General features: G+C 34.2%; 68 protein-coding genes (2 of these 68 running past the window's edge). 17 read left to right on the plus strand and 51 right to left on the minus strand.

Annotation, left to right across the window (positions count from 1 at the left end; all coding sequences use genetic code 11):
• The 3 genes from FNE73_RS12360 to FNE73_RS12370 form a co-directional block, all read left to right on the plus strand.
• Positions 1-87, plus strand: partial view of a hypothetical protein gene (locus tag FNE73_RS12360; RefSeq protein WP_143884903.1) — the end only. 444 nt of this gene lie to the left of the window's left edge; the window shows 87 of its 531 coding nt (coding positions 445-531); its start codon lies off the left edge, out of view; the stop codon is at positions 85-87.
• Positions 88-404: 317 nt separating this feature from the next.
• Positions 405-956: an RHS repeat domain-containing protein gene (locus tag FNE73_RS12365; RefSeq protein ID WP_394366300.1), complete on the plus strand. Its 552-nt coding sequence runs from the start codon at positions 405-407 to the stop codon at positions 954-956.
• Positions 935-2,689: a discoidin domain-containing protein gene (locus tag FNE73_RS12370; RefSeq protein ID WP_143884905.1), complete on the plus strand. Its 1,755-nt coding sequence runs from the start codon at positions 935-937 to the stop codon at positions 2,687-2,689. Before FNE73_RS12365 ends, FNE73_RS12370 begins: the two co-directional genes overlap by 22 nt.
• A 155-nt stretch (positions 2,690-2,844) precedes the next feature.
• Here the strand turns inward: FNE73_RS12370 and FNE73_RS12375 are convergent, their stop codons facing one another.
• The 5 genes from FNE73_RS12375 to FNE73_RS12395 form a co-directional block, all read right to left on the minus strand.
• Positions 2,845-3,708 (minus strand): alpha/beta hydrolase, encoded by an 864-nt coding sequence (locus FNE73_RS12375; protein WP_143884906.1) that lies wholly within the window; start codon positions 3,706-3,708, stop codon positions 2,845-2,847.
• Positions 3,709-3,786: 78 nt separating this feature from the next.
• Complete coding sequence (locus tag FNE73_RS12380) at positions 3,787-6,030, minus strand: TonB-dependent receptor domain-containing protein (RefSeq protein ID WP_143884907.1); 2,244 nt, start codon at positions 6,028-6,030, stop codon at positions 3,787-3,789.
• Between the two features lie 329 nt (positions 6,031-6,359).
• Positions 6,360-6,551 carry a helix-turn-helix domain-containing protein gene (locus FNE73_RS17040; protein ID WP_143884976.1) on the minus strand — a complete coding sequence of 64 codons (192 nt, stop codon included), beginning with the start codon at positions 6,549-6,551 and terminating at the stop codon, positions 6,360-6,362.
• The gene (locus tag FNE73_RS12390) at positions 6,545-6,865 is read right to left on the minus strand and encodes a hypothetical protein (RefSeq protein ID WP_185147342.1); all 321 of its coding nucleotides are present in this window, start codon (positions 6,863-6,865) and stop codon (positions 6,545-6,547) included. Before FNE73_RS12390 ends, FNE73_RS17040 begins: the two co-directional genes overlap by 7 nt.
• 538 nt (positions 6,866-7,403) lie before the next feature.
• Positions 7,404-8,411 (minus strand): helix-turn-helix domain-containing protein, encoded by a 1,008-nt coding sequence (locus tag FNE73_RS12395; protein WP_143884909.1) that lies wholly within the window; start codon positions 8,409-8,411, stop codon positions 7,404-7,406.
• Positions 8,412-9,254: 843 nt separating this feature from the next.
• Between FNE73_RS12395 and FNE73_RS12400 the strand changes: the two genes are divergently transcribed.
• From FNE73_RS12400 to FNE73_RS12410, 3 genes are all read left to right on the plus strand, one after another.
• Positions 9,255-9,614, plus strand: coding sequence for a hypothetical protein (locus tag FNE73_RS12400; protein ID WP_143884910.1), 360 nt, complete (start codon positions 9,255-9,257; stop codon positions 9,612-9,614).
• A gap of 56 nt (positions 9,615-9,670) precedes the next feature.
• The gene (locus FNE73_RS12405) at positions 9,671-13,324 is read left to right on the plus strand and encodes a discoidin domain-containing protein (protein ID WP_143884911.1); all 3,654 of its coding nucleotides are present in this window, start codon (positions 9,671-9,673) and stop codon (positions 13,322-13,324) included.
• Between the two features lie 81 nt (positions 13,325-13,405).
• A complete protein-coding gene (locus FNE73_RS12410; RefSeq protein WP_143884912.1) occupies positions 13,406-13,948 on the plus strand; it encodes a hypothetical protein in 543 nt (180 codons plus the stop codon).
• A gap of 677 nt (positions 13,949-14,625) precedes the next feature.
• On the opposite strand, the gene FNE73_RS12415 is transcribed toward FNE73_RS12410, so the two are convergent.
• The 7 genes from FNE73_RS12415 to FNE73_RS12445 all read right to left on the minus strand — a co-directional run bounded on the left by FNE73_RS12415 (position 14,626) and on the right by FNE73_RS12445 (position 21,694).
• Complete coding sequence (locus tag FNE73_RS12415) at positions 14,626-15,912, minus strand: citrate synthase (RefSeq protein WP_143884913.1); 1,287 nt, start codon at positions 15,910-15,912, stop codon at positions 14,626-14,628.
• Positions 15,913-16,002: 90 nt separating this feature from the next.
• Positions 16,003-17,295 carry a phosphopyruvate hydratase gene (gene eno, locus FNE73_RS12420; RefSeq protein ID WP_143884914.1) on the minus strand — a complete coding sequence of 431 codons (1,293 nt, stop codon included), beginning with the start codon at positions 17,293-17,295 and terminating at the stop codon, positions 16,003-16,005.
• 92 nt (positions 17,296-17,387) lie between these two features.
• A complete protein-coding gene (locus FNE73_RS12425) occupies positions 17,388-18,980 on the minus strand; it encodes a hypothetical protein (protein WP_143884915.1) in 1,593 nt (530 codons plus the stop codon).
• Between the two features lie 133 nt (positions 18,981-19,113).
• Positions 19,114-19,899 (minus strand): sensor histidine kinase, encoded by a 786-nt coding sequence (locus FNE73_RS12430; RefSeq protein WP_143884916.1) that lies wholly within the window; start codon positions 19,897-19,899, stop codon positions 19,114-19,116.
• Positions 19,896-20,267, minus strand: a complete 372-nt coding sequence (locus tag FNE73_RS12435) for a hypothetical protein (protein WP_143884917.1) — start codon at positions 20,265-20,267, stop codon at positions 19,896-19,898. Before FNE73_RS12435 ends, FNE73_RS12430 begins: the two co-directional genes overlap by 4 nt.
• Before the next feature lie 205 nt (positions 20,268-20,472).
• Complete coding sequence (locus tag FNE73_RS12440; protein ID WP_143884918.1) at positions 20,473-21,057, minus strand: hypothetical protein; 585 nt, start codon at positions 21,055-21,057, stop codon at positions 20,473-20,475.
• A gap of 4 nt (positions 21,058-21,061) precedes the next feature.
• Positions 21,062-21,694: a response regulator transcription factor gene (locus FNE73_RS12445; protein WP_143884919.1), complete on the minus strand. Its 633-nt coding sequence runs from the start codon at positions 21,692-21,694 to the stop codon at positions 21,062-21,064.
• Between the two features lie 219 nt (positions 21,695-21,913).
• On the opposite strand from FNE73_RS12445, the gene FNE73_RS12450 reads away from it, so the two are divergent.
• Complete coding sequence (locus FNE73_RS12450) at positions 21,914-22,330, plus strand: hypothetical protein (RefSeq protein WP_143884920.1); 417 nt, start codon at positions 21,914-21,916, stop codon at positions 22,328-22,330.
• Positions 22,331-22,386: 56 nt separating this feature from the next.
• On the opposite strand, the gene rplQ is transcribed toward FNE73_RS12450, so the two are convergent.
• The 28 genes from rplQ to rplC form a co-directional block, all read right to left on the minus strand.
• On the minus strand, positions 22,387-22,914 hold the full coding sequence (gene rplQ, locus FNE73_RS12455; protein ID WP_143884921.1) for a 50S ribosomal protein L17: 528 nt from the start codon (positions 22,912-22,914) through the stop codon (positions 22,387-22,389).
• A 6-nt stretch (positions 22,915-22,920) separates the two neighbouring features.
• A complete protein-coding gene (locus FNE73_RS12460) occupies positions 22,921-23,916 on the minus strand; it encodes a DNA-directed RNA polymerase subunit alpha (protein ID WP_089745107.1) in 996 nt (331 codons plus the stop codon).
• Between the two features lie 33 nt (positions 23,917-23,949).
• The gene (gene rpsD, locus FNE73_RS12465) at positions 23,950-24,558 is read right to left on the minus strand and encodes a 30S ribosomal protein S4 (protein WP_143884922.1); all 609 of its coding nucleotides are present in this window, start codon (positions 24,556-24,558) and stop codon (positions 23,950-23,952) included.
• Between the two features lie 19 nt (positions 24,559-24,577).
• On the minus strand, positions 24,578-24,967 hold the full coding sequence (rpsK, locus tag FNE73_RS12470; protein WP_048504755.1) for a 30S ribosomal protein S11: 390 nt from the start codon (positions 24,965-24,967) through the stop codon (positions 24,578-24,580).
• Positions 24,968-24,979: 12 nt separating this feature from the next.
• Positions 24,980-25,357, minus strand: coding sequence for a 30S ribosomal protein S13 (gene rpsM, locus FNE73_RS12475; RefSeq protein WP_076444023.1), 378 nt, complete (start codon positions 25,355-25,357; stop codon positions 24,980-24,982).
• 9 nt (positions 25,358-25,366) lie between these two features.
• Positions 25,367-25,483 carry a 50S ribosomal protein L36 gene (rpmJ, locus tag FNE73_RS12480; protein ID WP_007839480.1) on the minus strand — a complete coding sequence of 39 codons (117 nt, stop codon included), beginning with the start codon at positions 25,481-25,483 and terminating at the stop codon, positions 25,367-25,369.
• Between the two features lie 109 nt (positions 25,484-25,592).
• A complete protein-coding gene (gene infA, locus FNE73_RS12485) occupies positions 25,593-25,808 on the minus strand; it encodes a translation initiation factor IF-1 (RefSeq protein ID WP_029297754.1) in 216 nt (71 codons plus the stop codon).
• A 3-nt stretch (positions 25,809-25,811) separates the two neighbouring features.
• Positions 25,812-27,191 carry a preprotein translocase subunit SecY gene (gene secY / locus FNE73_RS12490; protein WP_089745109.1) on the minus strand — a complete coding sequence of 460 codons (1,380 nt, stop codon included), beginning with the start codon at positions 27,189-27,191 and terminating at the stop codon, positions 25,812-25,814.
• Positions 27,192-27,200: 9 nt separating this feature from the next.
• Positions 27,201-27,650, minus strand: coding sequence for a 50S ribosomal protein L15 (gene rplO / locus FNE73_RS12495; protein ID WP_143884923.1), 450 nt, complete (start codon positions 27,648-27,650; stop codon positions 27,201-27,203).
• A 19-nt stretch (positions 27,651-27,669) separates the two neighbouring features.
• On the minus strand, positions 27,670-27,846 hold the full coding sequence (gene rpmD / locus FNE73_RS12500; protein WP_007839493.1) for a 50S ribosomal protein L30: 177 nt from the start codon (positions 27,844-27,846) through the stop codon (positions 27,670-27,672).
• 11 nt (positions 27,847-27,857) lie between these two features.
• Positions 27,858-28,379: a 30S ribosomal protein S5 gene (gene rpsE, locus FNE73_RS12505; RefSeq protein ID WP_034678028.1), complete on the minus strand. Its 522-nt coding sequence runs from the start codon at positions 28,377-28,379 to the stop codon at positions 27,858-27,860.
• Positions 28,380-28,397: 18 nt separating this feature from the next.
• Positions 28,398-28,751 (minus strand): 50S ribosomal protein L18, encoded by a 354-nt coding sequence (gene rplR / locus FNE73_RS12510; protein WP_089745111.1) that lies wholly within the window; start codon positions 28,749-28,751, stop codon positions 28,398-28,400.
• Positions 28,752-28,765: 14 nt separating this feature from the next.
• Positions 28,766-29,311: a 50S ribosomal protein L6 gene (gene rplF / locus FNE73_RS12515; RefSeq protein ID WP_143884924.1), complete on the minus strand. Its 546-nt coding sequence runs from the start codon at positions 29,309-29,311 to the stop codon at positions 28,766-28,768.
• Between the two features lie 17 nt (positions 29,312-29,328).
• Positions 29,329-29,727: a 30S ribosomal protein S8 gene (rpsH, locus tag FNE73_RS12520; RefSeq protein WP_089745113.1), complete on the minus strand. Its 399-nt coding sequence runs from the start codon at positions 29,725-29,727 to the stop codon at positions 29,329-29,331.
• A 145-nt stretch (positions 29,728-29,872) separates the two neighbouring features.
• Positions 29,873-30,142: a 30S ribosomal protein S14 gene (gene rpsN, locus FNE73_RS12525; RefSeq protein ID WP_027383308.1), complete on the minus strand. Its 270-nt coding sequence runs from the start codon at positions 30,140-30,142 to the stop codon at positions 29,873-29,875.
• 3 nt (positions 30,143-30,145) lie between these two features.
• The gene (gene rplE, locus FNE73_RS12530; RefSeq protein ID WP_143884925.1) at positions 30,146-30,697 is read right to left on the minus strand and encodes a 50S ribosomal protein L5; all 552 of its coding nucleotides are present in this window, start codon (positions 30,695-30,697) and stop codon (positions 30,146-30,148) included.
• A 13-nt stretch (positions 30,698-30,710) separates the two neighbouring features.
• Complete coding sequence (rplX, locus tag FNE73_RS12535; RefSeq protein ID WP_089745115.1) at positions 30,711-31,037, minus strand: 50S ribosomal protein L24; 327 nt, start codon at positions 31,035-31,037, stop codon at positions 30,711-30,713.
• A 19-nt stretch (positions 31,038-31,056) separates the two neighbouring features.
• On the minus strand, positions 31,057-31,425 hold the full coding sequence (gene rplN, locus FNE73_RS12540) for a 50S ribosomal protein L14 (protein WP_007839504.1): 369 nt from the start codon (positions 31,423-31,425) through the stop codon (positions 31,057-31,059).
• Positions 31,426-31,427: 2 nt separating this feature from the next.
• Positions 31,428-31,682 (minus strand): 30S ribosomal protein S17, encoded by a 255-nt coding sequence (gene rpsQ, locus FNE73_RS12545; protein WP_029297775.1) that lies wholly within the window; start codon positions 31,680-31,682, stop codon positions 31,428-31,430.
• A 12-nt stretch (positions 31,683-31,694) separates the two neighbouring features.
• Positions 31,695-31,880, minus strand: coding sequence for a 50S ribosomal protein L29 (gene rpmC / locus FNE73_RS12550; RefSeq protein WP_089745117.1), 186 nt, complete (start codon positions 31,878-31,880; stop codon positions 31,695-31,697).
• Positions 31,881-31,892: 12 nt separating this feature from the next.
• Positions 31,893-32,318 (minus strand): 50S ribosomal protein L16, encoded by a 426-nt coding sequence (gene rplP / locus FNE73_RS12555; protein ID WP_143884926.1) that lies wholly within the window; start codon positions 32,316-32,318, stop codon positions 31,893-31,895.
• A 104-nt stretch (positions 32,319-32,422) separates the two neighbouring features.
• Positions 32,423-33,157, minus strand: coding sequence for a 30S ribosomal protein S3 (gene rpsC, locus FNE73_RS12560; protein WP_089745119.1), 735 nt, complete (start codon positions 33,155-33,157; stop codon positions 32,423-32,425).
• 8 nt (positions 33,158-33,165) lie between these two features.
• Positions 33,166-33,564, minus strand: a complete 399-nt coding sequence (rplV, locus tag FNE73_RS12565) for a 50S ribosomal protein L22 (RefSeq protein WP_089745120.1) — start codon at positions 33,562-33,564, stop codon at positions 33,166-33,168.
• A 2-nt stretch (positions 33,565-33,566) separates the two neighbouring features.
• Positions 33,567-33,845, minus strand: coding sequence for a 30S ribosomal protein S19 (gene rpsS / locus FNE73_RS12570; RefSeq protein WP_002983209.1), 279 nt, complete (start codon positions 33,843-33,845; stop codon positions 33,567-33,569).
• 2 nt (positions 33,846-33,847) lie between these two features.
• Entirely contained in the window at positions 33,848-34,669 is an 822-nt protein-coding gene (rplB, locus tag FNE73_RS12575; protein ID WP_072953574.1) for a 50S ribosomal protein L2, read from the minus strand.
• 22 nt (positions 34,670-34,691) lie between these two features.
• Complete coding sequence (gene rplW, locus FNE73_RS12580; RefSeq protein ID WP_089754637.1) at positions 34,692-34,982, minus strand: 50S ribosomal protein L23; 291 nt, start codon at positions 34,980-34,982, stop codon at positions 34,692-34,694.
• Between the two features lie 3 nt (positions 34,983-34,985).
• Complete coding sequence (gene rplD, locus FNE73_RS12585) at positions 34,986-35,615, minus strand: 50S ribosomal protein L4 (RefSeq protein ID WP_143884927.1); 630 nt, start codon at positions 35,613-35,615, stop codon at positions 34,986-34,988.
• Complete coding sequence (gene rplC, locus FNE73_RS12590) at positions 35,606-36,232, minus strand: 50S ribosomal protein L3 (protein ID WP_042720943.1); 627 nt, start codon at positions 36,230-36,232, stop codon at positions 35,606-35,608. The genes rplD and rplC overlap by 10 nt, the downstream gene beginning before the upstream one ends.
• 247 nt (positions 36,233-36,479) lie before the next feature.
• Between rplC and FNE73_RS12595 the strand changes: the two genes are divergently transcribed.
• Positions 36,480-37,451 carry a hypothetical protein gene (locus FNE73_RS12595; protein WP_143884928.1) on the plus strand — a complete coding sequence of 324 codons (972 nt, stop codon included), beginning with the start codon at positions 36,480-36,482 and terminating at the stop codon, positions 37,449-37,451.
• Between the two features lie 131 nt (positions 37,452-37,582).
• Positions 37,583-40,288: a hypothetical protein gene (locus tag FNE73_RS12600; RefSeq protein WP_143884929.1), complete on the plus strand. Its 2,706-nt coding sequence runs from the start codon at positions 37,583-37,585 to the stop codon at positions 40,286-40,288.
• 27 nt (positions 40,289-40,315) lie between these two features.
• Here the strand turns inward: FNE73_RS12600 and FNE73_RS12605 are convergent, their stop codons facing one another.
• From FNE73_RS12605 to FNE73_RS12640, 8 genes are all read right to left on the minus strand, one after another.
• Positions 40,316-40,816: a low affinity iron permease family protein gene (locus tag FNE73_RS12605; RefSeq protein ID WP_143884930.1), complete on the minus strand. Its 501-nt coding sequence runs from the start codon at positions 40,814-40,816 to the stop codon at positions 40,316-40,318.
• Between the two features lie 55 nt (positions 40,817-40,871).
• Positions 40,872-41,705, minus strand: a complete 834-nt coding sequence (locus tag FNE73_RS12610; protein ID WP_143884931.1) for a GLPGLI family protein — start codon at positions 41,703-41,705, stop codon at positions 40,872-40,874.
• A gap of 101 nt (positions 41,706-41,806) precedes the next feature.
• Positions 41,807-42,628 carry a GLPGLI family protein gene (locus FNE73_RS12615; RefSeq protein WP_143884932.1) on the minus strand — a complete coding sequence of 274 codons (822 nt, stop codon included), beginning with the start codon at positions 42,626-42,628 and terminating at the stop codon, positions 41,807-41,809.
• A gap of 110 nt (positions 42,629-42,738) precedes the next feature.
• Complete coding sequence (gene rpsJ / locus FNE73_RS12620; RefSeq protein WP_002661363.1) at positions 42,739-43,044, minus strand: 30S ribosomal protein S10; 306 nt, start codon at positions 43,042-43,044, stop codon at positions 42,739-42,741.
• An 18-nt stretch (positions 43,045-43,062) separates the two neighbouring features.
• Positions 43,063-45,180 (minus strand): elongation factor G, encoded by a 2,118-nt coding sequence (gene fusA / locus FNE73_RS12625; protein WP_143884933.1) that lies wholly within the window; start codon positions 45,178-45,180, stop codon positions 43,063-43,065.
• A gap of 6 nt (positions 45,181-45,186) precedes the next feature.
• The gene (rpsG, locus tag FNE73_RS12630) at positions 45,187-45,663 is read right to left on the minus strand and encodes a 30S ribosomal protein S7 (RefSeq protein WP_042722989.1); all 477 of its coding nucleotides are present in this window, start codon (positions 45,661-45,663) and stop codon (positions 45,187-45,189) included.
• A 23-nt stretch (positions 45,664-45,686) separates the two neighbouring features.
• Complete coding sequence (rpsL, locus tag FNE73_RS12635) at positions 45,687-46,100, minus strand: 30S ribosomal protein S12 (RefSeq protein ID WP_002983146.1); 414 nt, start codon at positions 46,098-46,100, stop codon at positions 45,687-45,689.
• Between the two features lie 109 nt (positions 46,101-46,209).
• Complete coding sequence (locus FNE73_RS12640; RefSeq protein ID WP_143884934.1) at positions 46,210-47,787, minus strand: hypothetical protein; 1,578 nt, start codon at positions 47,785-47,787, stop codon at positions 46,210-46,212.
• A gap of 182 nt (positions 47,788-47,969) precedes the next feature.
• On the opposite strand from FNE73_RS12640, the gene FNE73_RS12645 reads away from it, so the two are divergent.
• The 4 genes from FNE73_RS12645 (at position 47,970) to FNE73_RS12660 (ending at position 51,078) form a co-directional block, all read left to right on the plus strand.
• Positions 47,970-48,446 carry a Dps family protein gene (locus FNE73_RS12645; RefSeq protein WP_143884935.1) on the plus strand — a complete coding sequence of 159 codons (477 nt, stop codon included), beginning with the start codon at positions 47,970-47,972 and terminating at the stop codon, positions 48,444-48,446.
• Between the two features lie 87 nt (positions 48,447-48,533).
• Positions 48,534-49,712 carry a nicotinate phosphoribosyltransferase gene (gene pncB, locus FNE73_RS12650; protein WP_143884936.1) on the plus strand — a complete coding sequence of 393 codons (1,179 nt, stop codon included), beginning with the start codon at positions 48,534-48,536 and terminating at the stop codon, positions 49,710-49,712.
• A gap of 14 nt (positions 49,713-49,726) precedes the next feature.
• A complete protein-coding gene (locus FNE73_RS12655) occupies positions 49,727-50,251 on the plus strand; it encodes a YciI family protein (RefSeq protein WP_143884977.1) in 525 nt (174 codons plus the stop codon).
• Between the two features lie 71 nt (positions 50,252-50,322).
• On the plus strand, positions 50,323-51,078 hold the full coding sequence (locus tag FNE73_RS12660; RefSeq protein WP_143884937.1) for a DUF5995 family protein: 756 nt from the start codon (positions 50,323-50,325) through the stop codon (positions 51,076-51,078).
• 1 nt (position 51,079) lies between these two features.
• Here FNE73_RS12660 and FNE73_RS12665 read toward each other — a convergent pair whose 3' ends face one another.
• Complete coding sequence (locus tag FNE73_RS12665) at positions 51,080-51,739, minus strand: GDSL-type esterase/lipase family protein (RefSeq protein WP_143884938.1); 660 nt, start codon at positions 51,737-51,739, stop codon at positions 51,080-51,082.
• A 162-nt stretch (positions 51,740-51,901) separates the two neighbouring features.
• Between FNE73_RS12665 and FNE73_RS12670 the strand changes: the two genes are divergently transcribed.
• Positions 51,902-53,248 carry a DNA recombination protein RmuC gene (locus tag FNE73_RS12670; RefSeq protein ID WP_143884939.1) on the plus strand — a complete coding sequence of 449 codons (1,347 nt, stop codon included), beginning with the start codon at positions 51,902-51,904 and terminating at the stop codon, positions 53,246-53,248.
• A 33-nt stretch (positions 53,249-53,281) separates the two neighbouring features.
• Positions 53,282-54,055 carry a TrmH family RNA methyltransferase gene (locus tag FNE73_RS12675; protein WP_143884940.1) on the plus strand — a complete coding sequence of 258 codons (774 nt, stop codon included), beginning with the start codon at positions 53,282-53,284 and terminating at the stop codon, positions 54,053-54,055.
• Positions 54,056-54,112: 57 nt separating this feature from the next.
• Here the strand turns inward: FNE73_RS12675 and FNE73_RS12680 are convergent, their stop codons facing one another.
• The gene (locus FNE73_RS12680) at positions 54,113-54,343 is read right to left on the minus strand and encodes a hypothetical protein (RefSeq protein ID WP_143884941.1); all 231 of its coding nucleotides are present in this window, start codon (positions 54,341-54,343) and stop codon (positions 54,113-54,115) included.
• Positions 54,344-54,528: 185 nt separating this feature from the next.
• Here FNE73_RS12680 and FNE73_RS12685 point away from each other — a divergent pair, with 185 nt between their 5' ends.
• The gene (locus FNE73_RS12685) at positions 54,529-55,695 is read left to right on the plus strand and encodes a hypothetical protein (protein WP_143884942.1); all 1,167 of its coding nucleotides are present in this window, start codon (positions 54,529-54,531) and stop codon (positions 55,693-55,695) included.
• Positions 55,679-56,254, plus strand: a complete 576-nt coding sequence (locus FNE73_RS12690; RefSeq protein ID WP_143884943.1) for a hypothetical protein — start codon at positions 55,679-55,681, stop codon at positions 56,252-56,254. The genes FNE73_RS12685 and FNE73_RS12690 overlap by 17 nt, the downstream gene beginning before the upstream one ends.
• Here FNE73_RS12690 and FNE73_RS12695 read toward each other — a convergent pair.
• On the minus strand, positions 56,206-56,674 hold the 3' portion of the coding sequence (locus FNE73_RS12695) for a 5-formyltetrahydrofolate cyclo-ligase (RefSeq protein WP_143884944.1). It continues 104 nt past the right edge of the window; the window shows 469 of its 573 coding nt (coding positions 105-573); its start codon lies off the right edge, out of view; the stop codon is at positions 56,206-56,208. The genes FNE73_RS12690 and FNE73_RS12695 overlap by 49 nt on opposite strands.

The following is a 56,674-nucleotide window of genomic DNA, read 5'->3' on the forward strand; positions in this document are numbered from 1 at the left end:
ACGACAGATAAACAATACATATCTTTACCTAAAAAGGAATATTTGCAATTAGATTTTTCAACTGAAAATTCAATAGATTTTCATTAAATGCTAAAATTTCAGGAACTAAAACTTACAAAGCTAGAATATTGTTTGATATTTTTAATAAAAAAATAGATACCAATAAAAATAATTATTTTACAATTAAACTACCCTATTTTGACCAGTGTTTTTTTGAGTTTGAGCCATACGACAATAGCTATATATATATTAAAGATTCTAATACCCTGCAATGGCAAGGAGTAGAATGGATAAAGGAATAGGAATAGATTTTCAGCTATTTTAATGAAGTAATAAGTAACCTTGTATTTTATGAGGTTACTTATAACTACAAGTACAACGGTAAGGAACTCCAAGAGACCGGCATGTATGATTACGGCGCAAGATTTTATATGCCGGATATCGGTAGATGGGGTGTGATTGACAACAAAGCTAAAAAATACTCGTTGATGTCTCCATATACTTATGCAGGAAATAATCCTATTGCGTTTATAGATCCAGATGGAAATGAATTAATTCTTTCGTTTGCTACTGCTACCGCAGAACAATCATATAAAGATTTAGTTAAAAATACACTCGATGGAAAGTACGAAGCTGTCTACACTCAAATTACAGGAACAACTAACAATTTTTCCGCAGATATCCTTAAAATGTTTTTGAAAAAGAAAGTTTCAATAAGTTTTAGGATAATGTTTTTCTTCGGTGTCAAGTTCGTTGGTAAGCTTAATTTGTTTCCACTACGTGTCTCATCCTCGCACCGCAAATCCTTTTGTATGGCAAATAATAAAAGACTCATCGTAGATACAGTAGGTCTAATTATACAAAATTTCACATTCATAAAAACAACATTCATCAAAAAAGTTAACTACTTTTGTGATGAATGTAAAATAGACAGATGCAGAAATATACTTTTTTAGTTGCCGTTTTTTTAGGATTAATGGTCAATGCACAGCAAAAAACCTATTGTAATCCTATCAATATTGATTATGGCTATACGCCTTTTGAAGTTTTTTCAAAACAGGGAAAACACCGCGCAACAGCAGATCCGGTAATTGTAAATTTCAAAAAAAAGCTTTTTCTTTTTTCAACCAATCAGGAAGGATACTGGCATAGCGATAATATGCTCGACTGGAAGTTTGTGAAAAGAAAATTTTTGAGAGACAACAAATATACACACGACCTCAACGCTCCCGCAGTCTGGGCAATGAAAGATACTTTATACGTTTATGGTTCAACGTGGGAATCAGATTTTCCGATCTGGAAATCTACCAATCCTACTGTGGACGACTGGAAAATTGCAGTAGATACTTTGAAAGTCGGAGCATGGGATCCTGCTTTCCATTATGATGAAGACAAAAATAAACTCTATCTTTATTGGGGATCCAGCAATGAATGGCCGCTTTTGGGAACAGAGGTTAAAGTAAAAACTTTGCAGTCTGAAGGTTATGTAAAGCCAATTTTAAGATTGAAACCGGAAGATCACGGATGGGAAAGATTTGGCGAATACAACGACAATGTTTTCCTGCAGCCTTTTGTGGAAGGAGCATGGGTAACCAAGTACAAAGACAAATATTATATGCAGTATGGTGCTCCTGCAACGGAATTCAGCGGTTATTCGGACGGAGTTTATGTTTCCAAAAATCCTTTGGAAGGCTATGAATATCAACAGCACAATCCTTTTTCTTATAAGCCGGGAGGTTTCGCAAGAGGAGCAGGACACGGAGCGACATTTGAGGATAATTTTAAAAACTGGTGGCACGTTTCAACTATTTTTATTTCCACTAAAAATAATTTTGAAAGACGTTTGGGAATATGGCCTGCAGGTTTTGACAAAGATGATGTAATGTACACCAACACTGCTTATGGCGATTATCCTACTCTTCTTCCGGAATTTGCTCAGGGAAAAGATTTCTCGAAAGGGCTTTTTACAGGGTGGATGCTGCTCAATTACAATAAGCCGGTTCAGGTTTCATCAACTTTAGGCGGTTACCACTCCAATTTTGCGGTGGATGAAGATATTAAAACTTATTGGAGCGCAAAAACAGGAAATTCCGGAGAGTGGTTTCAGACAGATTTAGGTGAAGTTTCTACCATCAATGCCATTCAGATCAATTATGCCGATCAGGACGCAGAATTTATGGGAAAAACGGAAGGAAAAATGCACCAGTACAAAATCTGGGGTTCCAATGACGGAAAAAAATGGAAAATTATTGTTGATAAAAGCAAAAATACCAAAGATGTTCCGCATGATTATGTAGAACTGGAAAAACCTGCCGAAGCAAGATATTTAAAAATGGAAAACCTGAAAATGCCTACCGGAAAATTTGCATTAAGCGGTTTCAGAATATTTGGAAAAGGAAAAGGTACAAAACCTTCCAAAGTTCAGAATTTTGTTCCGCTAAGAGCTGATCCTAAAAAATATGGCGAACGAAGAAGCATCTGGATGAAATGGCAACAGAATTCTGATGCAGACGGATATGTAATTTATTGGGGAAAATCTCCTGATAAATTATACGGAAGCATTATGGTTTACGGTAAAAATGAATATTTTTTCACCGGAGCCGACAGGGTAGATTCATACTATTTTCAGATCGAAGCTTTCAATGCCAACGGAATTTCTGAGAGATCGGAAGTGATGAAATCTGAATAGTTTTTTTGAAAAATTAATATTTAATGCTATTAAGATAAGATTAAAGGCAATTTATAGTTGCTAGTAAATTTTTAATCTTATAAATTTTCGAACTCACATTAATAATTTAAATTAAGAATAGTGTTATTACGCCTTGAAAAGTTTTCAAGGCGTTCTTATTTGATGTTTGCAAGAAAAATATCAATTCTATCAATTAAGAATGAAGTATTTTTTTCATTTTCCCAATCGAGATGACCACCGGAAAATTCGAAAGACTGATTGTAAACTTTATTTTTGTTTAAAACCGAATCCAAAACAGTTTTTTGTGATAATGGAATTATTTGATCACGGTTTCCATAAAATGAAATTGTTGGCGGCGACTTTTCACTAATCCAAAAGATCGGGTTGGGAATATCTTTGTTCGTTAAATCTTTTGGAACAGACGCAGATAAATCAATCATCCTGTTTTTAACAAAATAATAATCGGGATAAGCTTCAAAATTTTTATCATACAAATCAGAAGGCCCAACAATATTAACAATTGCTTTTATTGAATAGTATTTTTTAGGATACATAAAATCGTTATAACCGTACAGCATTGAAAGATGTGCTCCTGCGCTATTGCCAAGTAAAATAAAGTCAGGATTTATCTTTAATATTCTGCATTTTTCAGTTAAAAGACTGATTGAATGTTGAATATCATCAGTTTGATTGGGCAAAATAAAGGTATTATTGTTTGCCAATCTGTAATTGATATTCGCAAAAGCATAATCGGGAAATTTTCGCATCAGTGAATACATGAAAAAATTAAGTTGAGATTTATTTCCTGCTTTCCAGCCTCCACCGTGAACGATGACGAAAATACCTTTTACAGAGTCTTTAGTCAAAGGAAAATACCAGTCTAATTTTTGCAAAGAATTATCTCCGTAGGAAATATTTGTCTCTTTGTTGAAAATAATATTATTTCCGAGATCAAAATCTTTCTTTTTGCATGAAAAAGATATAAGGATTATAAATGCAAGCTTCAACAAGTTATTCATTATAATAAAGATAAAAAAACCTGCCGGTTTCCCGACAGGTTACGATACAAAATAAATATATATGAAAAATGATTGTTTTTATCTTGTTCTGCTTTTGATTGCATCTGAAGCACCTTCAATGTCTCTCACTTTTTTCACTTTCTGATTTCCAAAGTTGTAAGTAATGCTGAATGTTCCGCCTCTGTTGTATCTGTTCTGGTGAATGTAATTGTAATTTCCGTTAGCCTGAATATCTTCTATTTCTACAATATTGGTATTGAGAATATCCGTCAGATTCAGCGCAAAAGTCCAGTCATTCCAGTTTTTCTTGATGCTCACATCCAGACTCATTAAGTTTTTAAGCAAACCCAGCTCAATTTGCTGCTGATCTACAAAGAAATAATTAACTCCCAAAAACCAGGTTTTCTTTTTATCCAGACGAAGTGTATTGTTCGACTGAATCACAAGACTTGAAGAGCTTCTGTTATTGACATACGTATCGAAAACCTCACCCGTCGTAGGATCTGTATTGAGTGTTCCGTTGTTGATGTTATGCTGCATCCCGATATTAAAGTTCATCGTAAGATATTGCTTGAAAAAAGTTTTCTGCATTCCCAGCATGGCAGACATCTCTTGTCTGTCTCCGAAATTGGTTCTGATATAAGCAAGCTGTCTGTAAGTAACACCGTCTCTTACAATATCTCTCTGAAGCGGAACCTGTGTGATTACATCTTTCAGGTAAGAATGATTCAAAATCAGGAAGTAAGAGTTTTTAAACATATAAGTGAGTTCCTGGTTATATGTAGAAGAAGCTTTTACAAAAGGATTATTCTGGGTGTAATTATCCTGCGTCAGAATATTTTTTACCGGATTCAGTTCCCAAAAACTCGGTCTTCTCATTCTGCTGGAAAATGCATAAGAAATATTATTTTTATCGTTGATCGCATAATTAAAGCTTAGATATGGTAAAAGATTATTATAATTCCGTTCAAATTCCTGCATCGGCACATTCGGGACTTCAGAAGTTCCCATACTTCTCGTAATTTCATATCTTGACCCAACTTTACCTGATAGTTTATCAGAAAATTTCTTTTCAAAGGTAAGATAAGCTCCGTAAATCTTTTCGTCATAAATGAAATGGTTGAAATCTGGTCTTTCATTGATTAAGCTTCCGTCTTTATAATAATTAAAAAAGTTTTTAGTATCATTATCTGTTTTTGTCATGTTGAAATTACCCCCTACGGAAACAGTAAAATCATTTTTAAACTTTTTGATGTAATCAGCCATTCCCGAAAAATTATTAATGATCTGCGGAATTTCCTGCAATACCTGTTGGCGAAAAACAGTAAAATTATTGTTCTCATCCAGTCCCAATGTTCTGTTGTCTGCATTCTGAAATCTTTTATAATTAAGATAAGCTGCGTTTAAATTTAATTTACTTCCCAACGAATCTGTTTTGAGTTCGTAATTCAGATTCACAGAATTATTATAAGATCTTGCATTTTCAATATTTCTTGAATTGGTGAGTTCCCGACTATTCAAAACACCGTTTTCGTCGAACATGGTAAGTGTATTGATAAGATTTACACTAGAATTGTAGCTTCTGTTTGCCCAGGTGTTCCATGAAAGTGCAAGATTGCTATTGTCATTCAATTGATAATCAAGATTGAGATATCCTCCAAGATTTTTGTTAGGATCATCAATATCTCCCACAGATTCGTTTTGAATCATACTCGTTCCGTTTTTCAATGTATATCGCTGCGGCTGAATATTGTCGCCGCCATTCAGATTGGCACTGATTCCCAATTTATCTTTTCTGTAATTGGCTGAAAAGCTTGCAGAACTTCCGTTGTATTTATTCTGTGTATTTGCCATTCTCATGTTTCCGTTCAGCCCGTCTCCCATTTTCTTTTTAAGAATGATATTGATGATTCCGTCGGAAGATTCTACCTGAAATTCACTTCCCGGTACTGTAATTACCTCAATTTTCTGGATATTTTCAGCAGGCATATTTTTCAGAAACTGCGTAAGAGATTCTGCATCCATATTAGATTTTCTGCCATTGATGTAGATAAGCGCATTATTTTTTCCTGCGATCTTTAACGTTTTATCATCTGTTGTAGATAAAAGAGGAGTTTGTCTTAAAAGATCAAAAGTAGTATTGCCTTTGGTTACAGGAGAAGCGGCTACATCATATACAAAACGGTCACTCTGTTTTTTGAATACCTGCTTTTTGATAACGACTTCTTCTATCTTTTTTGTTTCTAAACTATCAGTTTTTTTCTCCTGAGCAAAAGTAAATCCGGTAAAGAAAATGGCTGCTATGAGTAATTGAGTTTTCATATATGTAGATTTTTTGTTTTTAAATTTTCCTGAAAAAGACTTGCTTACTAACGTACAATCATCAGAAGCTTGTATTTGTTATTAATTTACATTGCAAAGATATATTATTTTTTTAGTATCATGCAATGCAAAGTAGTAAAAATGTTTTAGCCCGCCTTTTAGTTAGTTGATTAACAGTAATTTATTTTTAAATTAAATTTTTACCTCTTTACATAATTAGACAACTGAACTAGCAATTTTGTTACAGATAAATATAAAAAATATTTTAGACAGATGAATTTCAGGGAAAATCTGAAGGAAGTAAAAACTCAAAATCACAAAAAACCATATCACAATTTAGGATTCTTTAAACTTTCAATAAATTCTGAAGGGGTAACTCCTGAATGCTCTTTGAAAATTCTGTTGAATGTCGATTGTTGAGAAAATCCGGCATTTTTGTAAATATGCTCTATTGTAAATCTTTGATGCGCATCTGCATTAAGATCTTGTAAAACCTGATTGATTCTATATTCGTTTACCAGCTGATTAAACTTTTTTTGCCTATCTTATTAAGTGCTATTGATATATAAGAAGTATTTGAGTTTAAAATCTCTGCTAATTGTTTGTTATTGAATTGTGGGTTTTGATAAGGCTTCTCTTTTTCAAAATAAGAAATAATTTCTGTATATAATTTTTGAAATTTTGTATTTTCAGAAACACTTGAATCAAATTCTGTTATTGCTTGCAAATTTTTATTATCAAAAACTAAAGATTGAGTTTCAATTTGACTCTTTTTACTAAGTTTTAATTCTAATATTTTCTTATAATAATAAAGCATGAAAAATACAAGATACATAACAACAATGATATTCAAATATTCCTGATACCTAAGAATCTGCTGTTTGTTGGTGAAAAAATTTTGAAAACTATTGAACCCGAAATAAAGGGAAAAATGAGGTAGATAAAAACAAAGAGTAATTATAAAAATACTTAAAAAAATAGTTTTACTTATATCATAAATAATAAGAGAAAAAAGAATTAGAGGTAAATAAAACAAAAAAATATTTTCGGAAATAAGACATAATAATAGTCCCATGTAAGTAATAAAAGAAAATATCAGCACAAAAAAAACAGAGAAAACTGCGCTAAAATTAAAGCTGGCTTTAGACAAAATGTAATATGTATACAAGCTTACAAAAAAACCTACATAAAAAAAATTTTGATTTATAACACAAATATTGAGATTAAAATACTGTGTAACATGATAAATAATAATATAAAGCAAAAAATGCCTGCAAATGAGAGTAAAAAAAATTTAGCAAATTCTTTTTTAACAACTTCAATTCTAAAATCTATATCACTCATATTAAATCAAATAAATATTGAATCCGATTTCAAAGATTTTCTATATACTCAGAAGGTGTAGTTCCGGTATGTTGCTTAAATATTCTGTTGAATGTCGATTGTTGAGAAAATCCAGCGCTTTTATAAATATGCTCTATTGTAAATCTGTGGTGCTCGTCTGCGGTTAAGTCTTCTAAAACATGATTAATTCTATATTCATTTACCAGCTGATTAAATTTTTTTTTGCCGATTCTGTTAATTGCCGCAGAAACATACGTTGTGTTGGAATTTAGTAAATCTGCAAGTTGCTTTATTCCGAAAGCTGGATTTTGATAGGCTTTTTTTTCTTCAAGAATATTAATGGCTTTTCTGTATAAATCATCCAGCTTGTCATCCTGTTCCTGAAATTCACGGTCACCCTGCAAAGAAACTAAAGTTACTTCGTCTTTTGTTGTTTCTAATTTGTTTTCCGGAATAAGTCGGCTTAATTGTAATCTGTTTTTTATTTCTATAAATTTCATCATATAGTAGATGATAAAAAAGGTGTAAAAAACGGAAATCACTACTGCCATATATTCCTGCATTTTTAAAGCTGCCTCATGCTTCATATATTCATTCTTATCTAAAGCAATTCCAAAATAATTAGCAATTTTCTGCATGAAAAAACAAAGAACAAGCAGAAAGAAAGCAAAGAAAACAGTTCTTTTGAAAGAATAAAGCATTAAAAAAAGTGCTGTGACGGGAAAGTAATAAATATAAACAGTCTCTGAGATATTGCATAGCAAAAGACCAAGATAAGTAAACAAAATAAACAATAAAATAATAACCGCACTAAACACAACCTTAAAGTTGTATTGCCCCTTGTGAAGCAGAAAACCTGTATAGGCAACCAAAAAAAATAATGCGACAAAAAACCATACAGGAACTACATAAAGTTTATAATCCATATAATCTGCAAATGCACTGGCAATAGCATTAAATGCCATTATAAACAATACCGAGTAGAAGAAATAGCGGCTAAACTCCTTTTTTTTTGCTTTAAACTCATTAATCTCCATAACTATTTGTGTTTTAAAACAAAACGTGAACTAACTCTCGAATGCATCAGGAGGTTCTGGTAAACCATAGGGAAACAACAAGAGCAGTCCACGCAAAAAGGTGACCGTTACTTCCTGTTCTTCTCCCTATATATTTTTAGAATGTACCAGATTCCTGATGGAGAATAGTAAGTTACGTTATTTGTTCAATAAAGCAGATAAAAAATATTGGCTTTATCAGATTTATTACATTTTTTAAAGACCACAAATATATAATACTTTTCAGAGCAAACAAATGACAAATTGAATAAAATAAAACAAAAAAGCAATAAGCTAAATCGTAAAATATAAGTTAAAACAAAAATTTACACTCCTTTAAAATTACCTTGCATAGAGCAAAAATCAACAATAGAACAAGCTAATTCAAAATTTAGCTGTACTTGGAAAAGAAACTTTTTACAAAAAAAACAAACTTTGCTGTCGAAAAATAAGACAAGAAAATAATAATTCGCACCTAGAAATAATAAATATTTTTTTGCGCAAATGATGAAAAAAAATATAAAATACAAACTGACTGCATTTATCTGAAAAGAAAAAGAACAGTTTAGAAAACCATGATGAAAAAAAACAAGAAAAGAAAAACCACTTCTTTATACCTCAACAATTATTGCTGTTGGATGGTGTTTTTTTTACAGTTTTCAGTTTTCATCTTCGGATCTGCACCCGAAACAAATATTTCATTAAAAGAAAATAATTCTGTCACAATTATAAATAGTTCAGCAGATATTTATACAACAGGCAATGTTTTCATCTATCAATCTGATTCTGATTCTCATATAAAAAAAAGGAGTAAATCTGTAGGTATTGAAAAAAAAAAAAAATGTAAAAAAGGGAAAAATATTTAATGTAAAAACAAATTTAGCAGTTACCAAAACATTGAAAGTAAATCCGCAAAAATGGAAAACTGCGCCCTTTCATAAATCATCTATTTTCCTGCATCATTACACTAAAAAAAATTTTATACAAGGAAGTTCTGATAAAACTTTATATGCGAAAACTGACAATGAACAACTCCGCTTATCAAATGTTTGCACAAATAAAAAAAAGCTTTTAAAAAAGTTTTCAGAAAGCCTGTGCAGATATTTGCAAAACAATCACTTCGTACGTCCGCCCCCCCCAATTATCCTATCCTTTGACAATAGACCAATCTTTTTAAATATTTAAAAAAGCATAACAAACTGTAAGCTACCTACAGTAATAGAAACTATTAAAATAAATACATGAAAAAAAAATTATTAATTTTGATGGTGACTGTATCACTTTTTTTTAGTGAACAGATCAATGCACAATGTGCACCATCAAGCAGTGTAACCACAACTATTACCACAAGCCCCAATACCTGCGCAGGAAACGGCAGCATTACTGCTACCTTTAGCAGTGCTGTAAATACCACAATACAACTCTTCAAAGGAGGAAATATACAACAGTCCGTTGCAAATCCTACAAGCCCTTATAAATTCAGTAATTTACAGCCAGGCAACGACTACGAAGTAAGAACCATCTGCTCAGAAAACAATAGCATTGTATATTCATCAAATACCAATATAACAGTAGCAGAAAACTATACTCCGATTGCTGATGCCGGCATTACGCAATCTAATGTTTGTACCAATTTTACAAAAGGAGGAACATTTACTGTGAATAATGTAACGGGAGGAACTGCTCCTTACCAATACTCTGTGATTTTAAATAATAATCCGGGATATTCGGATGCATTAAGTAATTATTCTACGAATAATATCATTTCAGTAACAGAATTTGGTACATATCAAATCAGAATAAAAGACAACTGCGGTAATACAAAAACTTTTACAAGAACTTTATCTTCCTCTTTACCGGCATTTAATTTTTACTTTAAACCAAGAAAAGTTTGTGATGATGGCACTGGCATCCCGAAAATTGAAGCCGATCTTTGGTATGCATCTACTCCATCTCCTTCAACAGTAATTCCTCCAGCATCTTTTTTACCTTTGGGAATAAAATTATTGATAAGAGATACCAATGCTTCCGGAGCTATTTTGTATAATGGCTCTTACACAGGTACCCCTTTCACGATGATAAAAAGCCCTTCAGGAACTTATCATATCACAACAACCAATTCTTGCGGACTAACTTCTTCGTTTGCAATCAATTACTCAAGCACAATCTATCCTGAAGTTTTAGATATTATCCCAATTATTAGATCACAAGGCTGTGGTGCGTCTGAAACTATGAGGATATCTTCAAACTCGGCTCTGGACTATTTTTGGACTTTTCCTATAAATGTAACCGTAAGAAATTCATCGAACGCGGTTGTCTATAATACTAATTATACAACAACAACCGGAAGCTGGATTACACCTTCGTTACCTGTAGGAAACTATACTGTAACCTACACAGATGCTTGTGGAGAGACCAGAACAACTAATGTAAACAACCCTACTACAAATGGAGCACCCGCTTTCTCTATTTTTGAATATCGGTCTTATGAATGTGCTACAATTCCGCCACTTACCCAAAATGGTACCACACAAGTAGCAGTACAAATTAATGGCTATCTTCCAGATGTAAATAATGCTGTAGTAACAATTCTATCAGGACCATCGAATGTGGGTGTAAATGCTAGTTTATTAAACGGACAGTACTATGGCTGGTCTAATATGCTTCCTGGAAATTACACCGCCAGTTATACTGCTTGTGGCAATACTTATACTGGAAATTTTACGGTGGCTCCGAATCCTGCTAATCTATTAAATCAAAGCTTAACTTCCAATGCAACTTCATTTTGTACAGGAGGAGGTTCTATTACTTCAAACAAAATTTACAACGGATCATATAACGCTGTTGTAGAGCTTATAAATAATACAGGTACAATTATTGACAGTAACTTTACTGGAAATTTCAACAATATTCCGGCTGGAACTTACACCACACGAATGAAAATTGATTATTGTAATGGCGCTGGATTTTATTATGTTACCGGAAGTACTGTCACGATTACAAACTCCTCTACCGGTCCTTCAATTTCATCAGCAGTAGGTATTATCTGTGAAGATGCTTCAGGAAATCCACTAACAGCAGGAACTGCATATGTAGACATCAATGGTGTAGCTCCTTTTACTCTGCAATACAGACCGCAGGGAAGCAGCACATGGACTACCATCAACAATGCCCCGGTAAGCAATACACTGAATGGGCTTTCTGCCAATACTTTATATGAGCTTTTATTAACAGATGGATGTGGTGGTTCTGTAAATTCCACAGTTCAGGTAAGAACAATGAACAATACAATCTCTGTAACCAATGTTGCACAGCCTTGTAATAATGCTTCTTATGACCTTTCGGTTCCTAATTTTACTGATGCAGTATACGAATGGAAAAATCCGAGCGGAACAGTAGTCTCCAATACAAGAATATACAGTATTGCCAATTACAATACCAGCTACAACGGAACATACGTTTGCAAGATTACCTGGAGTAACTGTATAACCAGATACATCTATGTAACATTAAACAGTACCAATTGCGGACAGCCTGTAACTCCGGCGTGTACATCTGAGACTTCAATGCTCAACTCTTCTTCGGTAGTTTCTATTGCAAGCAGTGGCTCTGGTGCTCAATTTGTAACAGATAATGATGTAACAGGAGCTAACTATTGGGAAACAAATGGCACCAATAATCAAATTACCATAGATTATGGCAAAAACTATACTTTGAATGGTTTCACGTATTACCCATCTACCAGTGGAAGTAAAGTATTGAATTACACTATACAGGTAAGTACAGACAACGCAAACTTTACAGATGTGGCAACCGGTACATTTCCTAACTATAATACAACCTCTCATTTACAGGCAAAAGGAACACCAAGCACTATCAGATTTGCATCACCCGTGAATGCTAGATACCTAAGAATGATTGTTCCGGATAGTGGAAAAAGAGTTGCAGAAATCATCCCGATTGTTTGTAACCAAACTCCGATTTCTGTTAGCTGCAGTACAGTACCTTTAATCAGCAGCGGTACCAATACAACTGCGACAGGAAAAAAAGAAGTAAGAAATTTAGACAATAACTGGACAGTAACTCAATTTAACGGTGGAACTGCAAACCCAGCTACAAGTACATTTAACTACAATAGTATCACCAATTCTGTGTTTTATCCTGCGGTGGTTGTAGGACGTGCAGTAATCACTCCCGGAAACCCAAACAGCACTTGGGCAACCAGTCCTTACGGAAATGCAGAATGGATTTCTGCCACCCAAAATGGTATGGATATCAACGGAACAGATGTAACCACACCTCCAAGTGGACAGGCAAACACTTATTTTTATAAATTCAAATTTAATATTTCTGATCCTTTGCTGGTATCGTCACTGAAACTAAGGTTAGATTATTATGCCGATAATCAGATTGTAAGAGTCTATGTAAACGGTATTGATCAGAATATCAGCACCTCAGATCCTCTTAGCTATGCCAACGGGCACGAAAAATCTGCATTATTAGACAAAAACTTTCAGACAGGAACCAATGAAATTGTTGTACAGACGTTTTCTACACCTCATTTTGCTGGTTTGCTCGTACAAGGTATACCGTCTTGCTACTGCCTGAAAGATCCGATGACAACCGGAACCGGTATTGATACTAAACACGGTATTACTTTGCTGAAAAGAGCGGGTGCAGAAAATGGAAATTGGCCAATGATAAGAAAATCTGCCTATACTGTTTTAGAATCAAATTCAAAAGGTTTTGTACCTACTAGAATGACCACAGATGGCTTATCAAACATTACAAACCCTGTGGAAGGAATGATGGTTTTTGATACCACTGCTAAATGTCTTAAAATCTATGACGGAACAGCGTGGAAATGTTTCATAACTCCAACTTGTCCGCAATAAATCAAACAAAAAAAAACCTAGCAGGTTTGTATATCTGTTAGGTTAATTATAAAATTTCAAAAAACACAAAAAATCAAATATATGAATGCACTTAGAAAGCTAGTTTTAATCATAACAATGATTCAATTTTCTCCTTCCTTTTCTCAGGTAATTATCGGAGATGCTACAGGTACAGCACCTGCCAATCAAAAACAATCTGTTTTACTGGAATTTGCAGATACAAACAATAAAGGAATTATAATGCCGTATGTGAGAACACTACCTGCAAATCCTGCTCCGGGAACAATTCTTTTAGATGCAAGTGTTCCAACTTCTGCTGCGATGAAGTTCTACGACGGAACCGAATGGAAAGCTCTAAGTGGAAAAGCAGATGTTACTTCTTCGCTTACAGATCAGCCAACAATAACGGAAGAACCTAATTCTAAAGCAATTATCGGAAATAATACCAGTTCAGCAGATGGAGTTCTCGTTTTAGAATCTACTACAAAAGCAATGATTCTTCCTATCGTAACAGATGTACAAAATATTGTTGATCCCAGCCCGGGAATGATCGTATATGTAAAAGGAACTCAAAAATATCTTGCAGCATACGATGGTAATAAATGGGCATTTTGGATTCCTTAATAATATTATTGTATTTACCTCTGGTGTATAATCGTTATGTTGTACAATATTCAAAACCAGAGGTAAATTATCTTTACTCTGACTACATTCACCTAAAAATTAGAAGGCATTAAAAATACACAAAGATGAAAATAAACAATAAAAAAATAATAAAAAGCAGAATTAAAATCATTTGTTTTGTCCTGTTAATTTCGGTACTTATTTGTATTTCTCTATTTTACAGTCTAATAATTAGCCACAAACAAGGATATTCCTTTTGGATAATAGGTTTCCTTGGTATTTGCTTCTTTTATAATCTGAAAATTTTACTGGCATTAAAATATTTCGATTATGAGCATTCCGGAGAAGTAATTTCTATAAAGCACTATTATACCTGGCAAAAAGGAATAGTCAGACCCAAAGTTGAACTCCCAAAATACCAGCTGGAATCATTTGAGATTAGAAAAAACAGGAATGTATATAAACTTTGCCTCTATATTAAGGGAAGCAAAGGCAGAACAATACCTTTTTATTGTAATTCGATTAATCTAACAGAAGAACAAATAAAAAACATACATCAATCACTTCAAAATACATAAATCTGACGCTTAAGTTAATTAATTACCCAAAACTTGTCATAAAATAAAATCCCAAAACTTTTCAGCTTTGGGATTCATATTTTTAATCAGAGAAGAATATTATCTGTTGGTAATATCAATGTAATCTCTTTTTTGAGCTCCTTGATAAACCTGTCTTGGTCTACCGATTGGATCTCCTTTTAATCTCATTTCTTTCCACTGAGAAATCCATCCCGGAAGTCTTCCTAATGCAAACATTACCGTAAACATTTCGGTAGGAATTCCTAATGCTCTGTAAATAATTCCTGAATAGAAATCTACGTTTGGATAAAGTTTTCTTTCTACGAAATATTCGTCTTCCAAAGCTACTTTCTCCAGCTGCATTGCAATGTCAAGAGCTTTATCCTGAATGCCTAATGCATTAAGAATATCATCAGCTGCTTTTTTGATAATTTTTGCTCTAGGATCGAAATTTTTGTATACTCTGTGACCAAATCCCATCAAACGGAAGTTGTCATTTTTATCTTTAGCTTTTTCAACCCATTTATTTACATCTCCACCGTCTTTTTCGATCAGCTCAAGCATTTCTATTACTGCCTGGTTTGCTCCACCGTGAAGTGGTCCCCAAAGTGCAGAAACACCCGCAGAAACAGAAGCAAAAAGACCAGTATGAGCAGAACCAACCATTCTTACAGTAGATGTAGAACAGTTTTGCTCATGGTCAGCATGAAGGATTAATAATTTATCTAAAGCATCTACAACAACCGGATCAATTTCAAATTCCTGATTCGGCATTCTGAAAGTCATTTTGTAGAAATTTTCTACATAATTTAAGCTGTTGTCTCCGTGGTTTAATGGTAATCCCTGAGTTTTTCTGTAAGTCCATGCACAAAGATGAGAGAATTTAGCAATCATCAATTCAGCTGCATGATCCATCTCCTCTTTAGAATTTACATTGACTGCTTTAGGATTGAATGCAGTTAATGCAGAAGTAAGGGAAGATAAAACTCCCATTGGGTGAGCAGAACGAGGAAAAGCATCAATGATTTTTTTCATTTCCTCTGCTACAAAATTATATTTTTTGATATTTCCGTTGAAATTGTCAAACTGCTCTGTTGTAGGCAACTCTCCATGAAGCAAAAGATACATTACTTCCGTAAAGTTAGACTTTTCTGCAATCTGCTCAATAGGATAACCTCTGTAGAACAATTCTCCTTTGTCTCCATCAAGATATGTAATGTCACTTAATGTAGCACCAGTGTTTTTGTACCCTAAATCTAAGGTGATAAGACCTGTCTGATCTCTTAATTTTGAAATATCTATTCCTCTGTCTCCGATTGTACTATCCACGATTGGATATTCATAAGAATTACCGTCGTAATTTAATATAACTTTGTTGTCTGACATTATATAATTTATTTTTCTTTAAATATACTACTTATTATAAAATACGGCAAACAAAAAAAATCGCTTGCCGTTATTTATAAATTCAATGAATTATCTTTTGATTTTGAAAGCATCTAAGCCCGGGAAAACAGCTGTTTCGCCAAGAGCTTCTTCAATTCTGAGCAATTGGTTGTATTTTGCCATTCTGTCTGATCTTGAAGCAGATCCTGTTTTAATCTGACCGCAGTTCATCGCTACTGCAAGATCAGCAATTGTAGAATCTTCTGTTTCACCTGATCTGTGGGACATCACAGATGTAAACTTGTTATGCTGAGCCATTTGTACCGCTGCCATTGTTTCAGAAAGAGAACCAATCTGGTTTACTTTTACTAAAATTGAATTGGCAATTCCTTCTTTTACTCCTCTTGCAAGTCTTTCTACATTGGTAACAAATAAATCGTCTCCCACCAACTGTACTCTGTCTCCGATTTTGTCGGTAAGCATTTTCCAGCCTTCCCAGTCATTTTCGTGCATTCCGTCTTCAATAGAGATGATAGGATATTTCGCCGCCAATTCTGCAAGATAAGAAACCTGCTCACTGCTTGAATATTGAGCTGCATCTGCTGTCTGGAATTTTCTATAATCATAAATTCCATCCTTATAAAATTCTGAAGCAGCGCAGTCTAATGCGATCATTACATCATCTCCCGGTTTGTAACCCGCTTTTTCGATTGCCTGAAGCAAAGTATCCAAAGCATCTTCAGTTCCTGCAAAAGTCGGTGCAAAACCTCCTTCATCACCTACAGCCGTAGACAGACCTCTTGAGTGAAGAATGGATTTCAAATTATGGAAAATCTCCGTTCCTTTTCTTAAAGCATGAGAGAAAGAATCTGCTTTTACCGGCATAACCATAAATTCCTGAAATGCAATCGGCGCATCTGAGTGAGAACCACCATTGATTACATTCATCATCGGAACCGGAAGCGTGTTAGCGTTTACACCGCCTACATATTTATACAAAGGCATTCTCAATTCCGTAGCTGCTGCTTTTGCTGCTGCCAAAGAAACGCCAAGGATTGCATTGGCTCCGATATTTCCTTTATTGTTTGTTCCGTCTAAATCAATCATAATCTGATCGATTAAATTCTGATCAAAAACAGGAAGACCCACCAATTCCGGTGCAATTACTTCTCTTACATTTTCCACAGCTTTGGAAACACCTTTCCCCATCCATTCTGAACCGCCATCACGCAGCTCAACTGCTTCATGTTCTCCTGTTGATGCTCCTGAAGGAACTGCAGCACGACCCATCGCACCACTTTCTGTAAATACATCAACTTCTACTGTAGGATTTCCTCTGGAATCCAAAATCTGTCTTGCTTCTATGTAAGAAATGTAACTCATTGTTTGTTTTTTTATAGTTTAGACAAATTTAATGATTTTTTGAGTTTTAACATTATTTGAACAAGTTTAATTGAATTTTTATGAGTTAAATTTTAGTTAATTTTAACCCAAATGTAATAGCCTTCATCTTTACCTGGTATTTTCTCTATACCATTTATTACAAATATTGCTTTTTCTTTCAGAATGTCTATAATGTTTCCTTGAATCCATTCACTATCTTTAAATATAGGTTTCATATTTCTAATATTAATATCCGTTCCTGCAGTGAGTATATCTTTGAATTCTATTGTAAAATCAGAACCAATATTTAATTGTGACACATTAGATTCTGTGATTTTGTTACTTGAATCCACAGCTCCCAAATAAATCCACTTTTCATTATAAGGAGATACACTGGTTACCTCTGTATTGGTGAATTTCTCAATAGATTTTATAATCGAATCCTTATCATTACTTTTAATTTCTTTAATAGGTCTGCTTAATAAACTCTTTACTCTATTACATTCTTCACCTTCACAATCATTCAATAGTTTTTTAGCTTTATCTAAGTTGTTGGTTTTAATTTGATAAGCAACGGCTTGTAATTTTGTTTCATTTGTTACAAAATCGTTCGCTTTTGCTACCATCATTTGCTTTACCACTAAATCAACATTCTGTAAACTTTTAATAGAGGAATTTTTATGAACAAAATCAGCATATTCTGTTAATCTTTTCTTGTTTTCTATTACTCGTTTTACTTCCATCGTATATAATTCTTTTGTGTGCTTTTGTAAAGTATCCAAAAGGTTTTTTTTCCATTCTAAATCATTAGTAGTATTTTTTTCGATGCTTTTCTGAAGCAAATTCATCTTATCAATATTTGCATAAATTGATGATTCAAAATTTGCTCTGTATTTATCTAAAACCGGTATTACTTGTGGAGCAAATTTTATTTCTCCATCGACACCCTCCTTGTCTTTCATTGTTTTTAAAAAAGTAATTACCGCTTTTAAATCAGCAAAAGTTGCAATATCAAAATTATTATTTTCCGGTAGAGGAACACGTGAATCTAAACCAGTGATACCAATAGTTTTAATAGAAATATCTATTTTTTTTCTTTTATTTTCAACATCCATCGCCAATCCAGCGAGTGAGCCAACACCAGCTCCTTTAAAAATTGATTTTGAATCGTGTATGGTAAGTTCTGCCCTAATACCACCGGCATATCTAATTGTAGGGATTTTGTAGCAACTTATATCTTTGTACTGCAAATAGTCAATTACAAGATAGCTACGTTTACTATCTACATTGGAGCTGGCAATCCCAAAAGCATTTAAAGCGGCTTTGTTTTCATTAGTGAAAAAATATTGTCTAAATTGAAATCCACCATCCAAGTCTGCAAGTTTTGTTGGTTCAGTATAGGTGCAATTGATATAGCCTTTTTTCAGTAAATTTCTTTCGCCACTATTGTTCGAATTTAATAATCCGCCTAATAATGACCTTTCACCATTTTTATTAGTACTAAGACCAAACAAAATATGGCGAACCGCATCATACTCGTTTACCGCTTGAGAATAATAATATTCATCTGCATACAATACATCATTTTCTAGAACCTCTCTATTTTTTGTAAAACTTGTTGAGGTTGACGTACATGAATAAATAAGAGCTATCAACAACAAGAAAAAAATAATTTTAGTTTTCATGGCTATTGGTTTTAAAGTTTACTTCAAAGTTCTCTTTAAAAACTCCGCCAATCAATTACACAAACGGGTAAATTTTAAAACAAAAAAACAGCACCTTAAAATGATGTTGTCTGATTCTAATATTTAAAATTTCCTATAAATCGATCCTGAAAAACAAATGCGTTCCGTTTTCAGTGGTGACTTCACAATGCCCATTTTGTTCCTGCATTCTCCGCTTCATGTTTCGCAGTCCGTTTCCTTCTTGTTTTTCATGATTAATTCCTATTCCGTTGTCGGAAATTTTCATCATGAATTCTTTATCTTCCTGAACAAACGAAAGCTTTAGTTGATTAGATTGACTATGTTTATACGCATTATTCAAGGCTTCTTTTAAGCATAGAAATAGATTGCGTCTCTGTTCTGTGGTGATTACTGTTTCCAAAACAACGTTTTTGCTTTCTGTGAGCAGGAGAATTTTAGTTTTTTTCAAAAAATTTTGCGCATACATTTTTGAGTAATCTATAAAGCTTCCCAATGTATCATTTCCTGAGTTGAGACTCCAAAGCATTTCCCTCATGGAAAGGTTCATTTCTTCAGAAGTTTTCAGAAGTTCATCAATGTCATTTTTCAGATCGTCATTTTCTGCTCTTTGTTTTAAAAACTCTGCCTGAAGTTTTAGAGCTGAAATTCCCGCACCAAGATCGTCATGCATATCGTGGGAAATTCTTTCCCGCTCTGCTTCTATTGATTTTTGTTTCTCGAGTTCTTTTTGAAGAAGTTGATTTTGGTGTTCGGATTCTTTAAGTTGTTGTTCTTTGAGATAGAGAAGCTGTTTTCGGTTGTATATCAAAACAACAAAAATGATGAATGCAACAAATAACATCATTACAGCCAATGCAATAAGATAGGTTAATTTTATTTCAAAAGGAAGCTCTTTCATCGTTTGCAAATAAGACCGCGAAAAAATAATATATATGTGATAATGACAGAAGTCTGATAAATTTCATTCAACGTGTTTTTTAAAAAGTAATGATCTTCTTTGGCAAAGAAATATGCAGGCAAAATCCTAAAAATATAAATAGTACTCCAAAGCAGTAAACCCGAGCTTAGCCAAAAATTAACTTTCTTGTAAATTAAGATCTCATCTGTATTTTTAATTTGTTTAAAAAACCATGTTATCGCAAGAGCCACATAAATTAAAGCCTGGTAAATAGCCAACAGTTCTTTTTGTTTAGCCATTATAACACCTATAATTAGTAAACAGAATACAAGTATTAAAGTATTTTTCTGTCCAGCTTCATTCTTCATGTAGTACCAAGTAAAAAATATTATGTACATAATATTCAACCAGTCATATATGCTTCTATCTATAATTTCAAGATAAACTAATAATTCTGAACTAAAAACTACAAAAAAATAAACGTATAAGCAGGAATGCCTCGTTACTCTATTTAAAGATGAAGCAACGAGGCAAAGAAATAGTATTATTAAATAAATTTCGAACATTTTTATTTTAAGGATGCGGATCAAAAGTGTCAAAGCACATACTCACCGAATTATCATCATTAATATATTTCATAACAAAATTGACTCTGAACGCTCTTCTTGGAACAATTCTTTCATTATAAACGGATAGATACAGCTCAGCACATTTGTGTTTGAACTTTTTTATATCTTCGTGCGGAATCACGACAAAATCAGGACACTCGTTTTCTTGCGGAACTTTAAGTTTAGATTTATGGTTGTTTAAAAATTTATTTTTAAAATTTGGAAAATCTGAAATTATTTCACGGGGCGGTTTATTATCTACATAACAATATTTTTCACCTTCTAAATGATAAGCTACAGCCAGACCGTTTCCATCATCTATAAAATGAATTTCTAAATCTTTATCAGCCTCTAAAAAGGAATTCATCAATTCTGCTGTTAAATGAAACTTTTTATTTTTGTATTCATTAAAATCTTTAAATACTTCGTTGAAAAGATTGATCATTATATCACCTTTACTACAATCTATTACCTTTTTAATCTCATACTTTGTTAAGGTGTTATCTACATAGCCTTTTTCAATTAATTCTAATAATTGTGTTTTTTTCATGATTTTAGTTTTTAAAATGGTTAAATTTATTAATAGCCTCCACCTTGTTGCTGACGTGGAGTTTTCTGTAAATATTTCCTACGTGTTTTTTTACGGTATCAATACTGATAAATTTTCTATCGGCAATTTCTTTGTAGAGTAAGCCTTCCGCTAAAAGTTCCAACACTTCTTTTTCTCTTTCTGTAAGCTCGTCCCATTTCTGTACTTCTGAATGTTTTCGGACAAAATGACTGAGAACTTTTCGGGCAATCGATAAACTCATAGGCGCACCACCATTGTAGACATCTCTTATTGAGGAAAGAATTTTATCCATACTTTCACCTTTTACAAGGTAGCCCATTGCTCCGGCTTTAAGCGAGCTGAAAATTTTTTTGTCATCTTCAAAGCTGGTACACATAATAAATTGAGTATTTGGAAGTTCTTTTTTTATTTTAGAAATTACATCAATTCCTAACATATCCTGAAGCTGAATATCCATCATCACAACATCAGGAGAAAGACCAGATAATTCATGTAAGGCTGTTTTGCCATCAAAGAACTGGGCGACAACTATCATGTCATCCTGATAATTGATAACTTTCTTCAACGTATTGTTGTAGTTTTTTTCGTCTTCTACTATGGCTATGGAAATACTCATGTTTACGGATTTCTTTAGAACAAATATCAACAGAAAATGGAGAAGAGTCAATTACACTTTCGGGTAATTGCTAATTTTAATAATCGTTTTAATGGTTTGTTTTTTGTTTTTATTAAATTTAAGAAATTTTTCAGAAACAAACCTTTATCAATATAAATTTATAATTAATTTGATACATCTGAACATCCTAGAAAATAAATTTAAAAAACATTTTAATTTATGAAAATACATCAATTGGCTATTGCCTGTATTATCAGTGTTACATTATTTAGCTGTAAAAAAGAAGGCAATAAAGGAATTATGAAAAGCGATCAGGAAATAATTCTCGCAGATAATGGAAAGCCCGATTCTACTATATCATACAACATAGATGTGGATGGAAATAAATCTATTAAAACAGATTATGTTTACAGAGCGACCGACGGCACTTTGGTAAAAGTAGTTTTCAATTATGACCCTGCACACAGGAACGTATCTATAAGAAGCAACAACAAAACATTTATTCTTGAAAAAACCGAAGCGAAGCCTAATGAAACTATCTATGAAAAAGATGACATGAAAGCTCTGGTAAAAGGAGACAGCTTAATTCTTCACCAAAGCAGTAACATTATTGAACTGGTAAAAACAAAAATATAGAATAAAAAAAACCGTTCAGTAATCTGAACGGTTTTTTTATTATCTGTAGGAATTTACTATTCTTCAGTTTTTTCCTCTGTAGAATCCGTAGTTTCTGCTTTAGGCTCTTCTACTTTTTCTTCTACTACAGGAGCTTCAGCAACTACAGCTTCTTTTTTAGGAGCTGTTGCAGATCTTCTGCTTCTTCTTGTAGTTTTCTTCTCTTCAGCATTAGGATTGTAAAGCTCATTGAAATCAACTAACTCGATAAGAGCAGTATCTGCAGCATCACCAGGTCTGAAACCAGTCTTGATGATTCTCGTATAACCACCGTTTCTTTCAGCGATTTTCGGAGCTACAGTTCTGAATAACTCAGTAACCGCTTCTTTATTTTGAAGATATGAAAAAACAATTCTTCTGTTGTGAGTAGTATCTTCTTTTGCTTTAGTTAACAGAGGTTCAACATATACTCTTAAAGCCTTAGCTTTAGCAACAGTAGTGTTGATTCTTTTATGCTCAATTAGAGAACAAGCCATATTAGAAAGCAAAGCACTTCTGTGAGAAGCCGTTCTTCCTAAGTGATTGAATTTTTTACCGTGTCTCATTATTAATTATTTATCAGCGTCTAATTTATATTTTGCAACGTCAAAACCGAAGTTAAGACCTTTTGAATGCACCAATTCTTCTAGTTCTGTCAAAGATTTTTTACCAAAATTTCTGAATTTCATCAAATCAGACTTACTGTAAGAAACTAACTCACCAAGAGTTTCTACTTCAGCCGCTTTCAAACAGTTAAGGGCTCTTACGGAAAGATCCATATCTGCTAATTTAGACTTAAGAAGTTGTCTTGTATGAAGAGTTTCTTCATCATATTGAATAGATGCTTTTACAGCTTCAGTTTCTAACGTGATTCTCTCATCAGAGAAAAGCATGAAGTGATAAATTAATATCTTTGAAGCTTCAGTTAAAGCATTCTGAGGACTTATTGAGCCATCAGTTTCTATATCTAATACCAGTTTTTCGTAGTCTGTTTTTTGCTCTACACGGTAATTTTCAATACTATACTGTACTTTTTTGATCGGCGTAAAGATAGAGTCAATAGCAATAGTTCCCATAGGAGCATTGTTTGACTTGTTTTGTTCAGAAGGAACATATCCTCTTCCCTTTTCTATGTTGAACGTAATTTCAAAAGTAACATCAGAATTCAGGTTGCAGATCAATAAATCAGGATTCAAGATCTCAAATCCGTTGATTGATTGTCCTAAATCTCCAGCAGTAACAGCAGTTTTCCCTGAAACTTTAGCAACAACCTGCTCAGAAGCCTGGTTTTCTGCTGTAGCTTTAAGTCTTACCTGCTTAAGGTTAAGAATAATTTCAGTAACATCTTCAATTACTCCCGGGATAGTTGAAAATTCGTGCTCTACACCTTCTATTTTGATAGATGAAATAGCGTATCCTTCCAGAGAAGAAAGCAACACTCTTCTCAAAGCATTACCGATTGTAAGCCCGAAACCTGGTTCTAGAGGTCTGAATTCGAATTGACCTTTAAATTCATCAGAGTTAAGTAGGATTACTTTATCGGGTTTTATGAATTGTAAAATTGCCATATTGTTGGGTTGAGCAAAAATTTGATTAAAAAATTATTTAGAGTAAAGTTCGACGATCAACTGTTCTTTGATGTCCTCCGGAATCTGGATTCTGTCCGGAGCAGAAATGAAAGTACCTTCTTTCTTCTCGTCGTTGAATTGTAACCACTCGTAGTTTGCTTTTGAAGCCAATGCATCAGCAACAACTTCTAAAGATTTAGATTTTTCTCTTACTGTGATTACATCACCAGCTTTTACTAAATAAGATGGAATGTTCAGAATTTCACCGTTCACAGTAATGTGTCTGTGAGAAACTAATTGTCTTGCTCCTGCTCTAGTTTTAGCAAAACCTAATCTGTAAACCACGTTGTCTAATCTAGACTCGCAAAGCTGCAAAAGAACTTCACCGGTTACACCTTTACTTCTGTGTGCTTTTTCAAAAAGATTAGCAAACTGTCTTTCTAAAATACCGTAAGTATATTTAGCTTTTTGTTTTTCAGCTAACTGAATTGCATATTCTGATTTCTTAGCACCTCTTCTTTTGTTAGGACCATGCTGTCCTGGCGGTTGGTTTTTTCTTTTTTCGAAGTTTTTGTCATCTCCGTAGATTGCAGCACCAAACTTTCTAGCAATCTTAGTTTTAGGTCCAATATATCTTGCCATAATGGGTAAATTCTAAAAATTAAACTCTTCTTCTTTTTGGTGGTCTACAACCATTGTGTGGCATAGGAGTCACATCAATGATTTCGCTGACTTCAATTCCTGAATTGTGAATAGTTCTGATTGCAGATTCTCTACCTGCACCAGGACCTTTCACATACACCTTTACTCTTCTAAGACCAGCTTCGTGAGCAACAGCAGAGCAATTTTCAGCTGCCATTTGAGCAGCAAATGGAGTATTCTTTTTAGAACCTCTGAAACCCATTTTACCGGCAGAAGCCCAAGAGATAACCTCTCCGTTTTTATTTGTTAAAGAAATGATGATGTTATTGAAAGAAGCCTGAATGTGCGCCTCACCAATAGCTTCAACTTTTACTTTTCTTTTTTTAACTACTTTAGTTTGTTTTGCCATAATTCCTAACGATTATTTACTTGCCTTTTTCTTGTTAGCAACTGTTTTTCTCTTTCCTTTACGGGTTCTAGAGTTGTTTTTCGTTCTCTGGCCTCTTAAAGGTAATCCTAGTCTGTGACGTATTCCTCGTTGGCATCCTATGTCCATCAATCTCTTGATGTTCAATTGCACTTCAGATCTCAATTCTCCTTCCACTTTAATGTTTTCAGAGATGTATGTTCTGATTGCAGCCAATTCATCGTCATTCCATTCGTTGACTTTCTTGTCTTCGCTGATACCGGCAGCTTTAAGGATTTCTGAAGAAGTGCTTCTTCCGATTCCGTAGATGTAAGTTAAACCGATAACGCCTCTTTTGTTTTTTGGTAAATCAATACCTGAAATTCTCGCCATAATTTAATTTTAGCCTTGTCTTTGTTTAAATTTTGGGTTTTTCTTGTTGATTACAAACAGAACGCCTTTTCTGCGAACGATTTTGCAATCAGCACTTCTTTTTTTAATTGATGCTCTAACTTTCATTTGATAGTATTTATTTTTTACTAATGATAAAAATCCGAAGATTTTAATTTAGCATTTATTTTTCAACAATAGCCAAATGGAAACTTCAGAATCCATTTGGCATTTGTTTTTAGTATCTAAATGTGATTCTCCCCTTTGAAAGATCATAAGGAGACATTTCTAATTTTACCTTATCTCCAGGTAACAGCTTAATGTAATGCATACGCATTTTACCGGAAATATGAGCAATAAGCACATGCCCATTCTCCAACTCTACACGAAACTGGGCGTTGGAAAGAGCTTCCGTTATCACGCCATCCTGCTCAATATGTTTTTGTTTTGCCATAAATTAATATCCAGTCGATCTTGATAATTTTGACTGCATTAAGCCATCATAATGATGATTCAGCAGATAAGTGTTAATCTGTTGAACAGTATCAAGTACTACTCCAACCATAATTAGCAACGATGTACCCCCGAAAAACAGGGCAAACGCATCTGTCTGAACAAGACTTCCATGCACTATTGCCGGAAGGACTGCAAAGATAGATAAAAATATTGCACCTGGCAAGGTAATTTTTGATAAAATATCATCAAGGTAATCTGCAGTCTCTTTACCAGGCCTTACTTTAGGTACCAAACCACCGTTTCTCTTAAGATCATCGGCCATTTGGTTTACCGGAATTGTAATTGCGGTATAGAAAAATGAGAAGATAATAATTAATAAAGCAAACAATACATTGTATTGCCAGCTGAATACATTTTTAAAACCTGCAAGAAAAGTATTTGATTCATCAAACTTTGTTAATAATCCCGGTACGAACATCAATGCCTGAGCAAAGATAATCGGCATTACACCGGCAGCATTTACTTTTAATGGAATCCACTGTCTTGCTCCCTGCATAAGATTTCTGTTTACACCTCCTCTTGCCTGAGCTCTGCTCACATACTGGATAGGTATTTTTCTTACGGCAACAGATAATACCACTGCTAAAAGAACCACCAACATCCAGAATATAACTTCAACAAGAATCATGATAGAACCTAATCCTCCTTTTCCGTTTTGTACTGCAACCTCCTGTACAAATGCTTCTGGTAATCTAGACAAAATTCCCACCATAATAAGGATAGAAATACCGTTACCGATACCTTTGTCTGTGATTTTTTCACCTAACCACATTGCAAATACTGATCCTGCAACCAAGATTACAATACTCGGCAACCAAAACATTACTGAGTTCGGATCAATAAGATAAGCAGACTGGAACTGAGCATAAGGTAAAAATAACCCTGTAATAGATCCAAGATATGAAGGCGCCTGTACAAGACAAACACCAATAGTTAACCATCTGGTAATCTGATTAAGAGTATTTCTTCCTGATTCTCCGTCTTTTTGAAGTTTCTGAAGATAAGGAATTGCCATCCCCATCAACTGAACAATAATAGAAGCAGAAATGTAAGGCATGATTCCTAACGCCATTACAGAAGCATGACTGAAAGCCCCTCCTGTAAACGACGAAAGCAAGCCAAGGAGACCTGCTCCTTGCTTGTTACCGCCCTGACTTTTATAATGCTCTAAGAGATCTCCCACCTCTGCAAGGTTAATTGCAGGAAGAGAGATAAAAGATGCGAATCTATACACAAGGATAATACCTAAAGTAAATAGAATTTTATCTCTAAGTTCCTTAAGGCTCCAAATATTTTTGAGGGTTTGTATAAATTCTTTCATTAGTAATTATTATAAGGTAATTGCTTTTCCACCTGCTTTAGAAATCAATTCTTCAGCAGATTTAGTGAATTTGTCAGCAGAAATTGAAACCGCAGATTTCAATTCTCCTCTCCCCATAATTTTCACTAATTCATTTTTAGAAGCTAATCCGTTTTGTACCAAAACTTCTTTTGTAATATCTCCTGTAATAGATTTATTCTCAATTAAAGTCTGAATACTGTCTAGATTAATTGCTCTGAATTCTTTTCTGTTTACGTTTTTGAAACCAAATTTAGGTAGTCTTCTCTGTAAAGGCATCTGACCTCCCTCAAAACCGATCTTCTGAGAATAACCAGCTCTTGCTTTCTGACCTTTGTGACCTTTCGTAGAAGTACCACCTTTTCCGCTACCTTGTCCTCTACCAATTCTTTTTGAATTGAAAGTAGATCCTGCAGCTGGCTTTATGTTGTTTAAATTCATTTTAAAATTATTTTAAAAATTATTTTTGAACTTCAAGTAAGTGACTAACTGCAGCTATCATTCCTAAGATAGAAGGAGTAGCTTCGTGCTCTACAACTTGGTGAAGTTTCTTAAATCCTAATGCTTCAAGCGTTCTCTTTTGGGTTTTTGTTCTACCAATAGCGCTTCTTACTTGTTTTACTTTAATTGTTGCCATTGTTTTAATTATTAACCGTTAAACACTTTAGTTAGAGAAACTCCTCTCATTCTTGCGATTTCTTCTGGTCTTCTGATGTCTAACAATGCTTTGAAAGTTGCTTTTACCACATTGTGAGGGTTTGAAGATCCTTTAGATTTTGAAAGGATATCGTGAATACCAGCAGATTCTAGTACCGCTCTTACCGCACCACCGGCGATAAGCCCTGTACCATGAGAAGCAGGTCTCAAGAAGATATCTGCACCACCGTATCTAGCAGTAGTCTGGTGAGGAATCGTGTGGTTCATTACAGGAACTTTTACTAAGTTTTTCTTAGCATCTTCTACCGCCTTAGCAATAGCAGAAGCAACTTCCTTAGATTTTCCTAAACCAAAACCGATAGTTCCAGCTTCATCTCCTACCACAACGATAGCAGAAAAACCGAAAGCTCTACCTCCTTTAGTTACTTTTGTTACTCTATTAACAGCTACGAGACGATCTTTAAGTTCTAATCCTCCCGGTTTTACTCTTTCTATATTATCTAGTCCTAACATATTTCCGAAATTTAATGATTAGAATTTAAGTCCACCTTCTCTCGCACCGTCAGCAAGAGCTTTCACTCTACCATGGTAAACGAATCCGTTTCTATCAAATACAATATTTTCAATTCCTGCAGCAAGAGCTTTAGCAGCAATTGCTTTTCCTACAGCCGCAGAAACTTCAGTTTTTGTTCCGTTAGCATCTACTCCTTTCTCTCTTGAAGAAGCAGAAACTAAAGTTTTACCGTCTTTATCGTTGATTAACTGAGCGTAAATTTCTTTATTACTTTTATATACAGATAATCTTGGCAATTCAGAAGATCCTGAGATTTTTCCTCTTACTCTTCTTTTTATTCTTATTCTTTTTTCTAACTTACTTAGTGCCATTTTCTTAAATTTTATTAAGCAGATTTACCAGCTTTACGTCTAACATTTTCACCAACGAATCTCACACCTTTTCCTTTGTACGGCTCAGGCTTTCTGAATGAACGGATTTTTGCAGCCACCATTCCAAGAAGTTGCTTATCGTAAGACGTTAAAGTAATAATTGGGTTTTTACCTTTTTCAGTCAATGTATCAACTTTCACTTCGCTTGGAAGCTCTAATACGATACCGTGAGAGAAACCTAAAGCCAACTCAAGTTTTTGACCTGAGTGAGAAGCTCTGTAACCTACTCCCACTAATTCTAGTTTCTTTTCGAAACCTTCAGATACACCAACAATCATATTGTTGATTAACGCTCGGTATAAACCGTGAAGCGCTCTGTGTTGTTTAGCATCAGATGGTCTGTTAACTGTAAGTTCTCCATCTTTCTGCTCTAAAGTAATTCCCTCTGTAAGCTCCTGAGAAAGTTCTCCTTTAGAACCTTTTACCGTTACTACACCTTCTTTCTCAGTGATGGTAACACCAGCGGGAATTGTTATAATTGCTTTACCAATTCTTGACATTTTCCTTTGATTAAAAATTAATAAACATAGCAGATTACTTCACCGCCTACTTTTTCTTCTCTAGCTTTCTTGTCAGTCATTACTCCTTTAGAAGTAGAGATGATAGAAATACCCAAACCATTCAATACTCTTGGAAGTTCCGCAGAACCTTTGTACTGTCTTAAACCTGGTCTAGAAGCTCTTTGAATAGACTTGATAGCCGGTTTGTTGGTTTGCTTGTCGTACTTTAAAGCGATTTTGATCGTTCCCTGAACAGCGTTATCCTCAAACTTGTAGTTTAAGATATACCCCTGATCAAATAAGATCTTAGTAATCTCCTTTTTGATTTTCGATGCAGGAATTTCCACCACTTTGTGGCCTGCGCTTTGTGCGTTCCTTACTCTTGTTAGGAAATCTGAAATTGGATCTGTTACCATTTTTCTATTTTAAATTATTGGTTAAAGACAATCAGTATTGAAAGGACTTGAAGATAAAATATCAGACTTCAGAAAACTTAGGTCTGATATTTTTATTCTTTAGTATCCAGACAACTTAATTGCCCCGATTTTTAATTAGTAATTATTACCAACTGGCTTTTTTAACTCCCGGGATAAGACCGTTGTTTGCCATTTCTCTGAAAGTTACTCTGGAAATTCCGAACGTTCTCATATATCCTCTTGGTCTTCCTGTCAATTTACATCTGTTGTGTAATCTTACAGGAGAAGCGTTTTTAGGCAACTTCTGAAGAGCTTCATAATCACCTGCTTCTTTCAAAGCTTTTCTTTTTTCAGCGTATTTAGCTACTGTAGCTTCTCTTTTGCGCTCACGCGCTTTCATTGATTCTTTTGCCATTTCTTAGTTCTTTTTGAATGGTAAACCGAAGTGAGTTAATAATGCTTTAGCTTCTTTATCTGTCTTCGCAGTTGTAACAAAAGTGATGTCCATCCCTTGGATTTTCTTTACTTTATCAATTACGATTTCAGGGAAGATAATTTGCTCAGTAATACCTAAGTTATAATTACCTCTACCATCGAAACCTTCAGCCTTGATTCCAGAGAAATCTCTGATACGTGGCAAAGCAGAAGAAGTCAATCTGTCTAAGAATTCGTACATTTTGTTTGCTCTAAGAGTTACCTTAGCACCTACAGGCATACCTTTTCTTAATTTGAAAGCAGCTTCATCTTTCTTAGAGATCGTACCAACAGCCTTTTGACCAGTGATATTCGTTAATTCTTCAACAGCATAATCGATGATTTTTTTATCAGCTGTAGCGTCACCTAAACCTTGAGATAAAATAATTTTCTCAAGTTTTGGTACCTGCATTACTGATTTGTATCCGAATTCTTCCATCATTGCAGGAACAATCGTTTCTTTATATGCTTTTTTGGGTCTTGCTATATATTCCATGTGTTATTTAAAATTATAAAGTTTCACCCGTTTTCTTGTTGATTCTTACTTTCTTATCTCCTTCGATTTTGTAACCTACTTTGATAGCTTTTCCGTCTTTACCAACTAAAGCTACGTTTGAGATATGAATAGAAGCTTCCTTCTCAGTGATTCCTCCTTGAGGGTTAGAAGCTGAAGGCTTAACGTGTTTTTTAACGATATTAAGTCCTGCAACGATAACTCTAGGGTCTCTTCCTTCTTTTTTGATCACTTCAATAACTTCACCAGTTTTACCCTTGATCTCTTTTTTACCAGTGGTAATGATTACGTTATCTCCTCTTTTTATTTTTAACTTTGACATTTTTTTAAAATTTTAAATATTAAAGTACTTCAGGAGCTAATGAAATGATTTTCATATATTCTTTGTCTCTCAACTCACGGGCAACCGGTCCGAAAACACGAGTTCCTCTCATTTCTCCCGCTGCGTTTAGCAATACACAAGCATTGTCTTCGAATTTGATGTACGAACCATCTTTTCTTCTTACAGCTTTTTTAGTTCTTACTACTACAGCTTTAGATACCTGACCTTTTTTAGCGTTTCCTGATGGTGTAGAATCTTTGATAGTAACAACGATTTTATCACCAACTGAAGCATATCTTCTTCTGGTTCCTCCCAGAACTCTGATAACCAATACTTCTTTAGCACCTGTGTTATCAGCAACTTTTAATCTTGATTCTGTTTGTAACATTATTACTTAGCTTTTTCAATGATTCTTACTAATCTCCATCTCTTGTTCTTGCTCAAAGGTCTAGTTTCCTGGATCAAAACTGTATCTCCTTCTGCGCATTCGTTGTTTTCGTCGTGTGCAGTATATTTTTTCGTTTTCAAAACGAATTTACCGTACATCGGGTGTTTTACTCTCGTAGTTTCGCTAACAACAATAGTTTTTTCCATTTTATTGCTGGAAACCACTCCGATTCTTTCTTTTCTTAAATTTCTATCCATTGTAAAATGAAATTATTGTTTGTTAGTTAACTCAGTGTTTAATCTTGCGATTGTTTTTCTCAAATCTCTGATTTGAATCGGGTTCTCAAGCGGGCTGATTTTGTGAGCCAATTTCATTTTTGTGAATTCAGCTTTAGCTTCAGCCAGTTTATTTTGAAGATCTCCCGCGCTTAGATTTTTAATTTCAGCTTTTTTCATTGTATTCAGAGATTAAATAGGTTTAACAAAATCGTTAGCAACTACAAATTTGGTCACTACAGGTAATTTTTGTGCAGCAAGTCTAAGAGCTTCTTTCGCTACTTCGTAAGGAACTCCGCCTACTTCAAACATAATTTTACCAGGTTTTACTACAGCTACCCAATATTCCACAGCACCTTTACCTTTACCCATACGTACTTCCGCAGGTTTTTTAGTAATTGGCTTATCCGGGAAGATTTTGATCCATAGCTGACCTTCTCTCTTCATATATCTTGTCGCAGCGATACGCGCAGCTTCAATTTGTCTTGCAGTGATCCAAGCACCTTCTGTTGCTTTGATTCCGAAAGTTCCATAAGCAAGTTGATTACCTCTTTGGGCATTCCCCTTCATTTTCATCTTATGAACTCTACGGAATTTGGTTCTTTTTGGTTGTAACATAATTTAATAAGATGTTAGATGTTAGATGTTAGATGTTAGATAAAATTTAAATCAGTTCTTGTAACGGAAGATCTAATTTCTAATTCCTATCTTCTAACTTCTAATTAATTATTTTTTTTATCTCTTGAAGGTCTTCTGTTTTCTCTATCTCCTCTGTTTCCACCTCCTGAAGGCCCTTTCTTTTGTTGTCCCACTAATGGAGAAAGTTCTCTTTTACCATAAACTTCTCCTTTCATGATCCAAACTTTAACTCCCAACTTACCGTACTGAGTCAATGCCTCACCGATATGGTAATCAATATCTGCTCTGAAAGTTGATAATGGAATTCTTCCGTCTTTGAAAGACTCAGATCTTGCCATTTCAGCTCCGTTTAATCTACCAGAGATCTGAACTTTAATACCTTCAGCACCCATTCTCATCGTAGAAGCGATTGCCATCTTCACAGCTCTTCTGTAAGAGATTCTGTTTTCGATTTGTTTAGCAATGCTGTCAGCAACTAATACTGCATCAAGCTCAGGTCTTTTGATTTCAAAGATGTTGATCTGAATATCCTTTTTAGTCAATTTTTTCAACTCTTCTTTCAATTTATCAACTTCCTGACCTCCTTTACCGATGATTAATCCCGGTCTTGCAGTAGTGATCGTTACGGTTACTAATTTTAATGTTCTTTCAATATAAATTCTTGAAATCCCACCTTTAGATAATCTTGCTTCAAGGTATCTTCTGATTTTGTAGTCTTCCGCGATTCTGTCTCCATAATCGTTTCCGCCAAACCAGTTAGAATCCCATCCTCTGATGATACCTAATCTGTTACCAATTGGATTTGTCTTCTGTCCCATACCTTGAATTAATTTTCTTTATTACCTAAGATTAATGTAACGTGGTTTGATCTTTTTCTGATTCTGTACCCTCTACCTTGTGGAGCTGGTCTCAGTCTCTTCAATTGTCTTGCACTGTCCACGAATATTTCTTTCACGATTAGGTTTGCTTCCTCAATGTCAGCTCCTTCGTTTTTCACCTGCCAGTTTGCCATAGCAGAAAGAAGTAATTTCTCCAATTTGTTAGAGGCTTCTTTTTTAGAATATTTTAGGATGTAAAGTGCTTTATCAACCTGCTCTCCTCTGATGATATCCGCTACTAATCTCATTTTTCTCGGAGAAGACGGGCAGTTGTTTAATGAAGCTTTAACAACGTCTTTGTTAGCTTCTTTTCTTGCGATTGCGCTATCTTGTTTTCTAGATCCCATGATTATCTACTTCCTTTGTTTTTGTTACCACCATGACCTCTGAAAGATCTTGTTGGAGAAAATTCGCCTAACTTGTGACCCACCATGTTTTCTGTAACATAAACAGGGATAAAAGATTTCCCGTTGTGTACAGCAATAGTTTGTCCTACAAAGTCCGGAGAGATCATAGACGCTCTAGACCAAGTTTTGATAACTGTCTTCTTACCAGACTCTATATTTGCCTGAACCTTCTTATCTAAAGTATGATGAATGAATGGTCCTTTTTTAAGTGATCTTGCCATAATTATTTTCTTTTAGATACGATGTAACGGTTAGACACTTTATTTTTCTTTCTAGTTTTGTAACCTTTAGATGGCTTACCGTTTCTAGATCTTGGGTGACCTCCGGAAGAACGTCCTTCACCACCACCCATCGGGTGATCTACAGGGTTCATTACTACCGCTCTTGTTCTTGGTCTTCTACCTAACCATCTGCTTCTACCAGCTTTACCTGATACCGTTAATTGGTGATCAGAGTTAGAAACCGAACCAATCATTGCCATACATTCAGTAAGGATCATTCTGGATTCTCCTGAAGGCAATTTGATGATTGCATATTTTCCGTCTCTTGAAGTCAATTGAGCTGAAGAACCAGCACTTCTTGCTAAAATAGCACCTTGTCCAGGCTTCATTTCAACACAAGAAATCACAGTACCCAATGGAATATTTTTCAATTTCATTGCGTTACCTACATTTGGTTCTACGCTTTCACCTGAAACTACTTTCTGATCTACTTTGATACCGTTCGGAGCGATGATATATCTCTTCTCTCCGTCTGCGTATTCTAATAAAGCGATAAATGCAGTTCTGTTTGGATCGTATTCTACAGATTTTACAGTTGCTTCAACGTTTGCTTTGTTTCTTTTGAAGTCAATAATTCTGTATTTCTTTTTGTGTCCACCTCCGGTGTAACGCATGGTCATTTTACCTGTTTGGTTACGTCCACCTGACTTTTTAATACCAACTGTAAGAGATTTCTCTGGTTTGTTGGTAGTAATTTCCTCAAAATTGTTTACAATTCTGAATCTCTGTCCCGGGGTGATAGGTTTTAATTTTCTAACAGACATTACTATTATTTATAATTAATAATTAATTTACAGCAAAAATATCGATAACCTCACCTTCAGCAAGTTTGATTACCGCTTTTTTCAATTTGTTTGTCTTTCCTACTTGAAGACCTTTTTTAGTGTATTTTGAAGAAACCTTCGGAGCATAAATCATTGTATTAACGTCTGCTACTTTTACACCGTAAGCCGCTTCTACAGCCTTTTTGATCTGGATTTTATTCGCCTTAGTATCTACCAAGAAAGAATAAGAACCTCTTAAATCTGTAAGGTAATTAGCCTTTTCTGAAATAACTGGTTTAATAATAACTGACATGATTTATTTCTTTAAATTTTCCTGGAATTTTTCAACTGCACCTTCAAAGAATACAATCTCACCTGCATTGATCAAATCGTAAGAACTAACTTCATTGAAGTTCATTACTTTAGTTTTAGGTAAGTTTCTTGAAGATAAATATACATTCTTGTTAGCTTCAGGAAGAATGAATAAAGATTTTTTACCGTTTAGTGTCAATGCATCTAATAAAGTAATGAAATCTTTAGTCTTAGGAGCATTTAAGCTCATATCTTCTAAAACTTTAATGCTGTTATCTCTCATTTTCTGAGATAAAACAGATTTTTTAGCCAATCTCTTAAGAGCTTTGTTCAATTTGAATCTGTAATCTCTTGGTTTTGGCCCAAATACTCTACCCCCACCTCTGAAAGTTGGAGATTTAATATCACCATATCTAGCAGAACCAGATCCTTTTTGCTTCTTAAGTTTTTTGGTAGAAGCAGTAATTTCGCTTCTTTCTTTTGCTTTATGAGTCCCTTGTCTTTGTGCAGCAAGGTACTGTTTAACCTCTAAGTAAACCGCGTGCTGATTTGGCTCAATTCCGAATACTGATTCGTCAAGAGTTACTTTTCTTCCGGTCTCTTTTCCTGATGTATTTAATACTACTAGTTCCATTTTCTGATAATTACATAAGAATTTTTAGCTCCCGGAACAGCACCTTTTACTACTAAAAGATTTTGTTCTTGATCCACTTTTAACACCTGAAGGTTTTGTACAGTTACCTGCTTACCTCCCATTCTTCCAGCCATTCTCATCCCTTTGAATACTCTTGAAGGGTCTGAACCAGCACCGATAGAACCTGGAGCTCTAAGTCTGTTGTGCTGACCATGAGTTGCCTGCATTACACCTCCAAATCCGTGTCTTTTAACAACACCCTGGAAGCCTTTACCTTTTGAAGTACCTGTTACGTCTACGAATTCTCCTTCGTTGAACAAGTCTACCTTTACTTCTTCTCCTACTTTTACTTCGTCTACGAACTCTCTGTAGAATTCTACCAACTTAGCCTTAGGAGCTGAACCAGCCTTTTTGAAATGACCAGCTAACGCTTTACCAACGTTCTTCTCACTCTTGTCATCGAAACCTAACTGAACTGACTTATAACCGTCTTTTTCAATGGTTCTGACCTGTAAAACCGAGCACGGACCAGCCTGAATAACTGTACAAGGAATGTTTTTCCCTTCTTCGTTAAACAAAGATGTCATACCGATTTTTTTACCAATAATACCTGACATTATTTATATAATATGTTATAAAATTTTCTTGTATCTGTTCTCATTTTTCGAGTTCTCAAGTAATTACTAAGTCTGAATTAGGCATACTCCTCCCCTAAAATGAGTGTGCAAATTTATGAATAATTTTTAATCTGACAAATATTTGAGCTAAAATATTTTGATTTATAGAAAGTTAAACGATTTTAGATCTTAATTTGAAAAAAAATGATGACAGTATTTTGTAAATTTAAAACCTGAAAGTAAACTCATGAAAAAATACATCATCTTTCTTTTGCTGTTTCTATTTATCTCCTGCTCAAAAAAACCAAACCATCCCTATACTTTTTATTACTGGAAAACAAATCTCAGTCTGAATACTACCGAAAGAGAAAGCTTAGGTAAAGCAGATATACCGCTTTTGTACACAAGGTTTTTTGATGTTGATAAGATTAATAATAAATTTGAGCCTGTAGCTGTCATTACTAAAAACAAAAGCTTTAAAGAACAAAAAAAAATTGTTCCGACGGTTTTTATTACGAATCGAAGTTTTATCAACATTGAAAAAAGTGAAATTACCTTTCTTGCAGAAAAAGTAGATGATTTAATAAAAAAGAAAATCGCTGATTACAATCTCAAAGTCAATGATGAAATACAAATTGACTGCGACTGGACTTCCGGGACCAAAGACGATTATTTTGAATTCTTACAACAATTAAAAAAGATTTCGAAAAAACAAATTACCTGTACCCTACGCCTCCATCAGGTAAAAGATAAAGATCTCACAGGAATTCCACCGGTTGAAAAAGTATACTTAATGTGCTACTCTACTTCTTCACCTTTAGAACATTCAGATAAAAATTCTATTCTTGATTTGAATATTATGAAAAGCTATCTGGCTCAGCTTGAAAATTATCCGATAGAAAAAATTGATGTCGCGCTTCCCATTTATTCATGGGGAATTGTTACCAATCATTTGGGAAAACACAAACTCATTAATGCGCTTTCTACAAAGGATCTTGATCATGCAGGTTTCAAAAAAATCTCTGAAAATAAAATTGAAGTGATAAAAGACGGTTTTTATTTTAGACATTTTCTCAGCAAAGGTTTTACCGTAAAAGTGGAAGAAATTTCTGAAAAACACTTGGATGAAGCGATCCAGTTTTTAGATAAAAAAATCGGTGAATATAATATTATATATTATCAATTAGATGCTAAATTTGTGGAAGGACGAAATTTTTGAGCGAAACCGAATGATAGATTTAAAAGTTTAGTTTCACAAACAAAAAAATTGTAAATCCGGACATAATTTTTTCACACTTATCAATGCTTGAATGCAATAAAAAATAAGAACAATAAAAACACCTGAACAATATGAAAAAGTATATACTGAGCATTGCAGCTGCATCGCTATTCTATACAAATACCGAAGCCTGCGCATGGTCTGATCCTGATTATGATTACTTTAATCTTTTTACTCAAAGCATTATAAAAGACAAATCATATCTTCCTTTTTTACATAATTATTCATCAAGATTTTATACTGATTTCAAAGCATCACAGATTCCCAATGAAAATATAGAATCGTGGCGGAAATTTTTTGGCAATCAGCTAAGCTACCCGGAAACCGATTATCTCGTGAATACTCTAAGCATGAATGATTTGAATGCCTTAAAAAAAGGAACACCAAACAATAAGCTTTTAAATAAACTGGGAACAGGTTTTTATGCTAAATACCGAGAAGCCATAGATTATTTAATTGAAGCAAAGTATCTGGAACCTTACATGAGAATCAATTATGTAGAAGGAGCAGACTCGTTTTACTACAGAGAAAATGAAAATGATAAAAATGCGACCCAGCTAGATTACAAAAAAACAATTTCTGCGCTTACTTCTTTATATAATGCTGCAAAAAATCCTGAAATCAAACAACGTTACGGCTATCAGCTGGTAAGATTGAATCATTATACAAGAAATTACGACGCTGCGGTTAAGGCATTCCAAACTTACGTCCAGCCGATTAAACTAAAAGGCGCACCTTATTATATGGCACTTGATCAGCTTGCCGGAGCACAAAGAGGACTACAGTTATGGAATGAAGCAAACTGGAATTTCTTTCAGGTATTTATGAATTCTAAAAGCCGTAAAGAATCTTCTTTTGTTTCGATGAAACTTTCGGATTCTGCCTCTTTTAACAACATATTAAAAAGAGCCGGAACCAATGAAGAAAAAAATATGGCGTACTTTCTTTTAGGATACGAAGATTTTACCAATCCGATTCCAATGATGGAAAAGATGTACGAAATAGATCCTGATTCTGAAATTCTGAAAGTAATGGCAGCCAGAAGCATTAATGAATTAGAAAGAAATTATCTTCCAACTTATTACTATGCTTCAAAAAATTCTGATAAAGCTTCAGATAAAAAAGATAATACTGAAACAACGCCGAAGACTGAGATAAAGAAAGAACTCAGTTTCTGGCAGAAAATTGTTCTTTTCTTTAAAAATCTCTTTGGTGGAAAAAAATCTGACAAAACAGAAGACAAATCAGCACAAAGTAATGATGAGCTGTTTGAGAATCCTGACAGAATTCCTACTTATATCAAAAATAACGCTTACTATTACGATCAGAATGAAAATCAAAAAGATTTTTTAGACGACCTGGAAAAATTTACCTCAAAAACTAAAGGAAAATCTAAAGATGAATATTGGCAGATTGCTGATGCTTATTTAAAATTTCTGAAAAAAGATTATCAGCAAAGCAGTGAAATTTTAGCAGAAATCAAAACCAATAACCCTGAATATCTTGAAGAAATCAAGCGAATGAAAGTCTTGAACGATATTGTTTCACAGCCTAAAATTGATGCGGAATATGAAGATCATTTAATGAAAAATTATGCGAAATATTTCATAGAAAAACCTATCTCAGAAAAAGACAGCACAGAGATTAACAGATATGAATATTACGGTAAAGTGCCCTCAACCGCTGAATTCCTGAAAGATGTTTTGGCAAACCGATATTTCCTTCAGGGTGAAGACGGCAAATCTTTCCTGATGAATAATACACTTTCCGACTTACAGTATAACCCAAATTCCAGTCTGGTGAAGAGCGTTGAGGAATTTTACAGAAAGCCTGATAAAACGGAATTTGAAAAGCAGATCATTGCTAAAAATCTTAATAATGTAGGAAATATTGAAGCCTTTTTTGTAAATATTTATGGCGACAGAGCAATGAAAATGGCAGATTTTGATAAGGCTAAAATGTATTATCAAAAAGCCCAAAAGTTTTCCGGAATCCCGAGAGACAGCTATCAACGATATAATCCAGAAACCGGAAACTATGAAAAGCTGATTTATAATGGTGAAATTTATGACGGCTTCAACAATATTCCGAATTTTGTTTTCGGACATAATGTTTGGGAAAGCTTTCAAAGTTCTGATGCAGAAAGCATGAAAGCAGAAGATTACTCGGCTTTTCCTTTCATCAAATCTAAAATGAACAAGCTTGAATTAGCAAATGCTCTGATTCAACTTAAAAAAATAGGGAACGGAAAAGATCTTAAAGCTTCCAAAGCAAATCAACTGATCGGAAATGTGTTGTACAATACGTCAATTCTTGGCTATTACCGACATCTTTTTGTAATGGATGTTGATAACAGCAATGGCGGCAAATACGATTTCTGGACAACAGAAAAAGAAACTCCATATCAGTATTATTACAAGAATTTTGCTTATACAACTTTTATTGAGCCTGATAATTTTGATCTAAGCCTGAATTATTATCAGAAAGCACTGAATCTCAGTAACGACAGAGAACAAAAAGCCAGAATTCTCTTTCAGATGGCAAGCGCAGAACAAGGCAAGTATTATCAGTACGAGACGAAACATCCTGGCAATATAGATTACGCTGATCCGAAATGGTCTGAAAAAAACGATGCCCATGAAAAGCAAATGGCTCAGCTTAAAAATCAAAAATACCGTAATTATTTTACCCAGTTGAAATCACAGTACTCAGATACTGAGACTGCGAAAGCACTGATGGGAAGCTGCAGCTACTTTGAGTATTTTATGAAAAGATAAGTTTATTGCCATAAGTAAAAAAAGGAATCAAATTGATTCCTTTTTGTTTTTCTGGGTTTGAAGCCATTGCTCGTGTTTTTCCCTGAAATATTCATGTTTTTTATCCTGATTTCTTTTTGCCTCATCAATAGAATGGGATGCGTGGATATCTGAATCTTCTTCAGCAAAATCTGCCAGTTTTTCGTAATAACAATGCAATTGATCCAACTCTTTTTCGGTAAGATCTTCAATATCTACAATTCTGTTACTGGCTTTTTCATTCGCAGCAATCAGCTCATTCAGTTTAATCTGAATTGCTTTTGAATCTTTATTTTGAGATTTCTGAATGAGGAAAACCATTAAAAAAGTAATGATTGTGGTTCCCGTGTTAATAACCAATTGCCAGGTTTCAGAATATTTAAAAAACGGACCTGAAACAGCCCAGATTATCACGATGGAAACTGCTGTAAGAAATGCAAAAGAACTCCCGGTAAACTTTGTAGCCCAGTTCGCAAATTTTTCGAAGATTGATTTATCCGATTTTTTCATTTCCTTAATTTTAGAAGCAATTTAAGGAAAAACTTTATCAGAGTGAATAATGAATTTATTTTTTAGGATACACTATAGCCTTATTAAGCTCTATCGGATTATTATGCTTTCTTAAATGATCCTGCAGTTTATCCGAAAGCTCTTTAATTTGTTCAGGACTTTTTACTTCAATTCCCATCACCATAAAATGCGCAGTTGGATCTGTATTGTTTTTGTAATGTTCTTTAAACTCACGCAGCGGATCATTAAAATTATCCATGATCATTTTGTTAAGTCGTGATTCCGGAATTTTAACCGGTTTTTGTCCTGCAAAATTTTCAATAATATTTCTGGTTTCATACGTTTTTGCTAATTGATAACTTTTAACTAAAGAGAATTTAAACTGGTCTTTATCATCATATAATTCGAAGATCATTCCGGGCAAGCCGCGAAACTTGTACGGTCCTTCACTTAAATTGATGTCTTTGTTAAACCATGCCGTCCAGTTTCTACCGCCAAAATCAGTTGTTGCTTTTTGCAATTGGTAGTTACCAGAAGCCTTGGTTTCATTAGTAAGTTTCCACTGTACCCGATCTTCAGTTTCAACAATAAACATATTCTGTAGATTAATGTAATTGTTGTTAATGTTCGTATTTCTTTTTCTTATCACAACAGGAGTATCATCCCAAATGATATGATTTCTGCCTTTGGTTATATTAGCAGAATCGGTTTTTACAAATTCGTAATTGTAAAATTTGACATCTGATGGATTAACATCCAAGACCATATTCGTCTTTCTGTGTTCTAAAGAAGTAGAATCAGTTTTATAATGGTACTCATAAATAAAACGGTGAGTTTGTGCAATAGAAGTCGCAGAGATAATTAAAAAGAGTAGAGCAAATATTCGCATAAGTTTTTATTTTTTTACAAATTTAAAAATAAAACAGAACCTTGCAATACATAATACTATTTTATATAAAAATTTTGTGACAATAATTTTATTTAGTTCTATTAAGGATATTGTACTGCTTTATCAAGTTCAATAGGATTATTGTATTTGCGGATCAACTTTTGTTGTTCTTGAATCACTTGTTTATGGTTGTCATGTGTAACTTTTGTACCATCTTTCAGGAAAACACCTTCATAATTCTTCATATCCATCATTCCGTTTTTCAAGAAACTCAGCGGATCCTGATAATGAGAAATTTTGATTTTATAATATTTTTGCAGAGAAACCGGTGCAGCATTTTTCAGAAATATACCGAACATATCCTTATTCTGAACAATATCTAATTTATACGACCTAATCACTTTAAAAGAATAGTTATTTTGATCGTCTTTCAGTTCCAGAATCATTCCCGGCAAACCGGAAAATTTGTACGGTCCTTCCTGAAAAGGGATTTCAGTGGTAAACCACGCAGTCCACTTTCTTCCGCCCCAAAACGTCTCTGCTTTTTGCACATTGTATTGGTCAATCTGCTTTTTATCATTGAGAAGCTTCCAGTTTTGCTTATTTTCCGATGTAAGTTTGATCATATCATATTCTAACAATTCATATTCATCATAATTGCTGCTTCCGTTTTTATGAATGGTAATATTTGTTAAGCTTGGCATCGTTTTAAATTCAATAGGCAGATTGTTTTTCCGCAGAGAATCCAGCACAAAATAATCTCTTCCATAATAGAAAATTTCTTCTGAACCAATATCTAAAAAATAAAATTCTTTTGCGTGCAGATTCTCTGTTGAGTCCTTTTTAAAATTTACCTCATAAATAAAACGGTGATTTTGGGCAGAAAAAAATATTGGCAACAAAAGTAAAAGAAATCTATACATGAAATTGGTTTCAGTAAATATATCAATAATTTTGGAATTAAAGCTTACGATAACATAAAAAATCCCTCTTCTTGCGAAAAGGGATTATATAATTATGACAATTTAAATTATCACACTTTAATTTCTACGTCAACTCCTGAAGGAAGTTCTAATTTCATTAGAGCATCTACAGTTTTAGAAGAAGAAGAGTAAATATCCATCAATCTCTTATGAGCTGATAATTGGAACTGCTCTCTTGCTTTCTTGTTTACGTGCGGAGATCTCAACACTGTGAAGATTCTCTTGTTTGTTGGCAATGGAATCGGTCCGTTTACAACAGCACCGGTAGCCTTTACCGTTTTTACGATTTTCTCTGCAGATTTATCTACTAAATTGTAATCGTAAGATTTAAGTTTTATTCTGATTCTTTGTGACATTTTAATCTAATTTAAATATTAACCTTTAGCCTTAGCGATTACGTCTTCAGCAACGTTAGAAGGAGCAGCTTCATATCTTTCAAATTCCATTGAAGATGTTGCTCTACCTGAAGATAAAGTTCTAAGAGAAGTTACATAACCAAACATTTCAGAAAGCGGAACGAAAGCTTTGATAACTTTAGCGTTATTTCTGTCATCCATACCGTTTACTGTACCTCTTCTTCTGTTAAGGTCACCTACGATATCACCCATATATTCTTCAGGAGTTACTACTTCCAGCTTCATGATCGGCTCCATGATTACTGCTTTAGCAGCTCTACCAGATTCTTTGAAACCTAATTTTGCAGCCAATTCGAAAGATAACTGATCTGAGTCAACCTGGTGGTAAGATCCGTCTTTTAAAACAATTTTCATTGCCTCAACTTCAAATCCAGCCAAAGGACCATTCTTCATAGCCTCTCTGAATCCTTTTTCAACAGAAGGAATAAATTCTTTTGGAATATTACCACCTTTGATTTCGTTGATGAACTCAAGACCTACTTTACCTTCGTCTGCAGGACCAATAGTAAATACGATATCAGCGAACTTACCTCTACCACCGGATTGCTTTTTGTAAACCTCTCTGTGGTTAGCAGTTTGCGTCAATGCTTCTTTGTATTCTACCTGTGGCTGACCTTGGTTAACCTCTACTTTAAACTCTCTTCTCATACGATCTACGATGATATCCAAGTGAAGCTCACCCATACCAGAGATAATAGTTTGTCCTGAAGCCTCGTCAGTCTTAACCTGGAACGTAGGATCTTCTTCAGCTAGTTTAGCCAAAGCGTTACCCATTTTATCCTGGTCAGCTTTCGTTTTAGGCTCAACAGCGATACCGATTACCGGATCCGGGAAGATCATTGATTCAAGAACGATCGGGTTCTTTTCATCAGATAACGTATCTCCTGTTTTAATATCTTTAAATCCTACAGCAGCACCAATATCACCAGCCTCAATAAACTCAACCGGATTTTGCTTGTTAGCGTGCATCTGATAGATTCTTGAGATTCTTTCTTTGTTACCAGATCTTGTGTTTAGAACATAAGAACCAGCATCCAATCTTCCTGAATAAGCTCTGAAGAATGCTAATCTACCTACGAAAGGGTCAGTAGCAATTTTGAAAGCTAATGCAGAGAAAGGCTCATCAACAGATGGTTTTCTTTCGATTTCAGCATCAGTTCTTGGGTCTGTTCCTGCGATATTATCCTTATCTAACGGAGAAGGAAGATATTTACAAACAGCATCCAACATAAACTGTACTCCTTTATTCTTGAAAGAAGAACCACAAGTCATTGGAATGATAGAAAGATCAATAGTAGCTTTTCTTAATGCTTCGTTGATTTCCTCTTCAGAAATTGAATCTGGATCTTCGAAGAATTTCTCCATCAAAGTCTCATCGTAATCAGCTACAGCTTCTACTAATTTTTCTCTATATTCAAGAACTTCATCCTTCATATCTTCAGGAATCGGAACTACTTCATAAGTAGCACCTTGTCCTGCTTCATCCCAGATGATCGCTCTGTTTTTAATTAAGTCTACAACTCCTTTAAAATCTTCTTCAGCACCGATTGGCAAAACGATTGGAACTGCATTAGACCCTAACATTTCTTTCACTTGTTTTACAACATTCAAGAAGTCAGCACCTTGACGGTCCATTTTGTTTACGAATCCCATTCTCGCAACTTTGTAGTTGTCAGCCAATCTCCAGTTGGTTTCAGACTGAGGCTCTACTCCGTCTACTGCAGAGAAAAGGAATACCAAACCATCCAATACTCTCAAAGATCTGTTTACTTCTACTGTGAAGTCAACGTGTCCCGGTGTATCGATAATGTTGAAGTGGTAAGGTTTTGTTTCAGGTAATTTCTTCCCTTGATCTGTTGGGAAATTCCAGTTACAAGTAGTTGCAGCAGAAGTAATTGTAATACCTCTTTCTGCTTCCTGTTCCATCCAGTCCATTGTAGAAGCACCATCGTGAACCTCTCCAATTTTGTGGTTTACACCTGTATAGAATAAAATCCTTTCTGTAGTGGTAGTCTTACCTGCATCAATGTGAGCAGCAATACCGATATTTCTTGTAAATTTAAGATCTCTTCCCATTTCAGATTAGAATTTGAAGTGTGAGAAAGCTTTGTTAGCTTCCGCCATTTTGTGAGTATCAGATTTCTTTTTGAAAGCAGCACCTTCTTCTCTTGAAGCAGCTACAACTTCATTAGCCAATTTTAAAGCCATAGACTTATCATTTCTGGCTTTAGAATACTTGATTAACCATTTCATTGCCATAGAAATCTTTCTATCTGCTCTGATTGGCATAGGAATCTGGAAGTTAGCACCACCTACTCTTCTGGAACGTACTTCTACGTGAGGCATAACGTTAGTTAATGCATCTTTCCAGATTTCAAGGGCTGTTTTCTCAGTATCTCCTTTTTTAGTTTCTACGATATCCAATGCATCATAGAAAATTTTGAATGCGATTGACTTCTTACCGTCAAGCATTAAGTTATTAACGAATCTCGTTACCAATTGATCATTAAATTTCGGATCTGGTAACAACGGTCTTTTTTTCGCTTTTGTCTTTCTCATTGTTTCTGTACCTTATTTAATGATTATTTTTTCTTTCCTTTTGCTGGTGCAGCTGCAGCTTGTCCTGGTTTAGGTCTCTTAGCTCCATACTTAGATCTTCTCTGCGTTCTTCCATTTACACCTGCTGTGTCTAATGCACCTCTTACGATGTGGTAACGTACTCCCGGTAGGTCTTTCACCCTTCCGCCTCTAACCAATACTATCGAGTGCTCTTGAAGATTATGTCCTTCGCCCGGGATGTAGGCGTTGACTTCTTTACCGTTAGAAAGTCTTACCCTTGCAACTTTTCTTAGTGCAGAGTTAGGTTTCTTAGGAGTGGTAGTATATACTCTCGTACATACACCTCGTCTTTGTGGACAAGAATCAAGGGCAGCCGATTTGCTCTTCTTGGCAAGTGTGGCTCTTCCTTTTCTTACTAATTGTTGAATAGTAGGCATTTAATTGCTTTTTATTTTAGGGTGCAAAAATATGAATAATTTTTTAATCTACAAGCAGTTATACTAAATATTCTTTTTTTGTTAAAAATTAATTTTCAGGAATTTAAGATTAGTCAATCACTACAACTTTTACATTACTGTTCCAACTGAAATTTTTAATATTCCGCCTAAGCTGATCCACATTATCATCTACAGCATAAACAGAAACTGAGCTTTTTGCTACCATCACTCCATCTTGTATAGTAAGCACAGCAACCTTTTTCCATGTTTCAGGAACAAAACCGTTGAGCCATTCATCATAAATAATAGCGATTTCGTATTGATGATCTGATGTGTATTGAGTAAGAAACTTTTCAAAGTTTTTGTCTGCTTTTTTCTTATTTTCATTAAAACGTATTGTCTCTTTTGAGCCTAATCCGGCAGTATCCAACAAATGAATGTCTGTGTAATAGCTGATTGCACCAATATCATTAGCCACAACTTTAGAGTTATTATAATAGGTATGCAGAAATTTTGCAGACTGCATCTGCTGTTCATAAATATTTTTACCGCCTTTATCAAGCATTCTGTGAGCGTATACAGTTTTATAGCATAAAAGCAAAACATTCATCAAAACTAATACAGACAAAATTTTTTCTCTTTTAATGTAAGCTTTGAAATCACAAAAAATACCACTTATCTTTGGAATTATAACCATTGAAAAACCGGTAAGAATATAAGCTTCATATCGGAAGCTGCCTTTAAGCTCTGCAAAAAGAGAATGACAGATCATTAACAGCGAGAAAACAATCAGCAGAAAATTAGTCTGAATTATATTATACATCTTCTTTTTGTAAATTTCTCTGCCAACAATGAAAATACTCATTAAAATGGGAAAGACACCAATTTTATAAAAACTGATATTCAACAGCAACTGATCCAGAAAAATAACTTTTAACTGATGGAGAAAGCCGTCTTCAAAATTGAATTTTGTGCCTTTTACAACAACAGAATTTGGAAAAAAATATCCATCCTGAAGATAATTAAAATAACAGAAAATAAGTATAGGAATAAAACCAGCCAATAACACAGCTAGTGATTCTTTCCATTTTTTTGCGAGAAGAAAGACAACCGAAAGAATAGCAAAATAAAACATACTCTCAAATCTTACCAATCCCATCAACATTAACGATAAATAGAAACCGGCAACAGCAGATTTTAAGCTGCTCATTCTGGAAAAACACCAGATATTTACAACAATCAGCAATACATGAAAGATATGCTCCATTCCGGATAGCAGCTGAACATGGAGAACAGAAAAAAAGAGTGTAAACAAAACAGACGACACAACAGGAATTACCGTATCAAAAACCGTCGAGAAATATTTAACTAAATAAAAAACAATCCCAAAGCCGCAAAACATGTTAAAATATAAAGGCAGCACGTCATTATCACCAAAAATCCTGATAAGAACACTTATGATAAAAGTAAACAATGGTGATGATGAAGTAGATGAAAACTGATATTGTGTAATCCCCCAAACTTTGTGAAGAGCAAAATTCTTGGCTATTGCCAAATGAATATAGGCATCATCAATAAGATAAGTAAAAGAGCCTTCTGTCTGCCTAACTGAATTGAAATAATATCCCAAACAAACCGCAGCAAAAAAAGAGATAACAAAAAATAAACTTTTATTCTTAAATACCATTATTTATATTCATTATAAAAATACCAAAGATAAGTATCATCAATCATGCAAACCTATTTTCGGCACAATATTTCCATGAATTTGATTACTGTAAAATATATTCAATTATAAAAGAGCGCAACCCTTAAAAAATACCACTTTTACAGAAAATTTAAATTTAAACCAATATAATATAAAGAAGTATGAAAAACGCATCATTTATCGGACTCAAAGAAGACGACTGCCAAAAAATTTCAGAGAAATTAAATATTTTATTAGCCAATTACTCCGTATTCTATCAAAATACAAGAGGCTCGCACTGGAACATCAAAGGTGAACAGTTTTTTACGCTTCACCCGAAATTTGAAGAACTGTACAATAATCTTGTCCTTAAAATTGATGAAATTGCTGAAAGAATATTAACATTAGGAGCTACTCCTGCACACAATTATTCTGATTATCTAAATGTTTCCACAATTAAAGAGAGCAAAGAAGTTACGGATGGAAATAAAAGCGTTGAAATCATTCTTAATTCATTTAAAGTAGTAATTGAACTTCAAAGAGAATTATTAGACATGAGCGAGAAAGCCGGAGATGAAGGAACCAATTCCCAAATGAGCGATTATATTACCGAACAGGAAAAAGAAGTTTGGATGTACAGTTCATTCTTAGGTAAATAATCATTAGACTTAAATATTTCAAAAATCGTCTTACATTTAGACGATTTTTATTTTTAAATAATTAAATTTGCGTTAAAATTACACAATATGCAAAACATTCATCTAAATTCGATTCTTGATAACGATTTCTATAAAATAACCATGCAGAATGCCGTGGTAAAACTTTTTCCAAGCCAGATTGTAAAATATGAATTTATCAATCGCGGAAAACATCATTTTCCTAAAGGTTTTGATGAAGCTTTACGGGAAATCATCAATCAGATGGCGGAATTAAAACTAACCAGAGACGAAAAGAAATTTCTGGCAAAAACCTGCCCTTATCTTGACCTTCCTTATCTTGATTTCTTGGAAGGATACCAATATGATCCTTCAGAAGTAAAAATAACCCAAACCGGAAATGACTTATCCGTAACCGTTGAAGGACTTTGGTACAGAACGATTTTGTGGGAAGTTCCGCTTTTGGCTATTATCAGCGAGCTGCACTATGAGATGAATCATCTGGAAAGAGATTCCAACGAAATCGTCATGAACAAAACGCTTGAAAAAGCAGAATCATTAAACAGATTAGGAGTTACATTTGCCGAATTCGGAACCCGGCGAAGACATTCTTATAAAGTTCAGAATCTCGTCATGGAAGCATTGACCCAAAAAAGAGAGTCAACTTTTATCGGAAGCTCTAACGTTCATTTTGCAATGAAGTATGGTGTAAAGCCAATCGGAACTCATGCACACGAATGGTTTATGTTTCACGGAGCCGAATTTGGCTTTAAAATGGCAAACCAAATGGCTTTAGAACACTGGGTAGACGTTTACAGAGGCGATTTGGGTGTTGCTCTTTCAGACACCTATACCACAGAGGTTTTCTTTCAGCAGTTTGATAAAAAATTTGCCAAGCTTTTTGACGGAGTCAGACACGACAGCGGCGATCCACTTGAATTTGCAGATAAAACCATTGCACATTATCAAAACAACGGAATCAATCCTTTATTCAAATACATTATTTTTTCAGATAATCTCAATCTGGAGAAAGTAGAAGAAATCACCAATTACTGCAAAGGAAAAATCGGGGTTTCTTTCGGAATCGGAACCAATCTCACCAACGATGTTGGTTTAAAACCAATGAATATCGTCATGAAACTAATCGGCGTACAATCTTTAAATAAAGAATGGATCCCAACAGTAAAGCTTTCTGACGAAAAAGGAAAATACACCGGTGATCCGAAAATGATTGAGCTGGCTAAAGAATTTTTAAGAATTAAAGATTAATAAAATATAAAATGATGAAAAAACTAATTACCTTAATTTTAATTTCATCTACCTTAGCGTCTTGCGTTATTTATACGAGAGGTGAAGACGGAAAACTGGGGGAAGACGGTAAGCCGGGACAAAACAGCTCAGTTACAGAAGAAACTTCAGGTTTTAATCAAAAATTGGCAGATTCATTAGGAGCAGACAATTACGGAATGAAAGCTTACTCAATTGTCATGCTCACAACAGGCTCAACGAAAATTGAAGACAAGGCTAAAATGGATGAACTCATGAAAGGACACATGAGCAATATCGGAAGATTAGCCAAAGAAGGAAAAATAGTAGTTGCAGGACCTTTTTCCGAAAAAAACAATCGAGATTATCGTGGAATGTTTATTTTCAACACAAAATCTAAAGAAGAAGCCGAATCTTGGGTGAAAACCGATCCCGCTGTTGCCGCAGGAGTTTTCAGTTATGAAATTTTCCCTTGGTACGGTTCTGCTGCTCTGCCATTGTATTTGAAGCATCATAAGGAGATTGCAAAGGAAAATCCTTAAGCTTCTAGTCAACGAAAATTGATTTCGTAAAATTGTGATCTTTTCTTATCTTTAATGAAAACTAAACAGCCATGAAAACCATTGAAGACGTTCTGAGAAAATTAGATGAAATAATTATCTGGGCAAAACAAAATCAAAGTCCGGCGGGATATTTTGCCTGCACTTACCGAATAATGACCGCTCAGGTTTTAAAAGGAATTCAACAGAATAAATTTGAAGATAATCCGAGAATGATTCTCCTTGACATTGCATTTGCCAAAAGATATATTACCGCATGGGAAGCGTATCAGAAAAACCAAAAATGTACAAAATCCTGGCAAATGGCTTTTGATGCAGCAAAAAATAAAGATTTACTGATTCTTCAGCATATTTTTCTGGGAATGAATGCGCACATCAATCTTGATCTGGGAATTTCCGCAGCATCTGTTATGCCTTACCAAAAGATAAATCCTTTGAAAAAAGATTTTGAAAACATCAACAATGTGATCGCTTCTATCAACCAAAAGGTTCAGGATTCATTAAACAAAATCTGTTATCCTGTCGATCTCATTGACAAACTGTCCAACGGAAAAGACAACGCTGTTTTAGATTTTGCCATTTCAAAAGCCAGGGAAACTTCCTGGGCTACGGCAGTTATTGTTTCTAATACACCCCAAATTTTAAAAGAAAATGTTATAGGAATTGTAGATTACGCCGCTGCTAAAGTAGCTTCGCAGATTCTTCATCCAAAATTACTTTCGTCAAAGCTGGCAAAAGAATTGAAAAAGTGTGAAAGCAATGATGTGGTGAGAAATATTGAAATTCTTTCCTCAACAAAAAATATATAAATCAGTTCTTATTCAGTTTTTTCATAAGAATGGTTTCCATTTTTTCGTACCCTTTTGCTGTTGGGTGGATTTCATCTTCGGTGTACATTTCATCAAGACCGTTACGGGAATCTTTCATCTCAGAATGATAATCAACGTAAGGAATATTATGTTTTTTTGCATAACCTTCAATCATTTTGTTGAGTGCGATCACTTTTTCCGCCGGATGCATTTCTTTTTTCCAACCAAAATCATAAGCAGGAAGAACGGAACACAAAACAACTTTGATGTTATTTGCTTTAGCAAGTTCCACCATAGAAACAATATTTCCGAAAACTTTATCTAAATAAATCGGACCTTGATTTTCCGCAATATCATTCGTTCCTGCAAGAATTATGACATTTTTCGGTTTTAAATTGATTACATCTTCTCGGAATCTTAAAAGCATCTGCGATGTTACCTGTCCACCGATTCCTCTTCCGACAAAATTATTTTTTTTGAAAAATGAAGGATCGGTCGAAAACCAGCCTTCCGTAATAGAATCTCCCATCAAAACCGAATTCGGAGCTATTTTTTGGGCTAAAATTTCCTTATTTTGTTTTTCATATTTTGCATAATTGGCAAAATCCTGTCCTGAAAGTATCGCTGAAAAAATCATGGCTGCAATGCTTAAAAATTTCATTTGAGATCTATTTTAATTTGGAATGATGAAATAACGTAAAACAAATTGATTCTGCAAATTTACATTTGGGAAAATTCTGAAATTTACTTGAAAATTATTTCCATAACAAAACTTACGGTTTCCCATAAAACAAATCAGCATGCCTTTTTGTAATTTTGAAAAATGGAGACTACTTATTTAATCATCGGATTTATTTCCGGAGGAATTCTTGGCGCTGTAATTTTATATTATATCTTAAAATCTTCTTCTGTTTCGAGAAGTTCTTATGATGAACTCAATAACTTATATATTAAAAACAGTTCCGATTTAGAAAATTCAAATCTGAAAATTCAGGAACTGTATCAAAATATCAATAAAGAAAAAGAGATCAATCTCAATCAATCTGATTTAATGAATGATTTAAAAGCAGAATTTGCAAAAGTTTCTGCCGAAAATACTTTTTTGAAAGCCCAAAAAGAAGAAACAAAAAGAATTCAGGAAGAATCTAAATTGCAATTTGAAAATTTAGCCAATAAAATACTGGAAGAAAAAAGTGAGAAATTCACGCTCACCAATAAGCAAAACTTAGATACGCTTTTAAAACCTTTAGGCGAAAATCTGGAAAGCTTCAAGAAAAGAGTGAATGAAGTCTACGAAAATGAAGCCCGTGAAAGACATTCATTAAATAGTACAATCAAATTAATGCTTGAGCAGACTACAAAAGTGAGTCAAGAAGCCAATAATTTGGCAAATGCTTTAAAAGGACAAACCAAAACTCAGGGTGATTGGGGTGAAATGATTTTAGAGAGAATTCTTGAAGATTCTGGATTGACAAAAAACCGAGAATATTTTAAACAACAAACCATTAAAAATGAAGACGGAGATAATTTACGTCCTGATTTTACTTTAAAATTACCCGGAAACCAATTGGTAATCATTGATTCAAAAGTTTCTTTAAATGCTTACGAAAAAATGAATTCATCTGAATTTGAAGAAGAAAAAGCTCAACTGAAAACACTTCATATTGCTTCTATGAAAAGACATATTGATGATTTAAGCAGAAAAAGATACGACCACATCAGTGAATCTCTGGATTTTACGATTATGTTTATTCCTATTGAACCAGCTTTTTTAGTTGCTGTACAACACGATGAAAATTTATGGAATTACGCTTATTCAAAGCATGTGATTTTGGTAAGCCCAACCAACTTAATTGCATTTTTAAAACTGATTTCAGATTTATGGAAGCGAGATAATCTTAGTCAAAATGCCTTAAAAATATCAGAAGCCGGAGCAAAATTGTATGATAAACTGGTTGGTTTTGTAGATAATCTAGAAAAAGTAGGCAAAAATATTGATCTTGCTCAAAAAACTTACAACGATGCATTTGCACAATTGTACACAGGGCGAGGAAATCTTATCAAGCGTGCCGAAGATCTTAAAAACATGGGACTGCAGAACAAAATCAACAAATCTCTTCCACAAAGCCTTATCGAAACTTCTGAAAACCAAATTGATCTTTCTGAATAAAGCATTATGCGAAATTTTGCATAATTTTGCGCAATGCAAATAGAAAGTTTCCAAAACGAAAAAATAAAGAATATTACCAAGCTTTTAACGGACAACCGATTTAGAAAAAAATCGGGTATTTTCGTAGTTGAAGGGCAACAGGAAAACGAAAGAGCTCAAAAATATAATTTTGAACCGGTAGAATTTTTTATTTGTGAAAACATTTTCCGGAAAGAACTTCCGAAAGGGAAAGTTCATCTGGTAAGCGATAAAGTGTATGAAAAAATTGCCTATCGCGGAACTTCCGAAGGAATTATTGGCATTTACAAAACAAAAGAAGCAGATTTATATTCATTTAAGCCTAAAGATGATTCTACAATCATCGTTGTAGAAGGAGTGGAAAAGCCTGGAAATTTAGGAGCCATTTTACGCAGCTGTGAAGCTTTTGGTATTGATGCTTTGATTGTTGCAGACGGGAAAACCGATTTTTACAATCCAAATGTAATCCGTTCCAGCGTAGGCTGTCTTTTTGGAATGGAAATCTTTCAGGCAGAAAATACCGCAGTATTTGAATTCTTACAAGAAAACAGATTCAACATTTACACCACCATTATGGATGAGTCTGCAGAAGATATTTATAAAAGAGATTTCAGGCAGAAATCTGCAGTTTTATTCGGAACAGAACATTCAGGATTAAGCAATTTCTGGATCGGAAAAGGAAAAAATAGCTTGATTCCAATGACGGGAAGTATAGATTCTTTAAACCTGAGCAATGCCGTTGCAATTACCTGTTATGAAAGTTTAAAACAGAAAAAATCTCAGTTATGATAAAGAAAAAACCGTCTCGCTGAGCGAAACGGTTCTTTTATTGTAAGTCGTAGTTAATTACTTTACTGCAGCTTTAGCAGAATCAGTTTTAACCTCAACGCTGTCTTTCTTCATGTTAGTTGCAGCATCGATAGAATCTTTCTGAGCGTTAGCAGCTGAATCCATATTGTTTTGGATTGAATCAGCACCAGCTTCGATAGAATCTTTGTTAGTTTCAGTAGATTCACCTTTTTTACAAGCAACTAAAGAGATTGCAGCGATAGCAGCTACGAATAATGACTTTTTCATAATCAATTAAATTTAATTTTGTTAATATTGTTTTTTAAAATCTTTCTTTCTGTTCTGTTATTTGAACATGACAAAGGTATAGCAGATAGAAAGTTTGTGTATGAAAATTAATTGTAATACCTTTGTAAAACAGTTTTACAATTTATTATTACTGAAAATCAATATTTTAACTACTTTTGAATAAAGTGACTGATTTAGAACTTTTACATTTTGAACAGCTTAAAAAAGATGTTCAGGCTCAATATTTAAAAGATCACTCTCCATCTTATGATGAAATTTCTAAGTGGAAAGGGATTGATATCATTTATTTTCAGGAAGACCTTAGAAAAAAGGCGAAAGGAAACATCAGTGAGAAATCTTTTTACACCTATTTTAAATCTTCTCCCGTTACAAAGTTACCACGTATTGATATGCTTAATTTATTGAGTATTTATGCGGGTTACAGCTCTTGGTATGAATTTAAAAAGAAGCATCTCTTTGCCAACGAAGTGCTTACTGAAGACAGCGATTTGAGTGAAGAAGAATTGAATGATCTTGAAAAAACGATTTCTGCTCTTACAGAATTACCTAAAAGTGAAAATCTACCTCAAACGACTCCAATCATAATACCTGAAAATACTGTTTTACAAAAAAACAATACTGAAAATGAATTAATTGAAGAAATTTCAAATAAAAAAACTACACTATCAGAAACAGATATAAAGCCACAGAAAAAATCATATCAAAAAGCAGTTTGGATAGCAGTAAGTTCTGTATTTGTTATATTATTGGGACTTTTAGGTTTCAAAGATGAATTGTTTCAAAAAACGTACACCTATTGCTTTACTGATGCGGACAGAAACCTAAGCGTGCAACGCGATATTGAAATTAAAGTAATTAAAGAAAATGAATCTCCTATTTTCTACCGTATTAAGCCGGGAGAATGTTTTGTATATCCTTCCAAAGACAAAACGCTGAAAATGCAGATCAGCTCTACGGTTTATGAGAATTTGGAAATTAACAGAAATCTGGAAAACGCACCTGAAAATGAAACCATTGCTCTGAAACCTGATGATTATAAAATGGCAGTGTATTATTTTTCCATAAAAGATATTCAGGGAGCCAACACAGAAGAGCTGATTAAGCAAAAACGAAAACAGCTCGAAAGCCGTATAAGCAATGATGCGATAATTACTCAGATCTACGATAGTGACATCTATGGAATTGAAACTTTGGATAAACAAAAGTACATCACTCTGGTAACCACTCCTACAACTTCACTGAAGAATCTGAAGTTGATTGAAATGAAAAAAGATAAAGGAAAAATTGTTTCGATAAAATTTAAAATTTCTGCCAATGAAAACAATCAGTAAAATTTTGTTTCTCAGTATAATCATTAGCTTAGCTGTAATCTCTTGTGTAAAAAAGGAAACAGAACCGGTAAGCGATCTTCAAAAACTGAGAAATACCAACAATAAAACCGTACAAATGGACAGCGCACAGGCTATCAATACCATTACACAGCAAAAAATTCAGGAAGTGCTTGATCTTTCGACTTTATATTTGTCCGGAAACAGAAATACGGAAATAGATACTGCTATCTATTCTCAGATAGAAAAATATTTTCAAAAACCGGATTCTCTCACTTTCAAAAACCTCTTCAAGGAACTGGAGAGCCTTAAAGTGAAGAAAGCAATGGTTAACAATATTAATGTATATAAGGAAATCAACAATAACGACACCCTGAATCTTGCAAAATTCAATGTAGAATATTTTGACAGTAAAAATCAATCTATTGGAGTCTTTGAAAAAAATGCACAGTACACTTTAGTTTCAAAAGAAATCCAGTTTAAAAAAGAATTCAAGTTTTATTTTACCAACTTTTATTTTTCGCCAAAAAAAGACAGTACAGCAGTAGGGGTAACCAAATAATCTAACGGAATATCATTATTGCGAACATCATCAATATTTTCATCGGGGTTAAAATAATTAACTCCGATTTTTTTGGTTTTGGCGAGAATATTTTCAAAAAATTGATCGTAGAAACCTTTTCCATACCCCACTCTATTTCCTTCAGAGTCGCAGTACAGTAAAGGCGTAACGATAAAATCAAAATCAAGAACACCGGAATCAAGATCAGAAACTGGTTCAGATATTCCCCAATCATTCGTGCTGAAAACAGTATTTTCAAATATTTCAACAGAAATCAGGTTTTTTCCTATTACTTTCGGAACAAAAACCCGAATGTTATTTCTAAAGCAATACTGAATAAAAATTTCGGTTCTTATTTCTCTAAATTTATCAATAGGAATAAACAAGTGTATTTTATTTCCGCTTACGGGTTGAAAATAT

This window comes from Chryseobacterium binzhouense, assembly GCF_007474545.1.
Classification (GTDB): domain Bacteria; phylum Bacteroidota; class Bacteroidia; order Flavobacteriales; family Weeksellaceae; genus Chryseobacterium; species Chryseobacterium binzhouense.

Coding starts and splice junctions, on each gene's coding strand:
- rpsG (WP_042722989.1), bottom strand. CDS start 45,663: ATGAGAAAGACAAAAGCGAAAAAAAGACCGTTGTTACCAGATCCGAAA.
- rplR (WP_089745111.1), bottom strand. CDS start 28,751: ATGGCACTAAGTAAGTTAGAAAAAAGAATAAGAATAAAAAGAAGAGTA.
- rpsM (WP_076444023.1), bottom strand. CDS start 25,357: ATGGCGAGAATTTCAGGTATTGATTTACCAAAAAACAAAAGAGGCGTT.
- secY (WP_089745109.1), bottom strand. CDS start 27,191: ATGAAAGAATTTATACAAACCCTCAAAAATATTTGGAGCCTTAAGGAA.
- FNE73_RS12370 (WP_143884905.1), top strand. CDS start 935: ATGCAGAAATATACTTTTTTAGTTGCCGTTTTTTTAGGATTAATGGTC.
- rplO (WP_143884923.1), bottom strand. CDS start 27,650: ATGAATTTAAACAACATAAAGCCAGCTGCAGGATCTACTTTCAATTCA.
- pncB (WP_143884936.1), top strand. CDS start 48,534: ATGCAAAACATTCATCTAAATTCGATTCTTGATAACGATTTCTATAAA.
- rplV (WP_089745120.1), bottom strand. CDS start 33,564: ATGGGATCTAGAAAACAAGATAGCGCAATCGCAAGAAAAGAAGCTAAC.
- rpsJ (WP_002661363.1), bottom strand. CDS start 43,044: ATGTCACAAAGAATCAGAATAAAACTTAAATCTTACGATTACAATTTA.
- rpsN (WP_027383308.1), bottom strand. CDS start 30,142: ATGGCAAAAGAATCAATGAAAGCGCGTGAGCGCAAAAGAGAAGCTACA.
- rplB (WP_072953574.1), bottom strand. CDS start 34,669: ATGTCTGTTAGAAAATTAAAACCTATCACCCCGGGACAGAGATTCAGA.
- rplP (WP_143884926.1), bottom strand. CDS start 32,318: ATGTTACAACCAAAAAGAACCAAATTCCGTAGAGTTCATAAGATGAAA.
- FNE73_RS12405 (WP_143884911.1), top strand. CDS start 9,671: ATGAAAAAAAAATTATTAATTTTGATGGTGACTGTATCACTTTTTTTT.
- rplX (WP_089745115.1), bottom strand. CDS start 31,037: ATGTCAAAGTTAAAAATAAAAAGAGGAGATAACGTAATCATTACCACT.
- FNE73_RS12640 (WP_143884934.1), bottom strand. CDS start 47,787: ATGGTATTTAAGAATAAAAGTTTATTTTTTGTTATCTCTTTTTTTGCT.
- FNE73_RS12375 (WP_143884906.1), bottom strand. CDS start 3,708: ATGAATAACTTGTTGAAGCTTGCATTTATAATCCTTATATCTTTTTCA.
- FNE73_RS12450 (WP_143884920.1), top strand. CDS start 21,914: ATGAAAATACATCAATTGGCTATTGCCTGTATTATCAGTGTTACATTA.
- rpsS (WP_002983209.1), bottom strand. CDS start 33,845: ATGGCAAGATCACTTAAAAAAGGACCATTCATTCATCATACTTTAGAT.
- FNE73_RS12595 (WP_143884928.1), top strand. CDS start 36,480: ATGAAAAAATACATCATCTTTCTTTTGCTGTTTCTATTTATCTCCTGC.
- FNE73_RS12675 (WP_143884940.1), top strand. CDS start 53,282: ATGCAAATAGAAAGTTTCCAAAACGAAAAAATAAAGAATATTACCAAG.
- FNE73_RS12435 (WP_143884917.1), bottom strand. CDS start 20,267: ATGAAGAATGAAGCTGGACAGAAAAATACTTTAATACTTGTATTCTGT.
- FNE73_RS12445 (WP_143884919.1), bottom strand. CDS start 21,694: ATGAGTATTTCCATAGCCATAGTAGAAGACGAAAAAAACTACAACAAT.
- FNE73_RS12600 (WP_143884929.1), top strand. CDS start 37,583: ATGAAAAAGTATATACTGAGCATTGCAGCTGCATCGCTATTCTATACA.
- rplQ (WP_143884921.1), bottom strand. CDS start 22,914: ATGAGACACGGTAAAAAATTCAATCACTTAGGAAGAACGGCTTCTCAC.
- FNE73_RS12395 (WP_143884909.1), bottom strand. CDS start 8,411: ATGGAGATTAATGAGTTTAAAGCAAAAAAAAAGGAGTTTAGCCGCTAT.
- rplW (WP_089754637.1), bottom strand. CDS start 34,982: ATGTCAGTTATTATTAAACCAGTTATTTCAGAAAAGGCTAATTACCTT.
- FNE73_RS12690 (WP_143884943.1), top strand. CDS start 55,679: ATGAAAACAATCAGTAAAATTTTGTTTCTCAGTATAATCATTAGCTTA.
- rpsQ (WP_029297775.1), bottom strand. CDS start 31,682: ATGGATAGAAATTTAAGAAAAGAAAGAATCGGAGTGGTTTCCAGCAAT.
- FNE73_RS12610 (WP_143884931.1), bottom strand. CDS start 41,705: ATGCGAATATTTGCTCTACTCTTTTTAATTATCTCTGCGACTTCTATT.
- FNE73_RS12680 (WP_143884941.1), bottom strand. CDS start 54,343: ATGAAAAAGTCATTATTCGTAGCTGCTATCGCTGCAATCTCTTTAGTT.
- FNE73_RS12390 (WP_185147342.1), bottom strand. CDS start 6,865: ATGTATCTTGTATTTTTCATGCTTTATTATTATAAGAAAATATTAGAA.
- rplD (WP_143884927.1), bottom strand. CDS start 35,615: ATGGAACTAGTAGTATTAAATACATCAGGAAAAGAGACCGGAAGAAAA.
- FNE73_RS12645 (WP_143884935.1), top strand. CDS start 47,970: ATGAAAAACGCATCATTTATCGGACTCAAAGAAGACGACTGCCAAAAA.
- FNE73_RS12415 (WP_143884913.1), bottom strand. CDS start 15,912: ATGTCAGACAACAAAGTTATATTAAATTACGACGGTAATTCTTATGAA.
- FNE73_RS12410 (WP_143884912.1), top strand. CDS start 13,406: ATGAATGCACTTAGAAAGCTAGTTTTAATCATAACAATGATTCAATTT.
- rpsE (WP_034678028.1), bottom strand. CDS start 28,379: ATGTTAGGACTAGATAATATAGAAAGAGTAAAACCGGGAGGATTAGAA.
- rpsH (WP_089745113.1), bottom strand. CDS start 29,727: ATGGTAACAGATCCAATTTCAGATTTCCTAACAAGAGTAAGGAACGCA.
- FNE73_RS12665 (WP_143884938.1), bottom strand. CDS start 51,739: ATGAAATTTTTAAGCATTGCAGCCATGATTTTTTCAGCGATACTTTCA.
- rpsC (WP_089745119.1), bottom strand. CDS start 33,157: ATGGGACAGAAGACAAATCCAATTGGTAACAGATTAGGTATCATCAGA.
- FNE73_RS12430 (WP_143884916.1), bottom strand. CDS start 19,899: ATGAAAGAGCTTCCTTTTGAAATAAAATTAACCTATCTTATTGCATTG.
- FNE73_RS12655 (WP_143884977.1), top strand. CDS start 49,727: ATGAAAAAACTAATTACCTTAATTTTAATTTCATCTACCTTAGCGTCT.
- rpmC (WP_089745117.1), bottom strand. CDS start 31,880: ATGAAAAAAGCTGAAATTAAAAATCTAAGCGCGGGAGATCTTCAAAAT.
- rplE (WP_143884925.1), bottom strand. CDS start 30,697: ATGGAATATATAGCAAGACCCAAAAAAGCATATAAAGAAACGATTGTT.
- FNE73_RS12605 (WP_143884930.1), bottom strand. CDS start 40,816: ATGAAAAAATCGGATAAATCAATCTTCGAAAAATTTGCGAACTGGGCT.
- rplC (WP_042720943.1), bottom strand. CDS start 36,232: ATGTCAGGTATTATTGGTAAAAAAATCGGTATGACATCTTTGTTTAAC.
- FNE73_RS12615 (WP_143884932.1), bottom strand. CDS start 42,628: ATGTATAGATTTCTTTTACTTTTGTTGCCAATATTTTTTTCTGCCCAA.
- FNE73_RS12670 (WP_143884939.1), top strand. CDS start 51,902: ATGGAGACTACTTATTTAATCATCGGATTTATTTCCGGAGGAATTCTT.
- rpsK (WP_048504755.1), bottom strand. CDS start 24,967: ATGGCAAAACAAACTAAAGTAGTTAAAAAAAGAAAAGTAAAAGTTGAA.
- rplN (WP_007839504.1), bottom strand. CDS start 31,425: ATGTTACAAACAGAATCAAGATTAAAAGTTGCTGATAACACAGGTGCT.
- FNE73_RS12365 (WP_394366300.1), top strand. CDS start 405: ATGTATGATTACGGCGCAAGATTTTATATGCCGGATATCGGTAGATGG.
- infA (WP_029297754.1), bottom strand. CDS start 25,808: ATGGCAAAACAAAAACATATTGAGCAGGATGGCGTGATAACGGAAGCT.
- rpmD (WP_007839493.1), bottom strand. CDS start 27,846: ATGGCAACAATTAAAGTAAAACAAGTAAGAAGCGCTATTGGTAGAACA.
- rpsL (WP_002983146.1), bottom strand. CDS start 46,100: ATGCCTACTATTCAACAATTAGTAAGAAAAGGAAGAGCCACACTTGCC.
- FNE73_RS12460 (WP_089745107.1), bottom strand. CDS start 23,916: ATGGCAATTTTACAATTCATAAAACCCGATAAAGTAATCCTACTTAAC.
- FNE73_RS12380 (WP_143884907.1), bottom strand. CDS start 6,030: ATGAAAACTCAATTACTCATAGCAGCCATTTTCTTTACCGGATTTACT.
- rpsD (WP_143884922.1), bottom strand. CDS start 24,558: ATGGCAAGATATATTGGACCTAAAACTAAGATTGCTAGAAAGTTTGGT.
- rpmJ (WP_007839480.1), bottom strand. CDS start 25,483: ATGAAAGTTAGAGCATCAATTAAAAAAAGAAGTGCTGATTGCAAAATC.
- FNE73_RS12440 (WP_143884918.1), bottom strand. CDS start 21,057: ATGAAAAAAACACAATTATTAGAATTAATTGAAAAAGGCTATGTAGAT.
- fusA (WP_143884933.1), bottom strand. CDS start 45,180: ATGGGAAGAGATCTTAAATTTACAAGAAATATCGGTATTGCTGCTCAC.
- eno (WP_143884914.1), bottom strand. CDS start 17,295: ATGAGTTACATTTCTTACATAGAAGCAAGACAGATTTTGGATTCCAGA.
- FNE73_RS12425 (WP_143884915.1), bottom strand. CDS start 18,980: ATGAAAACTAAAATTATTTTTTTCTTGTTGTTGATAGCTCTTATTTAT.
- rplF (WP_143884924.1), bottom strand. CDS start 29,311: ATGTCAAGAATTGGTAAAGCAATTATAACAATTCCCGCTGGTGTTACC.
- FNE73_RS12660 (WP_143884937.1), top strand. CDS start 50,323: ATGAAAACCATTGAAGACGTTCTGAGAAAATTAGATGAAATAATTATC.